The 53,409-nt window shown below is 73.8% G+C and carries 76 protein-coding genes (2 of these 76 only partly in view); 71 read left to right on the top strand and 5 right to left on the bottom strand.

The window, feature by feature from the left end; translation table 11 throughout:
• Positions 1-1,459, top strand: partial view of a sensor histidine kinase gene (locus tag F5972_RS08790; protein WP_150932924.1) — the 3' portion only. The gene continues 626 nt to the left of window position 1, outside the view; 1,459 of the gene's 2,085 nt are visible here — the last part of the coding sequence; its start codon lies beyond the left edge, outside the window; the stop codon is at positions 1,457-1,459.
• An 83-nt stretch (positions 1,460-1,542) separates the two neighbouring features.
• Here the strand turns inward: F5972_RS08790 and F5972_RS08785 are convergent, their stop codons facing one another.
• Entirely contained in the window at positions 1,543-2,502 is a 960-nt protein-coding gene (locus tag F5972_RS08785) for a DUF5937 family protein (protein WP_225311284.1), read from the bottom strand.
• A gap of 87 nt (positions 2,503-2,589) precedes the next feature.
• Here F5972_RS08785 and F5972_RS08780 point away from each other — a divergent pair, with 87 nt between their 5' ends.
• From F5972_RS08780 to F5972_RS08750, 7 genes are all read left to right on the top strand, one after another.
• Positions 2,590-3,789: an MDR family MFS transporter gene (locus F5972_RS08780; RefSeq protein WP_150932923.1), complete on the top strand. Its 1,200-nt coding sequence runs from the start codon at positions 2,590-2,592 to the stop codon at positions 3,787-3,789.
• Between the two features lie 81 nt (positions 3,790-3,870).
• Positions 3,871-6,054 (top strand): sensor histidine kinase, encoded by a 2,184-nt coding sequence (locus F5972_RS08775; protein ID WP_150932922.1) that lies wholly within the window; start codon positions 3,871-3,873, stop codon positions 6,052-6,054.
• 250 nt (positions 6,055-6,304) lie between these two features.
• A complete protein-coding gene (locus F5972_RS39160) occupies positions 6,305-7,807 on the top strand; it encodes a BTAD domain-containing putative transcriptional regulator (protein WP_150932921.1) in 1,503 nt (500 codons plus the stop codon).
• 52 nt (positions 7,808-7,859) lie between these two features.
• Positions 7,860-9,635: an NAD+ synthase gene (locus F5972_RS08765; RefSeq protein ID WP_150932920.1), complete on the top strand. Its 1,776-nt coding sequence runs from the start codon at positions 7,860-7,862 to the stop codon at positions 9,633-9,635.
• Positions 9,636-9,776: 141 nt separating this feature from the next.
• The gene (locus F5972_RS08760; protein WP_150932919.1) at positions 9,777-10,169 is read left to right on the top strand and encodes a hypothetical protein; all 393 of its coding nucleotides are present in this window, start codon (positions 9,777-9,779) and stop codon (positions 10,167-10,169) included.
• Positions 10,166-11,626, top strand: a complete 1,461-nt coding sequence (locus tag F5972_RS08755; protein WP_191910028.1) for a recombinase family protein — start codon at positions 10,166-10,168, stop codon at positions 11,624-11,626. The genes F5972_RS08760 and F5972_RS08755 overlap by 4 nt, the downstream gene beginning before the upstream one ends.
• 133 nt (positions 11,627-11,759) lie before the next feature.
• The gene (locus F5972_RS08750; RefSeq protein ID WP_150932917.1) at positions 11,760-11,945 is read left to right on the top strand and encodes a hypothetical protein; all 186 of its coding nucleotides are present in this window, start codon (positions 11,760-11,762) and stop codon (positions 11,943-11,945) included.
• A 142-nt stretch (positions 11,946-12,087) separates the two neighbouring features.
• Here the strand turns inward: F5972_RS08750 and F5972_RS37065 are convergent, their stop codons facing one another.
• Both F5972_RS37065 and F5972_RS08740 read right to left on the bottom strand, forming a co-directional pair.
• Entirely contained in the window at positions 12,088-13,236 is a 1,149-nt protein-coding gene (locus F5972_RS37065) for a hypothetical protein (RefSeq protein ID WP_191910027.1), read from the bottom strand.
• Positions 13,237-13,295: 59 nt separating this feature from the next.
• Positions 13,296-13,775, bottom strand: coding sequence for a hypothetical protein (locus tag F5972_RS08740; protein ID WP_150932916.1), 480 nt, complete (start codon positions 13,773-13,775; stop codon positions 13,296-13,298).
• Positions 13,776-14,070: 295 nt separating this feature from the next.
• Between F5972_RS08740 and F5972_RS37060 the strand changes: the two genes are divergently transcribed.
• The 27 genes from F5972_RS37060 (at position 14,071) to F5972_RS08625 (ending at position 33,045) form a co-directional block, all read left to right on the top strand.
• Positions 14,071-14,223, top strand: coding sequence for a hypothetical protein (locus F5972_RS37060; protein ID WP_191910026.1), 153 nt, complete (start codon positions 14,071-14,073; stop codon positions 14,221-14,223).
• Positions 14,224-14,481: 258 nt separating this feature from the next.
• Complete coding sequence (locus F5972_RS37055) at positions 14,482-14,658, top strand: hypothetical protein (RefSeq protein WP_191910025.1); 177 nt, start codon at positions 14,482-14,484, stop codon at positions 14,656-14,658.
• A complete protein-coding gene (locus tag F5972_RS08735; protein ID WP_150932915.1) occupies positions 14,655-15,485 on the top strand; it encodes a hypothetical protein in 831 nt (276 codons plus the stop codon). Before F5972_RS37055 ends, F5972_RS08735 begins: the two co-directional genes overlap by 4 nt.
• 126 nt (positions 15,486-15,611) lie before the next feature.
• On the top strand, positions 15,612-15,947 hold the full coding sequence (locus tag F5972_RS08730; RefSeq protein ID WP_150932914.1) for a hypothetical protein: 336 nt from the start codon (positions 15,612-15,614) through the stop codon (positions 15,945-15,947).
• A gap of 500 nt (positions 15,948-16,447) precedes the next feature.
• The gene (locus F5972_RS08725) at positions 16,448-17,002 is read left to right on the top strand and encodes a hypothetical protein (protein WP_150932913.1); all 555 of its coding nucleotides are present in this window, start codon (positions 16,448-16,450) and stop codon (positions 17,000-17,002) included.
• Positions 16,999-17,274 carry a hypothetical protein gene (locus F5972_RS08720; RefSeq protein WP_150932912.1) on the top strand — a complete coding sequence of 92 codons (276 nt, stop codon included), beginning with the start codon at positions 16,999-17,001 and terminating at the stop codon, positions 17,272-17,274. The genes F5972_RS08725 and F5972_RS08720 overlap by 4 nt, the downstream gene beginning before the upstream one ends.
• 1 nt (position 17,275) lies before the next feature.
• A complete protein-coding gene (locus tag F5972_RS08715) occupies positions 17,276-17,668 on the top strand; it encodes a hypothetical protein (RefSeq protein ID WP_150932911.1) in 393 nt (130 codons plus the stop codon).
• Positions 17,668-20,115, top strand: a complete 2,448-nt coding sequence (locus F5972_RS08710; protein ID WP_150932910.1) for a hypothetical protein — start codon at positions 17,668-17,670, stop codon at positions 20,113-20,115. The genes F5972_RS08715 and F5972_RS08710 overlap by 1 nt, the downstream gene beginning before the upstream one ends.
• Before the next feature lie 205 nt (positions 20,116-20,320).
• On the top strand, positions 20,321-20,665 hold the full coding sequence (locus F5972_RS37050) for a hypothetical protein (protein ID WP_191910024.1): 345 nt from the start codon (positions 20,321-20,323) through the stop codon (positions 20,663-20,665).
• 124 nt (positions 20,666-20,789) lie between these two features.
• Positions 20,790-22,079: a hypothetical protein gene (locus tag F5972_RS08700; RefSeq protein ID WP_150932909.1), complete on the top strand. Its 1,290-nt coding sequence runs from the start codon at positions 20,790-20,792 to the stop codon at positions 22,077-22,079.
• The gene (locus F5972_RS08695) at positions 22,076-22,504 is read left to right on the top strand and encodes a hypothetical protein (RefSeq protein WP_150932908.1); all 429 of its coding nucleotides are present in this window, start codon (positions 22,076-22,078) and stop codon (positions 22,502-22,504) included. Before F5972_RS08700 ends, F5972_RS08695 begins: the two co-directional genes overlap by 4 nt.
• 49 nt (positions 22,505-22,553) lie before the next feature.
• On the top strand, positions 22,554-22,838 hold the full coding sequence (locus F5972_RS08690; RefSeq protein WP_150932907.1) for a hypothetical protein: 285 nt from the start codon (positions 22,554-22,556) through the stop codon (positions 22,836-22,838).
• A gap of 269 nt (positions 22,839-23,107) precedes the next feature.
• Positions 23,108-24,334, top strand: coding sequence for a helix-turn-helix domain-containing protein (locus F5972_RS38780; protein WP_150932906.1), 1,227 nt, complete (start codon positions 23,108-23,110; stop codon positions 24,332-24,334).
• 107 nt (positions 24,335-24,441) lie between these two features.
• Entirely contained in the window at positions 24,442-24,867 is a 426-nt protein-coding gene (locus F5972_RS08680; RefSeq protein WP_150932905.1) for a hypothetical protein, read from the top strand.
• Positions 24,868-25,391: 524 nt separating this feature from the next.
• Positions 25,392-26,615 carry a hypothetical protein gene (locus F5972_RS08675; protein ID WP_150932904.1) on the top strand — a complete coding sequence of 408 codons (1,224 nt, stop codon included), beginning with the start codon at positions 25,392-25,394 and terminating at the stop codon, positions 26,613-26,615.
• On the top strand, positions 26,612-26,974 hold the full coding sequence (locus F5972_RS08670) for a hypothetical protein (RefSeq protein WP_150932903.1): 363 nt from the start codon (positions 26,612-26,614) through the stop codon (positions 26,972-26,974). Before F5972_RS08675 ends, F5972_RS08670 begins: the two co-directional genes overlap by 4 nt.
• On the top strand, positions 26,971-27,162 hold the full coding sequence (locus F5972_RS08665; RefSeq protein ID WP_150932902.1) for a hypothetical protein: 192 nt from the start codon (positions 26,971-26,973) through the stop codon (positions 27,160-27,162). The genes F5972_RS08670 and F5972_RS08665 overlap by 4 nt, the downstream gene beginning before the upstream one ends.
• A 32-nt stretch (positions 27,163-27,194) precedes the next feature.
• Positions 27,195-27,710: a hypothetical protein gene (locus F5972_RS08660; protein ID WP_150932901.1), complete on the top strand. Its 516-nt coding sequence runs from the start codon at positions 27,195-27,197 to the stop codon at positions 27,708-27,710.
• A gap of 16 nt (positions 27,711-27,726) precedes the next feature.
• Complete coding sequence (locus F5972_RS08655) at positions 27,727-28,020, top strand: hypothetical protein (protein ID WP_150932900.1); 294 nt, start codon at positions 27,727-27,729, stop codon at positions 28,018-28,020.
• On the top strand, positions 28,017-28,382 hold the full coding sequence (locus tag F5972_RS08650) for a hypothetical protein (protein ID WP_150932899.1): 366 nt from the start codon (positions 28,017-28,019) through the stop codon (positions 28,380-28,382). Before F5972_RS08655 ends, F5972_RS08650 begins: the two co-directional genes overlap by 4 nt.
• A gap of 37 nt (positions 28,383-28,419) precedes the next feature.
• Positions 28,420-28,572 carry a hypothetical protein gene (locus F5972_RS37045; RefSeq protein ID WP_191910023.1) on the top strand — a complete coding sequence of 51 codons (153 nt, stop codon included), beginning with the start codon at positions 28,420-28,422 and terminating at the stop codon, positions 28,570-28,572.
• Positions 28,569-29,087, top strand: coding sequence for a hypothetical protein (locus F5972_RS08645; protein ID WP_150932898.1), 519 nt, complete (start codon positions 28,569-28,571; stop codon positions 29,085-29,087). The genes F5972_RS37045 and F5972_RS08645 overlap by 4 nt, the downstream gene beginning before the upstream one ends.
• Before the next feature lie 186 nt (positions 29,088-29,273).
• The gene (locus F5972_RS37040; protein ID WP_191910022.1) at positions 29,274-29,435 is read left to right on the top strand and encodes a hypothetical protein; all 162 of its coding nucleotides are present in this window, start codon (positions 29,274-29,276) and stop codon (positions 29,433-29,435) included.
• A 193-nt stretch (positions 29,436-29,628) separates the two neighbouring features.
• A complete protein-coding gene (locus F5972_RS08640) occupies positions 29,629-30,189 on the top strand; it encodes a hypothetical protein (RefSeq protein ID WP_150932897.1) in 561 nt (186 codons plus the stop codon).
• Positions 30,190-30,354: 165 nt separating this feature from the next.
• The gene (locus F5972_RS08635) at positions 30,355-30,879 is read left to right on the top strand and encodes a hypothetical protein (protein ID WP_150932896.1); all 525 of its coding nucleotides are present in this window, start codon (positions 30,355-30,357) and stop codon (positions 30,877-30,879) included.
• Between the two features lie 376 nt (positions 30,880-31,255).
• Complete coding sequence (locus F5972_RS08630; RefSeq protein WP_150932895.1) at positions 31,256-31,840, top strand: hypothetical protein; 585 nt, start codon at positions 31,256-31,258, stop codon at positions 31,838-31,840.
• Positions 31,837-33,045 carry a hypothetical protein gene (locus tag F5972_RS08625; RefSeq protein ID WP_150932894.1) on the top strand — a complete coding sequence of 403 codons (1,209 nt, stop codon included), beginning with the start codon at positions 31,837-31,839 and terminating at the stop codon, positions 33,043-33,045. The genes F5972_RS08630 and F5972_RS08625 overlap by 4 nt, the downstream gene beginning before the upstream one ends.
• A 40-nt stretch (positions 33,046-33,085) precedes the next feature.
• On the opposite strand, the gene F5972_RS08620 is transcribed toward F5972_RS08625, so the two are convergent.
• Positions 33,086-33,520: a MaoC family dehydratase gene (locus tag F5972_RS08620; RefSeq protein WP_150932893.1), complete on the bottom strand. Its 435-nt coding sequence runs from the start codon at positions 33,518-33,520 to the stop codon at positions 33,086-33,088.
• Between the two features lie 119 nt (positions 33,521-33,639).
• Here F5972_RS08620 and F5972_RS08615 point away from each other — a divergent pair, with 119 nt between their 5' ends.
• The 36 genes from F5972_RS08615 (at position 33,640) to F5972_RS08450 (ending at position 53,127) form a co-directional block, all read left to right on the top strand.
• On the top strand, positions 33,640-33,858 hold the full coding sequence (locus tag F5972_RS08615; protein WP_150932892.1) for a hypothetical protein: 219 nt from the start codon (positions 33,640-33,642) through the stop codon (positions 33,856-33,858).
• 81 nt (positions 33,859-33,939) lie between these two features.
• Complete coding sequence (locus F5972_RS08610) at positions 33,940-34,287, top strand: hypothetical protein (RefSeq protein ID WP_150932891.1); 348 nt, start codon at positions 33,940-33,942, stop codon at positions 34,285-34,287.
• A complete protein-coding gene (locus tag F5972_RS08605; RefSeq protein ID WP_150932890.1) occupies positions 34,284-34,667 on the top strand; it encodes a hypothetical protein in 384 nt (127 codons plus the stop codon). Before F5972_RS08610 ends, F5972_RS08605 begins: the two co-directional genes overlap by 4 nt.
• Positions 34,657-35,007 (top strand): hypothetical protein, encoded by a 351-nt coding sequence (locus F5972_RS08600; RefSeq protein ID WP_150932889.1) that lies wholly within the window; start codon positions 34,657-34,659, stop codon positions 35,005-35,007. The genes F5972_RS08605 and F5972_RS08600 overlap by 11 nt, the downstream gene beginning before the upstream one ends.
• Before the next feature lie 63 nt (positions 35,008-35,070).
• Positions 35,071-35,202, top strand: coding sequence for a hypothetical protein (locus tag F5972_RS38775; RefSeq protein ID WP_263641806.1), 132 nt, complete (start codon positions 35,071-35,073; stop codon positions 35,200-35,202).
• A 5-nt stretch (positions 35,203-35,207) separates the two neighbouring features.
• Positions 35,208-35,636 (top strand): hypothetical protein, encoded by a 429-nt coding sequence (locus F5972_RS08595; RefSeq protein WP_150932888.1) that lies wholly within the window; start codon positions 35,208-35,210, stop codon positions 35,634-35,636.
• 77 nt (positions 35,637-35,713) lie between these two features.
• On the top strand, positions 35,714-36,511 hold the full coding sequence (locus F5972_RS08590) for a hypothetical protein (RefSeq protein WP_150932887.1): 798 nt from the start codon (positions 35,714-35,716) through the stop codon (positions 36,509-36,511).
• Complete coding sequence (locus F5972_RS08585) at positions 36,508-36,951, top strand: hypothetical protein (protein WP_150932886.1); 444 nt, start codon at positions 36,508-36,510, stop codon at positions 36,949-36,951. The genes F5972_RS08590 and F5972_RS08585 overlap by 4 nt, the downstream gene beginning before the upstream one ends.
• Positions 36,952-36,998: 47 nt before the next feature.
• Positions 36,999-37,577, top strand: coding sequence for a hypothetical protein (locus F5972_RS08580; RefSeq protein ID WP_150932885.1), 579 nt, complete (start codon positions 36,999-37,001; stop codon positions 37,575-37,577).
• A 146-nt stretch (positions 37,578-37,723) separates the two neighbouring features.
• The gene (locus F5972_RS37035) at positions 37,724-37,978 is read left to right on the top strand and encodes a hypothetical protein (RefSeq protein WP_191910021.1); all 255 of its coding nucleotides are present in this window, start codon (positions 37,724-37,726) and stop codon (positions 37,976-37,978) included.
• Positions 37,975-38,427 carry a hypothetical protein gene (locus F5972_RS08570; protein WP_150932884.1) on the top strand — a complete coding sequence of 151 codons (453 nt, stop codon included), beginning with the start codon at positions 37,975-37,977 and terminating at the stop codon, positions 38,425-38,427. Before F5972_RS37035 ends, F5972_RS08570 begins: the two co-directional genes overlap by 4 nt.
• Before the next feature lie 29 nt (positions 38,428-38,456).
• Complete coding sequence (locus tag F5972_RS08565) at positions 38,457-38,843, top strand: hypothetical protein (protein ID WP_150932883.1); 387 nt, start codon at positions 38,457-38,459, stop codon at positions 38,841-38,843.
• The gene (locus F5972_RS08560) at positions 38,840-39,124 is read left to right on the top strand and encodes a hypothetical protein (protein ID WP_150932882.1); all 285 of its coding nucleotides are present in this window, start codon (positions 38,840-38,842) and stop codon (positions 39,122-39,124) included. Before F5972_RS08565 ends, F5972_RS08560 begins: the two co-directional genes overlap by 4 nt.
• Positions 39,125-39,216: 92 nt before the next feature.
• Positions 39,217-39,555 carry a hypothetical protein gene (locus tag F5972_RS08555; protein ID WP_150932881.1) on the top strand — a complete coding sequence of 113 codons (339 nt, stop codon included), beginning with the start codon at positions 39,217-39,219 and terminating at the stop codon, positions 39,553-39,555.
• A gap of 37 nt (positions 39,556-39,592) precedes the next feature.
• Positions 39,593-39,943: a DUF6011 domain-containing protein gene (locus tag F5972_RS08550; protein ID WP_150932880.1), complete on the top strand. Its 351-nt coding sequence runs from the start codon at positions 39,593-39,595 to the stop codon at positions 39,941-39,943.
• Between the two features lie 141 nt (positions 39,944-40,084).
• Complete coding sequence (gene dnaN, locus F5972_RS08545; RefSeq protein ID WP_318527549.1) at positions 40,085-41,767, top strand: DNA polymerase III subunit beta; 1,683 nt, start codon at positions 40,085-40,087, stop codon at positions 41,765-41,767.
• Between the two features lie 180 nt (positions 41,768-41,947).
• The gene (locus tag F5972_RS08540; RefSeq protein ID WP_150932879.1) at positions 41,948-42,946 is read left to right on the top strand and encodes a ParB/RepB/Spo0J family partition protein; all 999 of its coding nucleotides are present in this window, start codon (positions 41,948-41,950) and stop codon (positions 42,944-42,946) included.
• An 89-nt stretch (positions 42,947-43,035) separates the two neighbouring features.
• The gene (locus F5972_RS08535; RefSeq protein ID WP_150932878.1) at positions 43,036-43,404 is read left to right on the top strand and encodes a hypothetical protein; all 369 of its coding nucleotides are present in this window, start codon (positions 43,036-43,038) and stop codon (positions 43,402-43,404) included.
• Between the two features lie 22 nt (positions 43,405-43,426).
• A complete protein-coding gene (locus F5972_RS08530) occupies positions 43,427-43,714 on the top strand; it encodes a hypothetical protein (RefSeq protein WP_150932877.1) in 288 nt (95 codons plus the stop codon).
• Between the two features lie 108 nt (positions 43,715-43,822).
• On the top strand, positions 43,823-44,146 hold the full coding sequence (locus F5972_RS08525) for a hypothetical protein (RefSeq protein WP_150932876.1): 324 nt from the start codon (positions 43,823-43,825) through the stop codon (positions 44,144-44,146).
• 96 nt (positions 44,147-44,242) lie between these two features.
• Complete coding sequence (locus F5972_RS08520; RefSeq protein ID WP_150932875.1) at positions 44,243-44,917, top strand: hypothetical protein; 675 nt, start codon at positions 44,243-44,245, stop codon at positions 44,915-44,917.
• 129 nt (positions 44,918-45,046) lie between these two features.
• Positions 45,047-45,508, top strand: a complete 462-nt coding sequence (locus F5972_RS08515) for a hypothetical protein (protein ID WP_150932874.1) — start codon at positions 45,047-45,049, stop codon at positions 45,506-45,508.
• Between the two features lie 65 nt (positions 45,509-45,573).
• Positions 45,574-46,098 carry a DUF6349 family protein gene (locus tag F5972_RS08510; RefSeq protein ID WP_150932873.1) on the top strand — a complete coding sequence of 175 codons (525 nt, stop codon included), beginning with the start codon at positions 45,574-45,576 and terminating at the stop codon, positions 46,096-46,098.
• Between the two features lie 258 nt (positions 46,099-46,356).
• A complete protein-coding gene (locus F5972_RS08505; protein ID WP_150932872.1) occupies positions 46,357-46,596 on the top strand; it encodes a hypothetical protein in 240 nt (79 codons plus the stop codon).
• Positions 46,593-46,958: a hypothetical protein gene (locus tag F5972_RS08500; protein ID WP_150932871.1), complete on the top strand. Its 366-nt coding sequence runs from the start codon at positions 46,593-46,595 to the stop codon at positions 46,956-46,958. Before F5972_RS08505 ends, F5972_RS08500 begins: the two co-directional genes overlap by 4 nt.
• A 109-nt stretch (positions 46,959-47,067) precedes the next feature.
• Positions 47,068-47,220 carry a hypothetical protein gene (locus F5972_RS37030; RefSeq protein WP_191910020.1) on the top strand — a complete coding sequence of 51 codons (153 nt, stop codon included), beginning with the start codon at positions 47,068-47,070 and terminating at the stop codon, positions 47,218-47,220.
• Positions 47,221-47,297: 77 nt separating this feature from the next.
• On the top strand, positions 47,298-47,540 hold the full coding sequence (locus F5972_RS08495) for a hypothetical protein (protein WP_150932870.1): 243 nt from the start codon (positions 47,298-47,300) through the stop codon (positions 47,538-47,540).
• Complete coding sequence (locus F5972_RS08490) at positions 47,441-48,142, top strand: DUF4192 family protein (protein WP_150932869.1); 702 nt, start codon at positions 47,441-47,443, stop codon at positions 48,140-48,142. The genes F5972_RS08495 and F5972_RS08490 overlap by 100 nt, the downstream gene beginning before the upstream one ends.
• Before the next feature lie 20 nt (positions 48,143-48,162).
• Positions 48,163-48,585 (top strand): hypothetical protein, encoded by a 423-nt coding sequence (locus F5972_RS08485; protein ID WP_150932868.1) that lies wholly within the window; start codon positions 48,163-48,165, stop codon positions 48,583-48,585.
• A 57-nt stretch (positions 48,586-48,642) separates the two neighbouring features.
• Positions 48,643-49,818, top strand: a complete 1,176-nt coding sequence (locus tag F5972_RS08480) for a DUF3560 domain-containing protein (RefSeq protein ID WP_150932867.1) — start codon at positions 48,643-48,645, stop codon at positions 49,816-49,818.
• Between the two features lie 40 nt (positions 49,819-49,858).
• Positions 49,859-50,197 carry a hypothetical protein gene (locus tag F5972_RS08475; RefSeq protein WP_150932866.1) on the top strand — a complete coding sequence of 113 codons (339 nt, stop codon included), beginning with the start codon at positions 49,859-49,861 and terminating at the stop codon, positions 50,195-50,197.
• 57 nt (positions 50,198-50,254) lie between these two features.
• Positions 50,255-50,485, top strand: a complete 231-nt coding sequence (locus F5972_RS08470; RefSeq protein WP_150932865.1) for a hypothetical protein — start codon at positions 50,255-50,257, stop codon at positions 50,483-50,485.
• Complete coding sequence (locus tag F5972_RS08465; protein WP_150932864.1) at positions 50,482-50,964, top strand: hypothetical protein; 483 nt, start codon at positions 50,482-50,484, stop codon at positions 50,962-50,964. The genes F5972_RS08470 and F5972_RS08465 overlap by 4 nt, the downstream gene beginning before the upstream one ends.
• The gene (locus tag F5972_RS08460) at positions 50,961-51,674 is read left to right on the top strand and encodes a hypothetical protein (RefSeq protein WP_150932863.1); all 714 of its coding nucleotides are present in this window, start codon (positions 50,961-50,963) and stop codon (positions 51,672-51,674) included. Before F5972_RS08465 ends, F5972_RS08460 begins: the two co-directional genes overlap by 4 nt.
• Positions 51,671-51,916, top strand: a complete 246-nt coding sequence (locus tag F5972_RS08455) for a hypothetical protein (RefSeq protein WP_150932862.1) — start codon at positions 51,671-51,673, stop codon at positions 51,914-51,916. Before F5972_RS08460 ends, F5972_RS08455 begins: the two co-directional genes overlap by 4 nt.
• Positions 51,895-53,127, top strand: coding sequence for a phosphoadenosine phosphosulfate reductase domain-containing protein (locus F5972_RS08450; RefSeq protein ID WP_150932861.1), 1,233 nt, complete (start codon positions 51,895-51,897; stop codon positions 53,125-53,127). Before F5972_RS08455 ends, F5972_RS08450 begins: the two co-directional genes overlap by 22 nt.
• 92 nt (positions 53,128-53,219) lie before the next feature.
• Here F5972_RS08450 and F5972_RS08445 read toward each other — a convergent pair whose 3' ends face one another.
• Positions 53,220-53,409: the 3' portion of a hypothetical protein gene (locus F5972_RS08445; RefSeq protein WP_150932860.1), read on the bottom strand. Its footprint extends 80 nt past the window's final position; only the last 190 of its 270 coding nucleotides appear in the window; its start codon lies beyond the right edge, outside the window; its stop codon occupies positions 53,220-53,222.

Below are 53,409 nucleotides of genomic sequence, written 5' to 3'. Positions count from 1 at the left end.
CCTGCACATGGTCGTCGCGGTGGGGATGGCCCTGGCGTTCTCCTCGCTCGTCGTGCGGTTCCACCGGGCCGACGGGATCGAGCGCCGGCAGATCCTCTGGCCGCTGGTCGCCATGGCCGGCCTGGTCGTCCCGTGGGTGATCGGCTATCCGGTCTGGTGGACGGCCACCCTGACACTGCCCCTGGTGCCGGCCGCGATCGCGGTCGCCGTGCTGCGCTACCGGCTCTACGGCATCGACACGCTGATCAGCCGCACCCTCGTCGGCGCCGGCCTGGTCGGCGTGGTCGCCGCCGTCTACGTGCTCGTGGGCGCGGGCTCCAGCCTGGTCCTGTCCGGCGTCGACCGGTTCGCCGGGCTGGCCGCGGCCCTGTTCGCCGGGGCGTTCTTCCATCCGATCCGCCGCGGCCTGCAGCGCCTGGCCGACCACGCGCTGTACGGCAGGGGCGGCGACCCGCACGCGCTGGCCGCCGGTCTCCGGCGGCGGCTGCCGCACACCGACCCCGCGCACGCCCTGCTCACCGCCCTGGACGTGCTGCGCGACGGCCTGTCGGTCACCGGCATCGCGGTGCAGATCGACGGGGACCCCGACGGGAAGACCACGACCAGCGGCCGGGTCGGCCCGGTGGCGCGCGAGATGCCGCTGGTGTGGCACGGCGAGCCGGTCGGCCGCATGCTGATCGGGCCGCCGGGCCGCCGCCGGTTCCCCGCCGCCCACGACGAGCGGGTGATCGCGGTGCTGGCGCCGTACGTCGCGGACGCCGCGCACACGGTGCTGCTGACCACCGCTCTGCAGCGCTCCCGCGAACGCATCCTGACCGCCGGGGAGGAGGAGCGGCGGCGGCTCCGCCGCGACCTGCACGACGGGCTCGGGCAGACGCTGGCGTCGATGGCGATGACGCTCAACGCCGCGCGGGTCAGCCTGGAACGCTCCCCCGACGCCGCCGACACACTGCTGCGCGACCTGCGCGAGGGCATGGACACCGTCACCGCCGACGTCCGCCAGCTCGTGTACGGCCTGCGTCCCCCCGCGCTCGACGACCTCGGGCTGGCGGGAGCCGTACGGGCCCTGGTGGAGGAGGCCCGGCCGGGCCTCGCGGCCGGAGCGGAGTCGGTCGCCGAGGTCGAGGTGACCGGTGACCTGGCCGGGCTGCCCGCCGCCGCGGAGGTGGCGGCCTACCGGATCGTGCAGGAGGCGCTGACCAACGTGCGCAAGCACGCGCGGGCGCGGCACGTGCGGGTGGCCCTGCACCGGAACGGCGAGCTGCGGGTGACGGTCGCCGACGACGGCGTGGGGCTCCCGGCAGACCGCAGGGCGGGGGTCGGCCTGTGCTCGATGGCGGAGCGGGCGGCCGAGCTGGGCGGCACCTGCACCGTCGGCTCCGAGCCCGGCCGGGGCACGACCGTCACGGCCCGTCTGCCGGCCGTACCCGGGCCCTCCCTCGGCGGCGCGTGGTCCTGACGGCCGCGCCGAATCGGCGTGCACAGCCCGGCGGACACAGGCCGGCGAGCCCAAGTCGGCGAGCTCAAGTCGATCGGGCCGGATCAGCGGGCGGCGGTCAGCGCGTCCCCGACCGGGGTCCGCCGGTAGAGCACCTCGCGGCCGAGCCGCTGCCGCGTCACGAGCCCGCCGCCGGACAGCACGGTGAGGTGCTGGCTCACCGCGCCCGGCGTGAGGCCGAGCCGCCGGGCGAGCGCGGTGGTCGTGCCGGGCTCGGCCAGCGCGGTCAGCACCTGGGCCCGGGTGCGGCCGATGAGCGCGGCCAGCTCCGGGGCGCAGGGCACGCCGGCCGACCACAGCGTGCCCACCCCGCGCGCCGGGTAACACAGCATGGGCCGGTACGGCTCGTACATGACGGCGACGCCCGGCCGGGAGAAGGCGCTCGGCACCAGGACGAGGCCGTCGCCGCCGAGGTCGCCGTCGTAGGCGCATCTCCTGGCCGTCACCAGCCGGTCGCCGTGCCAGGCGACCTCGGGGTGCAGGTCCGCGAACAGCTCACGCACTCCCCCGGCCGCGAGCGTGCGGGCGCGCCACATCACGTCCGCCTCCAGCAGCGCGCGGACCGCCGGCCAGAACTCCTCCAGGGCGACCGTCCAGTACCGTTCCAGCAGATCCGCCACCCGCCGTACGCCCGCGGCGGGGTCGGCCGTGAACCGCGCGAGGGCGGCGGGATCGGGCGTCTGCACCCACGCCGCCTCCTCGTACGCCGTGCCGGGAGGCGTGGCGCGGACCCGCTCCAGCTCGGCGGGGAAGCCGGGCAGCGGCGTGTCCGGCGGCGGCGTGAGGAAGTCGGGCAGATAGCCGCTCACCGGCACGAGCGCGAACAGGTCGGTGAGGTCGAGCCCCCGCAGGCGCGGCCGTACGGCCCTCAGCCACGGCAGGTGCGGCGAGTGGCGGTCCGGGGCCCGCAGCACCCTGAGGCTGGCCACGAGCTCCCACATCGGGGAGAAGGCGAACCGCAGCCGCGCCACGTCGTCCGGCGTGAACCGCCACTCCACCGGCACCGCGCGCCCCCATGTTTCAGTGGCCCATGTTTCAGCGAGGCCTAAAACATTCGCACGGCGGACCCGGCATGTCCAACAGTGATCGGCGTGACATCCGTTACCAGCAGGGCTGGGTTCCTCCGGTCGAGGGCCGGCGGCCTGCCCCGGCCGTTCTGGGTGCTGTTCGGCGGCTCGTTCGTGAACCGTCTCGGCACGATGGTGGAGCCGTTCATCGGCGTCTACCTCACACAGGAGCGGGGCCTGCCGCTGACGACCACCGGACTGGTGATGACCATGTTCGGGGTGGGGTCGCTGCTGGCGCAGCCGGTCGCGGGGTGGCTGAGCGACCACCTCGGGCGCCGCGCCACCCTGACGGGCGGGATGGTCGCGACGGCCGTCACCATGCTCGCGCTCGGCTACACCACGAGCGTGCCGGGGCTCGTCGCGGGGATGCTCGTGCTGGGGATCGTGGTGGACGCCTACCGCCCGGCGTCGCAGGCGATCGTCGCCGACCTGGTGCCGCCGGAGGACCGGCCCCGGGCCTTCGGGCTGCTGTTCTGGGCGGTCAACCTCGGGTTCGCGGTGGCGATGGTGGCCGGCGGCTGGCTCGCCCGCTCAGGCTTCACAGTGTTGTTCTGGGTGGACGCCGTCACCTGCCTGGTCTTCGGCGTCCTCGTGTGGCGGGCGATCCCGGAGACCCGCCCATCCCGGGACGACGCGCCGCCCGGCCGGTTCGCCGACGTGCTGCGCGACCGGGTCATGGTGGCCTTCGTGCTGGCCAACCTGGTGTACGCGCTGGTCTACCTGCAGGTCCACAGCGCGCTGCCGCTCGCGATGACCGGGCAGGGCCTGCCGACCAGCGCGTACGGCATGGCCATGGCGGTGAACGGCCTGCTGATCGTGGTCGTGCAGCCGGTCACGACCGTCTGGCTGGCCCGGTTCGACCCGTCCAGGGTGCTCGCGGCCGGGTTCGCGCTCGTCGGGCTCGGCTTCGCGCTGACCTCCCTGGTGTCGTCGGGAGCCGGGTACGCGGCGACCGTGGCCGTCTGGACGCTCGGCGAGGCGCTGACCGCCGGGATCCCGGGGGCGATCGTCGCGACGCTCGCCCCCGCGCACCTGCGGGGACGTTACTCCGGCCTGTACGGACTGTCGTGGTCGGCCGGGGCGCTGCTCGCGCCCCTCGTCGGCACCCGGCTGCTGGCGGACGCGCCGGGCCTGGTCTGGCCGGTGCTTGGCGGCCTCGGCCTGCTCGCGGCGGGAGCCCAGCTTCTCCTCGGCCGCGCGGTCCGCCGCCGCTCCGCCGCCTGACGAAAGGGCCCGCGTCCCGGCCAGCGGCGTCCCGGTTTTCTGTTCCAGGGCGGAACGGGACAGGTCATAATTCGGTCCAGAATGGACGAGAACCCCCCTGCCTTCCCCGCGCGCACGATGGCGTACGCGATGGCGGCCGTCGCGCTCGGACTGACTCTCCTGGGGGTCGTGGTCCAGCTCCGGCTCCCCGCCGAATGGCAGCCGCATCCGGCGATCCCGCCCGACGCCGGCATCGCCCTCACGTTCCCGGCCACGGGGGCGTTCCTGGTGTCCCGGCGGCCCCGGCTCATCATGGCCTGGCTGATGTGCGCCGGCGGCCTGCTGGGGTCGGTGAACGTCGCCTTCACGGCGTTCTCGTTCCACTGGGCCTCGCAAGGTGAGATGGGCGCGGCCATCGCCGCACGCGCGGTGTACCTCGTGGGCTGGGCGGTGGCGGGCCTGATGCTCGCGGTCCTGCTTCCGCTCTACTCCCCCGACGGCCGGCTCCCCTCACGCGGGTGGCGGGCCGTCGTCGTGCTGGGCGTCCTCACCACCGTCTTCCTGATCGTCATGGGCCTGGTGCGGCCCGATCCGGATCCCGCGGACTACCCCTGGCCGGAAGTGATCCACAATCCGCTGGAGATCAGAGCCCTCGCCCCCTACTACCAATCGCTGTGGATGGCACCGCAGGTGCTCGTCCAGGTCTGCGTGGTCGCGGCGCTCGCCTCGCTCGCCCTGCGGATGCGGCGGGCCGACCCGGCGACGCGGCGGCAGATCGCCTGGCCGCTCCTGTTCTTCGCCGTGTACGTCCTGCTGTACCTGCTGGGGATGTCGGCCTCGGTCGCGGCCACCCTGTGGACGGCGCTGATCCCGCCGTCGATCCTCTTCGCGGTCCTGCGCTACCGGTTGTACGGCATCGACACGGTGATCAGCCGGACCTTCGTCGCCGCGGGCCTGCTCGTCGGGGTCAGCGCCGTGTACTTCGGCGCCGGGGCGCTGTCCAGCCTCGTCGTGTTCGGGTACCACCAGGTGGCCGGGCTCGCGGCGGCGCTGTTCGCGGGCGCGTTCTTCCAGCCGCTGCGCCGGGCGCTGCAGCGCGTCGTGGACCGCGCGCTGTACGGGCCGGTGGGCGACCCGGCGCTGCTCGCCGAGCGGCTGACTCAGGAGGTGCGGCGGGCCGACCCCGCCGACGCGCTCGCCTCGGTCGTGACGGTCGTGCGGGACGGCCTCGCCGTGGAAGGGGTCGCCGTCGAGATCGCCGACGGTAGTCCGAGGTACGTCGAGAGCGGCCACGTCGGTCCCTCGCCCCGCGAGGTGCCGCTGGTCTGGCACGGCGAGCCCGTGGGCCGGCTGCTGGTGGGCCCGCCGGGCGCCCGGAGGTTCGCCGCCGCGCACGACGAGCGGGTGCTCGCCACCCTGCTCCCCTACGTGGCCGACGTGGCCCACGCCGTACGCATGGCCGCCGACCTGCAGCGGTCGCGGGAGCGCATCCTGGCCGCCCGCGAGGAGGAGCGCCGGCGGCTGCGCCGCGACCTGCACGACGGGCTGGGCCAGACCCTCGGGGCCATGGCGATGACGATCAACATCGCGCGGATGAGCCTCACCCGGTCGCCCTCCACCGCCGACGGCCTGCTGCGGGACCTTCGGGTGGGCATGGACGCCGTGGCGGGCGACATCCGCGAGCTCGTGTACGGCCTGCGTCCGCCCGCCCTCGACGACCTCGGGCTGGCGGGAGCCGTACGCGCCCTCGCGGAGGAGACGCTGCCCGCCGGCGGCTCCGGGCACGAGGAGGACGCTCCGGCGCCAGTGGACGTCACGGTGCGGGCCGAGGGCGACCTCGCCGGCCTGCCCGCCGCCGTGGAGGTCGCGGTCTACCGCATCGTGCAGGAGGCGCTGAACAACGTGCGCCGCCACGCGCGCGCCACGCGGGTCCAGGTCGAGGTCACCCGCACCGGAGCGGAGCCGGGAACCGAGGCGGAGACGGAGGCGGCGGCGGGGCCGGGAGCGGAGGCGAGGCCAGGAGCGGGGGCGGCGGCGGGATCGGGAACCGGGGCGGCGGCAGGGCCGGGAGCGGAGGTGAGGGCAGGAGCGGGGGCGGAGGACGGCGGTGGCGAGCTGCGGGTGCGGATCACGGACGACGGCATCGGCCTGCCCGCCCGTCTGCGCGCGGGGGTGGGCATGTCCTCGATGCGCGAACGCGCGGCGGAGCTCGGCGGCAGCTGCACGGTCACCGCCCCCGACATCGGCGGCACGGTCGTCGAGGCCCGGTTCCCGCTCACCGCCTGACCCTCGCCGCCACGGGAACCCCCGGCTCCGCTCCCGGGCGGTGCCCCACCCCTGGGGAGAGCCGCTTGAGCCGCACACCGGCCGCGTCCGCCCTCTGCCGGGCGGCGTTCGCGCTGTGCCGGGTGGCGCTTCCCGACCGGCGGGAGCAGAGCGGAAGTGGGCCGGGAGCAGGCATGTCACGACCTCGTGACACAACCGAGAGGCGCTCGGCGCGTCTTCGGCGGTCGCTGCCCTTACGCTTACCCGTGCGATGGTGATTTTTCGTGCTCTGGGGCCGTTCGAGGCTATTTCCGATGGTGAGACGCTCGATCTGGGCGGGCAACGGCAGCAGGCCGTGCTCGCCCGGCTACTCGTGGCCGGAGGGCGCGCGGTGCCGGTGAGCGCGCTCATCGACGAGCTGTGGCCCGGCGAGCCGCCCGCCCAGGCGCTGTCCACCATCCAGGGGTACGTCTCGCGGCTGCGGCGGGCGCTCGAACCCGGCCGCGCGCCGCGCGAGGAGGCGGGCATCCTGGTCTCGGCTCCCCCCGGGTACGCGCTGCGCGCCGGCGTCGAGGACGTGGACTCCTGGCACTTCGAGCACCTCGTCAAGAACGAGCACGACGGCCCGGCGGCGACGCTGGAGCGGATGGAGACGGCCCTCGGGCTCTGGCGGGGGCCCGCGCTCGCCGGGTTCCAGGAGCTGATGTGGGCGCAGGCCGAGGCGATGCGGCTGGACGAGCTGCGTCTCCTCGCCGTGGAGCGTCGCGCGGACGCCGCCCTGCGGCTCGGCCGCACCGGCGCCCTGATCCCGGACCTGGAGGCGCACGCCTCGGCGCACCCGCTGCGGGAGGAGGCCTGGCGGCTGCTCGCGCTCGCGCTCTACCGCGCGGGGCGGCAGGGCGACGCGCTCGGCGCGCTGCGGCGGGCCAGGGAGGCCCTGCGCGACGAACTCGGCCTCGACCTCGGCCCCACCCTGCAGCGTCTGGAGCAGGACATCCTCGCGCAGGCGGGGCACCTCGACGCTCCCGATGCGGGCGCTCCGGCCCCCGCGCGGGCCGCTTCCGCCGTTCCCAACGCGCCCGACGGGTCGCGTGGAACGGAGCCGGCGCGGGCCGGCACGCGGGCCCTGCGCGTGCTGATCGCCGACGACCAGGCGTTGGTGCGCACCGGCCTGAAGGTGATCCTCGACAGCGAGCCGGGGCTCGACCTCGTCGGAGAGGCGGAGAACGGCGAGCAGGCCATCGCGCTCGTCCGCGACGCACGGCCCGACGTGGTGCTCATGGACATCCAGATGCCGCGCCTGGACGGCCTGGCGGCGGCCCGGCGGATCCTGGCGGCGGAGGCCCCGCCGAAGGTGATCATGATGACCACCTTCGGCACCGACGAGAACCTGTACGCCGCGCTGCGGGCCGGGGTGAGCGGTTTCGTGCTGAAGACCTCGGCGCCCGAGCAGCTCATCGCGGCGGTCAGAGCCGCCGTCGCGGGTGACGCGCTGCTGGACCCGGCGGTCACGACCCACCTCATCTCCGCCTTCGCCGGGCGGCGCGACCCGTCGGCGCCGGAGGGCCTGTCCGACGCCGACATCGACCTGATCAAGCTTGTCGCCCGGGGCTTCACCAACCGGCAGATCGCGATGACCCTGGACGTGCCGGAAGGCGAGGTCGCCGGCGACGTGACGGCGCTGCTGCGCGCTCTGGGGCTGGTCGACCGCGCCCAGCTGGTGGTTCTCGCGTACGAGAGGGGTCTGGTCAGCCCGGGATCGCCCGGAGCCTGAACTACTTATCGTCAGTTTGACGACAAAAAATCGGACACCTTAGGGTGGGGGCGTGGCTCAACTGCGTATCGCTCTCGCCCAGACCAATCCCGTCGTCGGAGACATCGCCGGCAACGCGGAGACCCTCGTCGAGTGGACCCGCCGGGCCGCCGGGCGCGGCGCTCACCTCGTCGTCTTCCCCGAGATGTTCCTCACCGGTTACCCGGCCGAGGACCTGGTGCTCCGGTCGTCGTTCGCCGAGGCGTCGATCGCGACGCTGTCCGAGGTGGCGGCGCGGCTCGCCGGCGAGGGGCTCGGCGATCTCCCCGTCGTCGTGGGATATCTCGACCGGGCCGACCTCGCCCCGCGCGTCGGGCAGCCGAAGGGCGCCCCGCTCGACGCCGCCGCCGTGCTGTACCGGGGGAAGGTCGTGGCGAAGTCGGCCAAGCACCACCTGCCCAACTACGGGGTGTTCGACGAGTACCGCTACTTCGTGCGCGGCGACCGGCTGCCGATCTTCCGGCTGCACGGCGTGGACGTCGCGGTGGCCCTGTGCGAGGACCTGTGGCAGGAGGGCGGGCCGGTCTCGGTGGTCGCCGAGGCGGGCGCCGGGCTCCTCGTCGTGCCCAACGGCTCGCCGTACGAGACGAACAAGGACGACGTGCGGCTGGAGCTGTGCGCGCGGCGGGCCCGCGAGGCGGGCTGCGCCCTCGCGTACGTGAACATGGTCGGCGGCCAGGACGAGCTGGTCTTCGACGGCGACTCCCTCGTGGTGGACGCCTCCGGCGCGCTGGTCGCCCGCGCGTCCCAGTTCCGGGAGGAGCTGTTCGTCACCGACCTGGAGCTGCCGGAGGCCGGGGCCGAGCCCGGCGAACTCGGCGAGCCGCGTCACGAGGCCTACGACGCCCACGACGGGACGGTCATCACGGTCGAGCGGGTACTGCTGTCGGCCGCCCCGGTCGAGCCGTACGAGCCGGAGCCGCCGGTCGTCGCCGAGCGGCTGGACGACCTCGCGGAGATCTACCAGGCGCTCGTGACCGGGGTGCGCGACTACGTGCGGAAGAACGGCTTCAAGTCGGTCATCCTCGGTCTTTCCGGCGGCATCGACTCGGCCCTGACCGCCACGATCGCGGCCGACGCCATCGGGCCCGAGCGGGTCCACACGGTGCTGATGCCGTCGCGCTACTCCTCGGACCACTCGATCACCGACGCCGAGGAGCTGGTGCGCCGCCAGGGGGTGCACGCGCAGGTCGTGCCGATCGCCGACATCGTCTCGGCGTTCGAGAAGGAGATCGGGCTGACCGGCCTGGCCGCGGAGAACCTGCAGGCCCGGGTGCGCGGCATGCTGCTGATGAGCCTGTCGAACGAGCACGGCCACCTCGTGCTGACCACCGGCAACAAGAGCGAGCTCGCCACCGGCTACTCCACGCTGTACGGCGACTCTGCGGGCGGCTACGCGCCGATCAAGGACGTGCTCAAGAGCGTCGTCTGGAAGCTCTCGGAGTGGCGCAACGCCCAGCCGGGGCGGCCGCCGATCCCGGAGAACTCCATCACCAAGGAGCCGAGCGCGGAGCTGCGGCCCGACCAGCGCGACACCGACTCGCTGCCGCCGTACGAGGTGCTCGACGCCCTGCTGCGCGACTACGTGGAGGGGGACATGGGACGCGACGAACTGGTCGCGGCCGGGCACGACCCCGAGCTGGTCACCAAGGTGATCCGCCTGGTGGACCTGGCCGAGTACAAGCGCCGCCAGTACCCGCCGGGCCCGAAGATCACGCCCAAGAACTTCGGCCGCGACCGCCGCCTGCCCATCACCAACCGCTGGCGCGAATGTCCGTACAGTACATAGGTTGACGGGCTAGGGTGCTGCTCCGCGGCCTGCCCGGGCCGCGCTGACCCTGCGGGGACGCCGCGGAGTGGTGGGCATGGGCACCTTGGCTCGCCTACGATCCGGGCTGTCCCACTGCGCGACGCGCGAAGTGGAGATGCCATGACCGACCGCAACCCCCCATGCGCGGCCCTGAGCGCCCCTGTGGCGGCCGAAACCGGCCCCGGCGGGGACTCGGAACCGCCCGGCGCCCACTGGGTGCCCTACGCACGCTACAGACCCGGGAGTGAATCCCTGGATCTGGACCTGCTGAGGGCCTGGGCGACGCGGGAGGGCGCCCAGGTCGTGGACGAGGTGGCCGACCGGGCAGGCGGGCCGGCGACGTCCCCACATGGGTGCGGGCGTTCGACGGCCAGGCGGCGCAGGGAGGTGCTGGCCACCGCCGGGAACATGCTGGCGGCTGGCGAGAAGTTCACCTGCCGGGCGGCGGCAGCACGAAGGCGAATGCGCAGAGAAAGGGGGGTGGGGAACACCGCCGCTGACGGCGAGGCGTGAGCCCTATCGGGGCTGGCTCTTCCGGTCTGCGGTGGGGGATCTATGCCCGCCTGTCGATGGACCGGCAAGGTTCCGGCCTGGCCGTGGAAAGGCAGATCGCCGAATGCACCGACCTGCTCCACCTCATCGACCCCCAAGGCGTAATCGTTGACGTGTACGTCGACAATGACATCTCGGCGAGTAAGAAGAAGTGGCGTCCTGATTACGAAAGGATGATCAAAGACGTCGAGGGTGGGCGGATCAATGCCCTCGCCGTCTGGCATATTGACCGGCTGACCAGGCGGAACGCCGAACTGGAACGCGTCGTCGAACTCATCGAGAGCAAACGCGCGTTCTTCAAATGCGTTCATGGCGACGTGGACCTGTCCACGCACACCGGCCGCATGGTCGCCAGGATCCTGGGGGCTGTGGCGCAAGGTGAAGTCGAACAGAAAGCCGCACGGCAAAAGTCGGCGAACCGGCAGAGCGCCGCAAAGGGAAAGACGTGGAGCGGCGGAATGAGGCGCTACGGATACGAGGCTGATGGGGTCACCCTTGTACCGGATGAAGTGAAAGTCGTCCGGCACATGGTGGAGCACGTCTTAAAGGGCGGCTCGGTGCGTTCCCTCGTTGATTGGCTGGACAAGAACGGACACAAGACCACCCAGGGCAACCCGTGGCTGGCGCGCGGCATCACCCGCCTGCTGGTCAACCCCGCCATGGCGGGTCACCGCACCTACCTGGAGGCGGGGCGGCCGGAGGAAGAGCGGCAGATCGTGGCCCGCGACGTGTGGCCGGCCATCATCACCGACGACGAGCAGCGCCGCCTGGAGGTGATCCTGCGCGACCCGGCCCGGGTCACCAACCGGGAGGGCAACTCCCGCAAGTACCTGCTGGGCGGCGGGGTGCTGATCTGCGGGCTGTGCGGCAGAGCCCTGGCAGGGCACCGCTCCAACTCGGGCAAGCCCGGCTACAACTGCCGCAAGTCGCCGCCGTACTCCGGCTGCGGGAGGATCCGTATCGCGGCGGGACCGCTGGAGGTCGACGTCGCCGGGCAGGTGCTGGCGCGTTTCGCCTCTCCCGCGATCCGCCGGCGGCTCGCGAAGGCGGTCACCCCGGAAGGCGAGGACGCCACGCTGGGGCAGGAGATGACCGACCTGCAGGAGAAGCTGGAGCAGCTGGGCCGCGACTACGCCGACCCGGAGGTCGGCCTGCCGAGGGAGGCGTTCGTGGCGGCGAGCCGCAGCCTGAAGGCCCGGCTGGTCGAGCTGAAGGCGAAGGTGAAGCAGGCGCAGCGGTTCGAGGCGCTGCCCGAGAACATCAACCCCCGTTCTCTGGCGGAATGGTGGGCTGACGCCGAGATGGAGCAGCAGCGCATGCTGGTCCTCACCGTGCTTGAACACATTGTGGTTCACCCGTCCACCCGGATCGGATTCCAGGGCCTCGACCCTGACCGGTTGACCTATGTCTGGCGTTAATGTCACCTCCTGAGGGGCGCTTCAAGATTAGATAAAAAAGGGTGTTGCGGTCTGCCGATATGGAAGGGTGACCGTCCGCCCGGCCTGGGTAGGTGCCTGCGCCGCCGCGCGGTGAAAACAGGAGGAGCCCCAGGTGGAATGCGATGCACAGCCCGATCTGGCCGACCGCATCGAGCAGGCGATCCGGGACGCGCTCCGACGCCCGCCCTGCGCGGGGCTGAGCGACCTGCAGGTGGAGCACGCCGCTGACATCCTCCGCCCGGTCCTGCTGGGCAGGGCCGCGCCCGCCAGGGCCGAAGAGCCGCGCCGGGCCAGCTGACCGGACCCGCCTCAGGCACTCCGCGGGGGCCGGTGCACCCGCACCGCCCCTGGGCCGCCCACAGGGGTGGGCTGCCGCGACGTCGCCACCTGGGGCTTCGGATCGGCGCCCACCCTCGTGTGATCACCCGGGGGGGCGGCGGTCACAGGCACACGTCGACCCTCGCGACGGGAGGTATCCGCACCTCCACATCCAGCAGGCGGCAGTCCCGGCCCGCCGGTGGCTGCGACGGTTGTTGAGTCGGTTGTTGAGACGGCTCCTGCGTCGGCTCCTGCGTCGGCTCCTGCGTCGGCTGCTGAGACGGCTGCTGTGTCGGCTCCTGCTGCGGCCGCCGGGTGGGCAGATGAACGGTGGGGCCGGGCTGGGAGCGCGTCGGCTGCGGGGCCGATCCTTGCGTCCCGCTCGGCTGCGGGGTTGTTTCTCGCATCCCGCGTCCCGAGCTGCCGCGGCCGCCACCGCCGGAACCGCCCGCGCCGCCCGGCCCGCCGGATCGGCCGCGTCCGCCGGTGGGTGGCTGCACGTCCCCATCGGCCCGCACCGGCTGGGGTGACGGGCTGCGGCGCGACCTGGCCGGTGCAGGCGTCGGCGCCTCGGTCTCCTGCTCGGCTTCGGGGGTGACCGCCAGCTGCACCGGCGGCGGGGCCTCCGCGCCGACCGCCGGTTCCCGCGGCGGGGGCTGCTGGGCTGCGGCCAGGGCGACACCCACCGCGACTGCCGCGGCGACGGCGACACCAGCGGCGCCCGCCCGGCGGGGCTGCTTGCGTAGCAGCCGCTCCAGGACCGCCAGCGGTGCGGGCAGAAACGCTCCATGCCGCAGCATGCGGATGGCCACCCGCGCGACCGCTCGCGACTGCCCGGCGTTGAGGACGATCGTCGCGCCGGTCTGCACCGCGAGCACGGCCGCGTCCATGCCGCGCAGCTGCTCGCCGGCCAGCTCGGTTCCGGCGACGGCCGCCAGGACGTCGGCCCACACGGCGACCTGCCGTTCGGGGTCGTCCCGTCCGACCGGCTGCAGCACCACCTGCACCTGGTGGGCGCCGATGTCGACGGTGACGGTGCGGGGCTGGCCGGGTTCGGCCGCCAGCGCCCGGGCCAGGGGCCGTGGCACCGCCTGTTCCGCCAGGACGGCGAGCGTGCCCTCCAGGTCGGCGATCTGCTGCCGCAGCAGCCGATGCTCGGCCAGGTCCGGCACCGTCTGGGTGCGGGTGAGCGTGGACAGCCGCAGGCGCAGGGTCCGCAGAACCTGCCGGACAGCCAGCAGCGCGTCAGAGGGGTTGTCGGGCAAGGGCAAACACCACCTCGGGAGGCAAGGAGGTTGGCGCAGCCAGCGCGGGGCTGCGTGAAGTCAGGTCACGCGGTCCGCGCCGGCGCCGGGGGGTCGGGGGCCGCACTGGCGCCGCCGCGGGCGGCGGCGCCAGTGAGGGCAAGGTAGACCTGCACCAGGGCTTCGCGCTGGGATTCGGTGAGGCCGGGGTCGGGGGTGTCCCACAGGTACTGCAGGACCGGGTCGTCGTAGCGGGGCGGTTGCTGCGGCCGGGCCGGGGCGTCCGCGTCGTCGTCGAGGAACTGCAGCGGCGCGCCGGTCTCCAGGTAGGAGCGGATGCTGCCGGGCTGCAGCCGGTAGGCGGCTTCGGCGGCCGCGATGGTCTCCCGGGTGTAGTTGTCCCGCTCACCGAGCTCAAGGCTGGTGATCACCCTGTACCAGGCGTCGGAGCTGGCGGCGCGGGTGGCGGCGACGAACCCGCGGCGGGTGCGGTAGGCCGGGTCGAGCTGCACGCGGCGACGTACGAGCTGGTCGCCGAGGTGGCGCCAGGTCTGGTCGACGGGCAACGGAATCCTCCCTGGTTTGGAGTCATCCTGAGTGTGCACCAGTTGGCGTCAGATGGAAACAGTTTGAAAACGTGCGTTAGGCAGTCGTTGGTCGTCTGCGCGGCCTGTTATAGCTGAGATTATTGGGAACTTTCGGGTTCCAAATGTCCTAACTGATTCCTATTGGTTCCAAGGAGTTGGCCGAAACTCCTTGACGTGATGCCTACTGATTCCTACGGTACCTGAGCATGACTCAGGTTGTTTCCGTAGGCAACGACCCCTTGTCGCCGATCCCATGCCCCGGCGGTCTGCCCTGATGCGGGACGAATCAGTAATCACGGCAATCGAAGCGGCGATCATCGGCGCAGGACCTGTCGACACCGAACTCAGCGACGAGCAGATCGAACACGCGGCCGAAATCCTCGGCCCCCGCCTGTTTGGGTCGGCCTCATCCTCGCCAGCGGCCTGACCACGACACACCCAGCAGGAAGAATTTTTCCGCCCTCCCGTGCGCGCGTCGGGGGCGCGCACGGCCGACCTACCCGCACAGGCACTCTTGAAAAGCTTTTGTACATAGGCGTACGGTCCATCGTGCACACTGGCGGTCGTGGAACCACACCCCGCACCTGGGGCCGGTCAGCCGACGCCGACACACCAACCGTCCCGGCGGGACCGCAAAGCCTGCCGGTTACGGGTCGGCGACTACGTGCATGACCGGCTGGCCCCCATGACCGTCGACCGGTTCGAGCCGGCCAGCCCCGGCTCGGTCCGCATCGTCGGGACGCTGGACTCGGGCACGGTGATGCGCGTCACGCACCCGGCATGGCGCGAACTCGACGTCACCCGCCTGATCCCGGCCCCCGGCACCCGCCACCTGACACCCTGCAGATCGGAGAGGCAATGAGCCGCAACCTGCTGTTCGTGGCGATCTCCCGCACCGGGAACGACCCGCTGCGGCACGAAACGTTCGAGATCGCGGCGATCCTGCGCCGCCCCGGGGCCGCCGACGTCTCCCTCCACTGGGCGATCCGGCCCGAGCACCTGGAGGCCGCCGACGACGCCGAGCTGCGCCGCACCCGCTACCTGGAGCGGCGCGAAGCCTGGGAGCACAACAACGAGCCCGTCGTGTCCATCGACCCCAACCTCGGCAACACCATCCCCACCACCCGCCGGGCGGTAGCCGACAAGCTGGCGTCCATCATGGTCGACGCCCACCTCGTGACGATCGGCCGCGACCGCGAACCGGAGTTCCTGCGGGAGTTCCTGCGCAAGCAGGGGTTCCCCTGCCCCCACCTGGGCCACCTGGACGTCACCGCGCACGCCGCCGGGGCCATGTTCGGGTGGGCGCAGGGCTGGCACGCCTGCGCCCAAACCTCCGGCGCGGCCGTCGCCAACCGGGTCGACTTCGGCCCCGAGCTGCCGTACGACCCGTTCTGGATCGCCCGCGCGCTCGGGCTGGTCCTGCCGGCCGAACCGGAGAACGCACTGGCCCGCGCCCAGCTGGCCGCCGCCCTGTGGGCGACGACGACCGCCCGCCCGGCCCCGCTGCCCGTCCCGCCGCCGGAGCCCGACCCGGCCGTCCCCGCCGACGCGGCGGAACTGCTCGGCGCGCTGGTCGCCCCCGCGCCCCGCGGCGACGGCCAGGCGGGGCCGAGCCCCGACCGGCGGCCGCCGTACGTCGACAGCGACAGGACCGCCGCCGCTGACACGATCGCCATGCCGGTCCCCTGACGGGTTTGCGCAAACGCCCGTCACAGCCCGCCCAGTCGGGCTAACGTGGCGCCACCTATGCGGGCGCGTTCCTCGGATGCGCCCGCGTAGCCATTTCTGGGGTCAAGCAAAAGGGGGGTAAAGCGCGTGACAAGAACCGTCTTCACCGTCGAGTTCCAAGACGACGACCTGGACGACATGCAGGTGGTCGCCAGACAGTACGACACCGACGACCAGGCGCGGTTCGTCCGCTTCTACGACGACGGCCGGGAGGTCACCGCCGTCGTGTTCCACCTGGTCAAGGCGATCCGCATCAGCGGGCCTACCGCGGTGAACGGCACCGGCCGCCCGGCCGACGGCCCGCAGCCCGCCCCGGGCATGCAGGCCAACGTGTCGCCGCAGTTCCCGCCGCCCGGCCCTCGGCAGGGCGAGCCGCCCATCGCCGCCCAGGCCATCGCCGCAGCAGCATCCGGCCGCCCCTGACGATGGACCTCGTCGGCTGGTCGTGGCCCCACACACCGCGCGCCCTGAGCCCCGTCGCACCAACCGGCGCCCCGAGCCTGCCCCGCTGGGCGCACCGCCTGGCCAGCGTCCTGCTCCCCGGCTCGCACCGCGACTGCTGGACCTGCGAGCCGTACCGCGCCCGCTGGGCGCCCCTGATCGACGAAGACCGCCGGCGCCGTGGGAGGGGTCCGACGGCGCCGGCGCCCCATCCCGGACTGCCACCGGCCCGCCCTTCGGCCGCCACGCGCGGCGCTCACCCTGATCAGAAGGGCACCGTCTCCCCGCCAGGCCTCACCCCTGAGGGCCTGCCGCCGGGTCGAGACGGCCACGCCGCCGCGTAGTCCGGGACAACGGGGGGCGCCCCTGCACCTATCCGGGGGGACTGGTGCAGGCGGCGCCCCCCTTTTTCATGCCACCAGCAGCCGCCCGCTGTGCCAATCCTCGCCTGAACAGTAGACAGTCCATTATTCTCCTGACCTATGCGTGAGCAATCGAACGCTGACCGCCCCCACGTAGTGCCGGGCGGCGACCCCGACGACACGCCGACGCTGGTCTTCGGCCCTGCGGTGCAGGTCGGCCCGGCCGAGCCGATCCGCGGCGTGCGGCTGGCGCCCCGCCCCCGCCACGACGACCCCACGGGCGGCCCCGCCGACGAGGACGGCGACGGCACGGCGGAGCTCGACGACGACCCGCCCGCCCCCTCCCCCGCCTGGCCCGGCCGCGCCGCGCGCCCGGCCGCCCGCACCGGCACGCGCCCCGCCAAGGGCACGGCCAGACGCCCGGGCGGAACCGGCCGGGCCTCGCGGCCGGGGCGGCGGGTGCGCGCCCAGCTCGGCGTCGGCCTGCTCGTCGTGATGGCCGCCACCGCCTGGGGGGCGTACACCCTGGCGCGGGACGTCGCCGGGCTGCACCGCGACGTGTCCCTGCTCGGGGCGGGGCTCGCCGCCGGGCTCAGCACCCACCTGGGGGCGTGGCTGCACCGGGCGCGCCTGGCCCTGTCCGGGTGGATCCACCCCGGCGGGGGCCGGTCGTGAACGCCCGCGCCCGGCAACAGGCCGGTTTGTGGGCGCGGCGCGGCCTGTCGCTGACGCTCGCCGTGGCGGTGGCCGCCGCCGTGGTCGCCGCCGCCACCGTGGCGGCGGCCGCCGTGGTGTGCGGCGGCCTGGCCGTCGCCGCCGCCGCCCTGGCGTGGATGCGGCTGCGGCCCGCCGAGGGCCACCAGCTGTGGCACCACGCGACCCGCCCCACCGGCCCCGCCCCCGACGAGGACCCCGGCGATCCCCCGCACATGACCCTGGAGGTGTGACGTGGCCAAGCGCGCGGAGGAACTGCGCAACCTGCAGACCCGCAAACCCGAGCAGGTCCGCACCTACGCCCGCTTCTTCGAGGAGCACCTGACCGACCTGATCACCGAATCCACCTGGCGGCGGTCGGAGCTGACCGCCCGCATCCACGCCCTGCTCAAGGAGGCGCAGCGGCAGGGCGTCGACAAAGGCCACGACAAGTGGGTGCGCGCCCGGCTGTGCACCGTCGGGCTGGTCACCTGCGCCATGGGCCTGCGCATGGCCCGCATGGGGCTGCGCACCCTCTACCCCAACCTGGAGCAGTACGCCGGGGTGGCGATCGACGGGCTGCGCGACAAGAAGTACGGCACCGACTGGCGGAAGAAGGCCGCCCGCAACGAGGCCATGGAGGTGTGATGGTCGCGTTCCTGACGTCCGACCCCAAGCGGCGCGGCAAGGCCGAGGAGCGCAAGCTCCGCCGGCAGATGTCGGAGGCCGGGGAGATCTCCGCCACGCTGCGGCTGCTCGCCCCGTGGATCATCCTGCTGGCGTCGATCGGCCTGGCCCCGCTGGCGTACCTCGGGGCGCAGGCCGCCGACGCGCAGGGGTTCACCGCGTTCTGCGCGGCCGCCTGCGGGACCGTGCTGGTCGGGTCGTCGCTGCACCTCAACAGGGGGCGCGAGATCTTCGCGACCTGCCACGAGGCGTTCAACTTCGGTGCCCCGTTTGCCGTGTTCGCCTACACCGTGCTGTACGGCCCGAACGCTCTCCTGGAGATCGGCACGTTCTTCGCCGGGCTCGCGTCGGCGATCATCTGGCACAAGCGGCACGGCAACCACACGCTGCGGGACCTGGAGCGGCGCGGCGCGGCCTCGCCCGCCGCGATGTCGGCCGCGTGGCGGGTGTTCGCCGCCGAGCACATGCCGACGATCCGCGACAGCGAGATGGTGGTGCTCGCCAACACGAAGGACGAGTTCCGCGGCGGGATCGACCTGGGGCCGGGCGAGGTGCCGGGCGACATCGACGAACGCGTCATCGACAAGATCACCCGATGGGCGGGGGGCATCGCCGGGGGCACCACCCTGTTCGTCGGGGAGCAGCTGGACCGGGTCGGTGTGCAGGTGCTGCGCCGCGACCCGCTCAAGCAGCCGTTCCCGTGGCTCGGCCCGTCCGGGCCGGGCGAAAGCATCATCGAGACGATCGATGGGCTGGGCCGGTACCGGGACTTCGTGCCGCTGACGATGCTGCTGCCGCACGTCGCCGGGAAGGGCGACCTGGCGGAGGACAAGCAGCAGTCGCACATGGCGTTCACCGGCATGTCCCGATCCGGCAAGGGCGACGCCGGGGAACTCCTGGACGTCAACGTGGCCTGCCGCAGGGACTCCGGGGTGATCCTGCTGGACCCGGTGAAGGGCGCCCAGCAGCTCGGGGTGATCGGCGACGCCGCGATCTGGTCGCTGTCGACCATGTCGGCGGTGCGGGCGTTCCTGTGGTGCCTGGTCCACCGCACCATCCCGATGCGCGCCCAGCACCTGGGCGAGCCGTGGCGCAACCCGCTGGGGAAGAACCTGCGGGAGTGGGTTCCCGGGTGCGGCCTGACGTGGCTGATGGTTCACATGTACGAGGCGTCCGCGCTGTACGGCAACGAGAACATGGTGAAGATCACGGAGCAGGCCGCGTCGGTGGGGATCATGCTGCTGACGGAGGCGCAGCGGTTCGTCCACGACCGGGTCGACACGACGCAGCGGGCCAACACCGCCGACATCGTCCACTTCGGGTGTAAGGACCCGGACGACGCGCGGTTCACCCTGCCCCCGGAGCTGATCGACATGGGGGCCAAGCCGTGGGTGTGGCGCAACAAGCAGCCCGGCATGTGTCTCACGGCGTTGACGCACCTGCCGCTGAACCGGCAGGTGATCCCCGCCCGGTGGGCGCGGCGCGCCCGCGACGGGTCGGATGTGGCGGCCGCGCTGGACGAGCACCGGCCGTTCGTGGAGATCGACCTGGACCCGGTGACCGCCGCGTCGTTCGGCGACCCGTACGCCAAGTTCGCCGCCGCCCGGCAGGCCAGGCGCGACGCCCGGCCCCGGCAGCACGCGTTCACCGGCCAGCCCGGGCCGCGCTACGCCGACCCGCTGGGGCAGCCGCCGGTGACGCGCGGCGCGGTGCTGGTCGGCCAGCCCCCCGCGCCCGCGCCTGCCCCGGCCGAGCCTGCGCCGGGTCTGGTGGTGCCGCCGGCGGCGCAGCGGCGCAGCACCCCGGCCGCGCCCGCCGAGCCCGCGCCCGCCCCACGGCAGGTGCCGGGCACCGGGTTCGACCTCGACCCCGGCGACGACCCCGAGTTCGACGGCACCGAGCCCGGGGCGGAGGAGGACCGGGCGGAGCTGACGGAGGTCGCCGAGCGGGTCATCGGCGACATGGCGGCGGAGATGGACGGCGACCCCGACGCGGTGCACGTCCTGCACCAGGCGGTCGACGCGCTGGAACGGATGGGCGACCCGCGTGACGACGAACCGCAGACCGGGCCCCCGGTGGAGCGGTTCGACGACATCGACTTCCCCGACCCGGACGAGGACCTGGAGGAGGTCAGCCGGGATGAGGCCATGGACGTCCTGCTCGACGTCCTGGCCATCGACATCGGGGTGGGCAACCAGTTCCGGCCGTCGGATGTGTACGCGGCGATCCGCGGGCGGGCCAAGCGCTCCGACTCGTGGGTGCGTAAGGAGATGGCCACCCTCACCGCGTGGGGCTGCATCCGCGACACCGAGGTGTACGGCGTGTACGAGGTGATCCACACCCAGCGTCAGGACCGGCCCGGCCCCGCCGACGGCGGCGGCGGGTCGTGGCCGGTGCAGGACCTGTGACGGGTCTTGATCACCTCACTGTTACGCCCATGATCACCTCACAGTGAATCGGGGCAAACCGCCCCCTCCCCTGGCACAGCCCTTATAGACCCGGGGCGTCACAGCCCGAACGTCACAGTGCGCCTCACACTGCCCGCCCAGCCCCCGCAGGGCTCGGCGCACGCGCGCGCACCGCACCCAGACAAGATCACGAAGAGGAGCTGAGATGACCGACGACACCCGCGACCAGGCCCCCGAGCATCCCGCAGAGCCCGCCGCGGACCGGCCCGGCCGCCGCTACCTGCGCAGCCACCCGACCAGGCCCGCAGGGGTGATCAACACCGTGTCGCTCGCCGCGCTCATGGTGGTGATCCTCATGTCGCGGCCGCAGGTCCTGCAGCTGGCGCCGATCCCCGAGCCGGCGTTCTGGGTCGCCTTCGCCGTCGTCGCGCTGGCCGCCGCGCACTGCGCCGCCGCCAACCTTCGCGGCCGCCGCTCGGCGGTGCCCGCCGTCGTGGCCGTCACCCTCGGCTGCGCTGTGTCCGTCGTCGCGCTCGCCCTGTACGGCTAACCCACCTTGATCCTTTAGCGGGAGGTGCAGGGGCGCGGACCTGGGATTGCTCCCGTACGGCTGCGCGGACCCCCCGCAGGTCGCTTTCATGGCCACCAGCTGACCAACCCCGAGGACCATGCCCATGCTTCGATCACTGCTCCGGCGCACCCCCGCCCCTGCCCCCGACCCGCTGGCGGTTGCGGAAGTTGCGGAAGCTGCCGCACTCGCCGCACAGGCCGACGCCGAGCGGCGCGCCGCACTCGCCAAGGCGGCCGTCGCCGACGCCGAGACCGCCGCCAAGCTCGACGCGATCCGCCACCGCGCTGCCCTGGAGCGGCGGCGGCGGGAGCGCCGCGCCTCCGCCGAGGAGGCGCGTGACGCCGAAGCCGCACGCTTGGCGCACGTTGCGGCAGGCCGCCGCAAGCGCAGCACGACAGCCGCACACGTCCGCACGGTGCTGTCGGACAACGCGTCACGGCTGCGCCGCCTCACCGTCAACGTGATCGTCAACGGCGGCGCCGGGTACGGCCAGTTCCGGTTCTTCCACCTCAACCTGCACCTGCCTGCGGGGGCGGCCGTCATGCTCGCCGCAGGGCTGGAACTGGTCGCCGTGACCGTCCTGGACTACGGCATCGTGGCCCGCCGGGAGGGCCGCCGCTACCACGCGAAGTTCGCCGCCGCGGGGCTCCTTGCGGCCCTTGTGGCAGCCATCAACTACACGCACTGGTCGGGTGCGCCGGGCCTGCACGGGCTGGCCATCCCCTCGGCGCTGCTGTCGCTGCTGGGGCCGCCGATGTGGATGTGGTACGCCGACGCGACCCGCCCCGACGGCGGCCCCGTGCGGGCGGTTGCGGGGGGTGCGGCAACCGCCCGCACGGTTGCGGAAGGCGGCGACACGGTTGCGCACGGCCCCGCATGGCGGGTCGCGGAGTTCGACTGGGCGCAGTGGCTGCTGTGGTCCCGGCTGGTGTTCGCCGCCAAACGGCAGGCTGTGATCCACCGCATCACCGACCCCGAGCAGGCGTTGCGTGCGGCCCGTGCGCACCTTGACGACAAGCGTGCGGCACGTGACGACAAGCGTGCGGAACGCGCCGCCAAGATCGCGCAGCGGCGTGCGGAGCGCACCGCGAGGATTGAGGCGCGGCGCCTCGCCCGGCTGGAGGCCAAGCAGCGCAAGGAGCTTGATTCCGGCCGCGACCCCTACCTGCCGACCCCGCAGGAGGTCGCGGGGATGAGCGACGAAGAGAAGCGGGAAACCGCCCGCGACGCGATCCGCGCTGCCAAGCTCGACGGCGTCGCCCTGAAAGCCGACAAGATCGCCAACGCGCTGGGCATGTCCGAGTCGTGGGCGCGGATGCGCATCAAGGAGGTGCGGGAGGTGCTGCAGGGTGAGATCGACGACACGCCCGACGAACAGGAGCAAGCGAAGTGAGCCCCACCCCCCGTCCCGAGCCGATGACAGCCGCCCGGGTGCTGAACAACGCGTCGGAGGCCGCCGCGCACGGGCGGGGCGTGCTGCCCCCTGATGTGACGGTCCGCCGCCAGTACGAGGACCTGCTGGCCCTCGCCGGGGAGCTGCTGCCCCGCGTCACCACCCCGGAGAAGCTGCTGGAGGCCGCCGACGACCTGCACTGGCGGGCGACCCGGCTGGCGGCAATGGCGACGCTGCCCGGCGTGCCGTCGTTCGCCGAACAGGAGCAGATGTTCGACCGGGACCGGCTGGCGGCAGCGGCCCGCAGCGTGGCCGCCGCCCGCCAGGCCGGGACGCCGGTGACGCTGGACCTGCTGACCGCCGCCTACGACATGAGCGACGACCTGGCGGCCCGGGTCCTGCGCGGCACCGGGCCCGGCTGCTGACACGAAGGGCATAAACGCGCGTGTTGCGTCGTTCCCCTACACTCCGATCATGCCTGGCGAGGAACTTCCCCACCCCGACGAGGCTGCCCCGGACGTCGACGAGCTGTACGCGGCGGCGGAGCGGGAGAAAGCCGCCTACGCGCGCATGGCCCAGGAGGCGGAGGAGCAGATGGACCGCTGGTACGCGGCGGTCAAGGCGCTCGACGCCGCCAACGAGTCATGGCCGCGGATCGCCGCCCGCCTGGGCATCTCGAAGTCGAACGTGCAGTACATGGTGAACACGGATCTGGACGCGCGGCGGCGCCGGCGCGCCCAGCGCAGGCACCAGCCGTAGGATTGGCGCGCAAACGGCCGCCATGCCGCGTGCCCACCCGCGAGGACCCCGGGACGACGCCCCGTCGACCGGGGTTCTCGCACTGGACGGGGCTGGAAAAGGCGCAGCCCGCAGGGGCTGACCATCCCTGCGGGCCGCGAGGTCCGCGTTTCCGCCGACCACCTGACAGTCACCGAGAGTACCCGAGCCCTGCCGGAACGGCGAGGGGCGGCGTACTCTCGCAGGTGTAGGGACCTGACACACTTCGCTGACCCCCGAGGGACGTCCCCATGCGTGACACGACACCCACGATCCAGTCAAACGGCGACAGGCTGCGCAAACTCCGCCTGGCCAAGGGGTGGAGCCGCGACCAGCTGGCCGCCGCCGCCGACGGCATCTCCATCCACACCATCCAGGCGTACGAGCAGGGCAGGCGCGGCCTGGAGAACTGGCACACCATCACGCTCCTGGCCGACGCCCTGGGCTGCCACCCCACGCAGATCACCGGCGCCCCGTACCCAGTGGCGCCGAGCGACCGGGACGGGCAGGTCGCGTCGTCGGCGATGCCCGCGCTGCACCGGGCGCTGCTGTGCCACGGCCGGCCCGGGCAGATCACGGCCGCGGAGGCCGACGCCGTGGACCTGCAGGTGCTGGCCGCCCGCGTCGGCAAGGCGACGGAGTTGCGGCAGCGTGCCGCGCTGGCCCGCTCCGGGGAGTTGCTGCCGCAGCTCGTGCGGGACCTGCAGGTGGCGGTGGCGGTTCTGGCGGCGGGCCCGGACCGGCGCGCGGCGTACGACCTACTGGCGTCGGCGTACGAGTGCGTCATGCAGGTCGCCTACAAGCTCGGGCACATCTCCACCGCGACGCTGGCGACGGAGCGGGTGGTGTGGTCCGCCCTGGAGACCGGCGACCCGCTGCGGGTGATGGCCTCCCGCTGGTACGAGGCCGGGGAGTACATCGCGGTCGGCGAGCACCAAGTCGCCGCCGACATCATCGACGGCGCGTTGGTGGAGCTCGACGAGTACGGGTCGCGCACCCCGCAGGCGGTCAGCCTGCGCGGGGCGATGCACCTCAAGATGGCGCTGAACGCCGCCAGGGCGGCGGACCGGCCGCAGGCGGAGGCGTCGTGGCGGAGCGCCATGGAAGTCGCCGAGCAGCTGGGCGAGGACCGCAACGACTACCAGCTCATGTTCGGCCCGACCAACACCCTGATCTGGGGGGTGACGGTGCCGATCGAGTTCGGCGACGGCCGCGAGGCGATCAAGCGGGCGGAGCGGGTGCGCATCCCGAAGGGCTACTCCAAGGAGCGGGCCGGGCACTTCCACATGGACGTGGGCCGCGCCTACTTCTACGCGGGCAACCGGGACCGGGCGCTGGCCGCGTTCCTGCAGGCGGAGCAGGTCGCGCCGCAGCAGACCCGCATGCACCCCGGGGTGCGGGAGACGCTGACCACGATGATCCGCACCGCCCGGCCGGGTGCGCTGCACCAGCTCGCCGTCCGCGCGGGCGTGATCTGATCGTTACTGTCCGTGGGGGCAGGTGGTACGCCCTGTACCAGTTGCCTCCGCGGGCCGGTCTTACGCTGCGTGCGGACCTGACAACCCAGCGGAAGCACCGATCAGACATGACTGAAAGGCGACACACGCACGGCACCACCCGCCCCCGTTCGCAGGGGGAGCAGCTGACCCACATGATCGACGCCTTGCGGGATGAACTGACCGCCCGCGGCTTCACGGTGAACCAGCGGCGCACGCGCACCTACGTCCTGCTGGAGGTGCGGCAGTCGCTCGTGCCGACCGCCGCCGACTACCAGCACGACCTGGACGGGTTCGCGAACTTCGCCGGGCTGACGCAGGACGTGGTGTTCTCGACCGACCCCGAGCGTCCCGGCTCCTACGCCTGGCATCTGCTGTGGGGTGAGGGGCTGCGCGGCGAGGGCGAGCCGTCGCTGCAGCGGATCTGCCCCGCCGAGGACACCGGGCACGCCGTGCGGGTGCTTGAACAGATGCTGCGGCTGCTGCCCGAGCAGGCACCCGCCTCCACCTCCTGAGAGCCGCCGGCGGCCCGCCCCCCCATGCGGGCACGTCGGCCCCCAGGCCCGGCCCGGGCCCCCCGCGTGGGCCGCGCCTGGAACTGCCAGCCGCCCGTTGCCCCCATGCGGGCTGGCCGGCCCCGCGGCCCCGGCCTTCATCCCCACGAAGGCCGGGGCCGTCTGTTCCCCTCCCACCACCGGCGTCCGGTCCATCTTGCGAACGCGCCCGCATAGGTGTACGGTCTATCTTGCATAGCTGACCAGCACGGGACGGCAAAACACGACCACACTTGTACGGACCACCTTGCAATGGCAGCGAACATAGGCGTACGGTCGGTCTTGCAAGCCTTCCCCCCGAGAAAGGCACCACCATGATCCGCATCGTCCCCGCCCGGCGCTCCCGCGCCGGACTGTCGTGGACCTGACCCGCTGAACGCCGGGCGGGCGCGCACCAGGACGCCAGCTGACCACCGCGTCCCCCGCGCGCCCCGCCCCGGCCATCCGCCACCCGCGCACCTGACCGCACGAACGGAGATCACCACATGGCTGACCGCGTCTGCCCCCGGTGCGGCGTCCGCTGGGACACCCACCGGGCCGCGACCTGCGCCAACCCCCTCACCCCCGCCGAGGTGGCCGACCGCTACCGGGTGGAGGTGCACCCGACCACCAGCGCCGACCTGTTCCGGGTGCTGCTGGTCGACGTGACCGGCACCGCCGTGCTGCGGGAGTACGGGTTCGTCCCCGCCGACCGACTGGAGCCGGTGGCCGCCGCCCTCATCGCCAACGAAGACACCCCGACCCGCGAGTGGGCCGTCGCCTACACCCGCGCCGACGGCGCGACGTGGCTGTCCTACGACCCCCACACGTTCGACCCGCGCGACCGCGCCGGAGCCGACACCCGCGCCCGGACGCTGCGCAGCTGGCAGTCGGAGGAGGGCATCCGCCAGGACGCCACCCTGGTCCTGCGTGACGGCCAGGCGGAGATGTGGCGCATCGACCCCGAGTGGGAGCACATGGCCGAAGGCCACCACGGGCAGTTCATCTTTATGGTCACCCCCACCGGCGGGTGCACCGTCACCAAACCCGCCGACGGCGACGCCGAGCTGCGCCGCGTCGCCGAACAGGTCGGCCCGTTCCACCGGGTGCTGGTCGACGGCGTCGCCTACGAGCTGCGCGCCACGGGCCCCTACCGGTGGGATGTCCACGGAACCGGCGCGCACACCGACCGCGTGTACGGCAGCGTCCGCGCCACCGGCAGCCCGCACGGGGTGGTGTGGCGGTTCGGGCTGCGCTCCTACGTCGGGCAGGACGTCGGCCGCCGCTACCTGGCCAGCGCCATCCGCGACATGGTGGCCGACTGGCCCGCCGCCGTCGACCCGCTGGAGCTGGCCGCCCGCGCGGAGGCGACGCTCGACCGGCTGGTCACCACCCTCAACGACCCCGCCGCGGGCTGGTCCGGAGACTACGCGGCGCTGCTCGACCGGCTGTCGGGCGCGGCCACGCACATGGGCGCGGTGTTCGAGCACGCCAACCTCGTCGGTGTGCGCCTGGAGGACGACCACGACGTGGAGGACTTCGGCCGCATGGCCGAACGCGCCGCCGTCGCCGCCCACCAGGTCGGCGCGGCCGCCGCGCACGCCGCCGACGCGGGCGGCGCAGCCCGCACCGCCCTGGGGCTGCTGCCCCGGGAGGCGTTCGTGCGGGGCCTGCTGAGCGCGTACTTCGCCGCCTCCGCCGAGGTCCCGGCGGGGGGTCGCCGCGCATGACGACTCCCGGCGAGGCGCGGGCCGCGCTCGACGTGCTGCGGCACTTCCTGGACATCCCCGGCACGCACGGCCCCGTCGGGGCCGACAAAGCCCGCGACTCCGCCTGCCACCTGCTGACGCGCGCCGCAAAGGTGATCGACACCGGGCTGACCGCCACCGACCTCAAAGGCGCGATAACCCGCCGTGAGGAGGCGCGCGAGCAGGAGTGCCGGATGCGGGAGGCGGTCAACTGGTTGTTCACCGGCGAGCACGTCGACCCCGGGATCGTGCAGCTGTTCTGGGGCATCGCCGACGGCACGCTGAGCTGGGACGACGCCGACGCCGAGGCGCGCCGCCTGCTGGGGCGGCGCGAGCCGTGACCACCTACGACAACGTCCGCAGCGTCGACGACGTGGTGCGGCTGGCGCTGCAGCGCGGCGCGCTGATCAACGCCCTGTCGGAGGAGGTCGCCCAGCTCGCCGGCCGGGTCCAGCGGGGCGAGGTCGCCCCCGTCGACACCGCCCGCCAGCTGCAGCAGATCGCCGCCCGCCTGGCGGCGGCCGAATGACCACCACCACGACCACGAGAAGAGGAAAGCCTGTGCGCTGGCCGCCCGTCACCGCCGCCGCGGCGGCCCTGACCGCCGTCACCACCCTGGCCTCCGTCACCATGGCGGGGTGCGGCGGCGGCCCCACCACGGCGGCGCCGAGCACCGCCGCCCCGACCACCCCGGCCGCCGAGCCGTGCCAGGCTGCCGTGGACCTGGTCACCGCCCGGGCCGGTGCGGCGATCACCCGGATCCGGTCGCTGACCGTCGACACCGATGTGACGCCGCTGGATCTGACGGACGCCGACCTGGCGACCACCGGCGCGGCGATCGCCCTGACAGACCTGCAGAAGACCGCCGAGTGGCAGCAGGCGATCGGCCCGTGCCGGGCCGACGCCACCCGGCACACGCAGGTCGCGCTGCTGCCGCTGACGATCGGGCTGGCCGCCCAGCGGCTGGCCGAGGCCGACGAGGCGGGCCGCTTGACCAAGGAGCTTCGGCGGGCGCTGGAGGCGGCCGTCGAGCTCATCGACACCGGCCTGCACGGCGACGCCGACACCACCAGCTGAGGAACGGAGAACTCCCATGGACCAGCAGCCGAGGCTGCGCATCCCCGCCGTCCTGTCGGGCCCGGCGGCGTACGAGGCGGCCGACACGCACGCCTCCCACCTGGAAGAGCTGATCAACGCCCACCGGGCCGAGGCCGAATCGCGGCTCGCCACCGCCAGGGCGAAAGGCAACGACGTGGTGCAGCTGGCCGAATACCTGGACCGCGACCAGCTGGCGGTGATGCACGGCTTCGCCGGGTTCATCCGGGCGCAGATGGCGGCGGCCGCCGCCACCGACCCGTCCATCGCCGCGCAGGGGGCGGAGCTGTGACCGGCCGCCGCCCGCTGGAGGAGCCGCTGTCCGACGAGCAGGAGACGGCGGCGGAGAACGCCATCGACCGGTACCTGCGGGCCAAGGTGAGGGCCGCGGAGGGTCTGGTGCGCCGCGCGAACGAGGCGCTGCACGACGCCCGGACCGGCCGGGAGCGGTGGCTGGCCGACATGGTGGTGGACGACGACATGGCCGCCGAACTGGTCCGCGTGTCCGTGGACGCCTACCAGATGGCCCTCAACGAGCAGCACGACGGGCGGGCCGAGCAGCCGGGGACGGCCGACCGGATGCGCGACGAGCTGGACCTTGTCCGGGCCTACCTGTTCCAGGTGCACGGCCACCGCACCGAGTTCCCCCGCTGACCCTCCGCCTCCCACCACGACACGAAAGGTGATCACTGTGGACGCTAGAGACTTCGCCCGCCGCATCCTGGATGCGGCAAACGCGATGGACGACGTCGCGTACGCCGGGCTGCTGCCCGCCGACCCGGCGGTGCTGAGCATCACCATGGACGACGGCTCCGACCTGTTCGTCCAGGTGCAGCCGGCGTGACCGGCCCGGAGTTCCACGAGATCCCGCCGCAGCGGGTGCTGCGGTGCGGGGTGTGCCACGCGCCGGTGCCCGAGCAGCACGTCGACGGCCACACGCAGTGGCACGCGCAGCTGGCCGCCGCGCTGGACCTGCTGGGCGACCAGGAGCAGGCGGCGGGCGGCACCAGCGGCGCGCTCACCGCCGCCCTGCGGCGCGCGGGCCGCCCCCCGGCGCCGGTGCTCGACGACGACGAGGTGGGCTTCGGCCCCCTGTCGCCTGACGAGCGCGGCAGGGCGGTGCAGGTGGAGCTGACCGGCCGCCTCACCGACGTACAGGCGGCGCTGGCCCTGCTCGACGCCAAGCACATCCACCTGGACCACCGGACGAGGCCGGTGCCCCACAACGAGTCGCAGGTGACGGTATACGCGTCGCTGGACCTGGAGGAGTGGTTCCGCCTAGCCGTGCAGCGGGCGGGTCGGCAGCCACGTGCACGGAACGGCACCGCGGAAGGCGGCGCGCAGGCCGGGGACGGGTAAGGAGGGGAACCCGTCCCCAGCCATGGTGGTGCCGCCCCCCGGCGCGGAAAGGGGGGCGGCACCACCCATGTCCGGGGGGATCGCGACACGCCAAGATGCGGGGGTGCGCATACGCATCGCGCCCGCGCACCTGCCGTACGGTTGAGCAACACACCCGCCCGTTTCCGAGTCTCGGGGCCTCCACCAATGAACGCCACTGTCGCGGCGCGTGCCGCGATCGTTGTTGCCGTGCTGCTCGCCGTCGTCGCCGCCGTCTTCATGCTCTATGAGGCGGTGCAGGTGCTGGTGGGGTTCGTCGTCGCCGCGGTGGTGCTGGCGTGGCTGCCCTGGTTCACGTCCTTCTGCTGACCGCCCGCCGGGTGTTCCTCAACGCGTGGTGGTGCGTTCACCACGCCCCGGTCATGCCCGCCCCGCCGAACCCTCAGCAAATACGCAGGCGCGGCACGTCGCGGTGGCCCTGGCAGTGGTAGGGGGTGACCATTCGATCGCGCCCCCGCATCTTGCCCGCGCGGGGCGTCCGCGATCACAACGAGGGGGATGGGTGACCGTGATACCGGCTGACGCTGGGCGCGGCGGTGAGCCGCCGGAACGACGGGACGGCGGGGACCGCCCGGGGCCGAAGCTGTTCACGCTGGACCAGGCCCGCCGGGAGCTCGCCCAGCGGGAGTGCGCCGAGTTCGGGCACGACGTGACGGTCCTGCGGGACGGGTGGGGGCAGCCGGCCCGCCTGGTGTGCGACCGCCCATGCGGGCACCCGGGCTGGATGGTGCTGGACGCCGGCGCGCCGGACCTGCATTTGGAGTTGCTGCGTGCCGCCGTGCTCGACCTGTGGGCCGACCTGGCGGTGGCGTACCTGGGCAGCGAGTCCCAGCCGAGGGAGGCGAGCGTGGCCTGTCACGGGCTGATGACCCGCATCCAGGACATCGCCCGGCACATCGGCCCGGTGGAGCCGGAGAAGGTGCCGCCGCTGGTCGTGACGACCGGGCTGTACGAGCTGGTCCACGCGGCCGCCGGGTGCGAGGTGCAGGTACCGCCGCAGGTGATGGAGGCGGCCTGGTCGGCGCTGGAACAGTCGACCGGCGGGAAGGCGGCCCGCGCATGACCGCGCACGAAAACGTGCGTTCATGTGGGCAGGGGGCGGGTTGCGACCCGGACCTGTGCGACCCCGACTCCTGCGGCGGGGCGTGCCCGGGCGGGGCGGGCTGCTGCAGGTGCGGCCCGCACCCGCCGCCCCGGCCGCCCCGGGGTCGAACACCGGGGGGCGGGCGTGAGCGCCGACCCGCGCGTGCGCGAGGCCCTGGAGGTGCTGGGCGGCACGTACGGCCCGCTCGGCGTCGCGCTGGTGTTCGCCTTGGCGGCCGCCGGCGTCGACGACAAGCAGGTGCTGCGTGACCAGCTGCAGGCGGTGCTCGGCGCCGAGGGGCAGCCGCAGCAGCCGGCCCGGCCGCCCGACGTCGCGGCGGGGCCGCCGGTGCCGCCGGTGCCACCGGTGCCGAGCGTGGGCCGCGTCGTCCACTACGTGTCGTACGGCACCCCGGCGGGGGAGTTCCCGTCGGTGTGCCGGGCCGCGACGATCGCCGAGGTCGGGGCGTGGGTGCCGGAGGTGCGGCGCGCCCCGTTCGTCGCCGAGGACAACACCCGCCTGCGGGAGGTGGTCGAGCAGTGGCACGGCGACGCGTGCGCGCTGGTCGTGCTCAACCCGGCGGGGGTGTTCCACACCACGGTCAAGCACCATGAGCAGGTCGACGGGCGTCACCTGCCGGGGACGTGGCACTGGCCCGAGAGGGTGTGACCCCAGGCGTTCGCCTGCGCCCGCCCAGGTGGGGGCGGTACGGTCGTGCCGCGACGATCTCCGCCACGCTCGTGGCGGGGGTCCGACTCCACATAGCACCCGGTCATTCAAGGCACCGGCCGGGTGCGCGGCGCCTCCCACCTACCGCGCTGGTGGGGGGTGTCGCCGTTAGTGTGGCCCTGGTCATCTGTTCCCCCTCGGTCGCCCGGAAGGCCGGGGGTGTGCCCGCCCGCCTGTTTCTCCAGTAGCGGGGGCACCTGCGCCGCCCTCTCCCGTGTCGCTTCGCAGCCCTGCGGGAGGGGGCGTCGTTGTGTTTGTGCAGGTCAGCCCACCAAAACCACTTGATATCAGAGTCAGCACATCATATGGTTTTGATATGACGCAGGGTATTGAGTTCGCCGTCCGCTACACCGACCGGATCTTCGGCAACGTCCGCACGATCCGCGACGCTAAGGCCCCGACGCTGGACCGCGCGCAGGCCGCCCGCATCCGTACGGTCGCCGAGTGGCCCGGCTACGACATCGGCTGCCACATCGTGTACCGCGCGCAGCCCGGCGCCGACTGGCGGACCCTGGACCGGATGCCCGCCCCCGGCGCGTGCCGCTGGTGCGTCCTGCTCCCCCCCGACCACGGCCGGTGCTGGTCGAGCCTGACCGGCGACGACGGCAAGGTGGTGGGCGACCACGCCTGGACCGCCCCCACGGCGGAGCAGGTGAAGGCCCGCATGCTGGTGCGCCGCCTGCTCGCCACCGCCGGGCCGCGCACCTACCGCGTCCAGGCCGACATGTTCGACGGCGCGTGGTACCGGTACACCCTGACCGTGGCGGCCGACGGCGACGACGCCGCGTACGCGCTGGCCGCCCAGCTCATGAGCGACGCCCGGCCGGGTGAGTTCCGGTTCCTGCGCAGCCTCGGCCTGACCGCGAAGGCGGCCGCCCCGGCGGTGGAGCGGCTGCCGTGACCGGGGCGGCGCTCCGCGCCGCCGTGGAGTGCCGCCGCCTGGTCGTGTTGTCGTACGGGCTGGGCGCGGACTCCACGGCGATCCTCCTGCGGTGGCTGCTCGACCCGTCCAGCCGCGACTTCGACCTGTCGGATCTGGTCGTGGTCACGGCGCAGACCGGCGACGAGTGGCCGGAGACCGGGCACCTGGTGGAGCGGCACATCTACCCGCTGCTGGCCGCGCACGGCGTGCGCACCGTGCAGGTGGCCCGGGCCGGCCACTACGAGCGGGACGGGTTCGTGGTCCTCGACGACACCCGCCACCCAACGGTGTGTCACATCGGCGGCGTGTACAAGCTGTCGACGGAGATGGTCACCATGGGGACCGTCCCCCAGGTCGGCGGCACCCGCAAGTGCAGCATCCGCTTCAAGGGCTGGGTGCTGGACCAGTGGATCTCCGCCCACACCGGGGGCCGCCCGTACGACCACGTGGTGGGGTTCGAGCTGGGCGAGCTCGACCGGGTCGCCACCGACCGGGAGCAGGGCCGCCTGCCCAGCCGCAACCCCGTGTACCCGCTGGTCGAGTGGGGCTGGTTCCGCAGCGACGCCCTGGCCTACATCCGCCAGCACCTCGGCGTCGACTGGCCCAAAAGCGCCTGTACGTTTTGTCCGTTTGCGTTGACGCATCGGGAGGGGCTGCAGCGGACGCTGCCGCGTTTCGTCGCGCACCCGGAGGTGGCGATGCTGCCCCTGTCGATGGAGCACGCCGCGGTGGCGCTCAACGCCAGGCAGGGCCTCATCGGCGGGCAGAGGCTGGTCGACGTGCTGGCCGCCCACCCCGACGCCGCTCCCCTGCTCGCCGAGTTCCGTCGGCACCTGGACGCCCAGGAGTGGGCGCTGTACCGGGTGCGGCGGGCGTTCCGCGCGAAGAAGGGCGACGAGCGGAAGATGGGCAACGCGGTCCGCGACGTCGAGGTGCTGGGCGCCGGGGACCGCGCCCGGGTGCTGGCGTCGCTGCAGCGGGTCGCCGCCCGGCACGGCCGCGCCTTGGAGGTGGACGGCCCGCACCGCCGCCTGTGGCTGCACCGCCGCAACGACCTGTTCCCGTGCGTCGAGGAGCTGGTGACCGCCGCCCCGGCTGTCGTCGAGACGAAGAAAGGCCCCGGGTTCGATAAGGCGTGGGCGGCGGGGCTGAACGGCCCCCGGCAGCTGGCGGTGGTCGCGTGACCGGCCGCCGTCCTGCGTCAGGTGGCCGGCACGTACAGGGTCAGCCACCCGGCGACGCGCACCGGCCGCTGCCCGCCCTCCACCTCCACGGCGACGCCCACGACGGGCTGGCCCCAGGAGGGGCGCCCTTGACGTCGAGCAGTTCCGCGCTGGCCCGCACCCGGGAACCGACCGGCACCGGGGCGGGGAAACGCACCTTGTTCATGCCGTGGTTCACCGCCGCCACCACCCCGCCGACGTGCAGCAGGTCACCCATCAGAACAGGCAGAAGGGCGAGGCTCATAAACCCGTGGGCGATCGCCGAACCGAACGGCCCATTTGCTACCCGCGCCGCATCGACGTGGATCCGCTGGTGGTCGCCGGTGGCGTCGGCGAACATGTTGACCTGCTGCTGCGTCACCGGCCGCCATTCACCAGGGCCGAATGTCTCCCCCGCCGCCGCTTTCAGCTCTTCCACGTTCGCGAAAGCCCGCACGGCGGCACCTTACCGCCCGGATATTTCCCCGGGAATTGCAGGGACTTTGTCGGTGAAGCGATTTACCATTCACCTATGCGGGCGCATTAAAAGTGCCATAACCGCAGGAGGTGATTGCCGTGACGGTGCCCTGTCCGTTCCCGGCCTGCTCATGCACCCATGTGGGGTGCGTCGCCGGGTGGGTGGACAGCAACGGCGACAAGGCCGTGCCCTGCCCGAACTGCAGGCCGGAGGTGTACGACGAGCTGCGGCGCGGACGTGGCACGCTCGCCGACCGGCGGCGGCGCATCCGCAACATCCCCCGGCCGTCCCGCACCTCCTCCGGCAAAACCCATTAGCTCGCCTGTACGGACTTTCTTGCAATGGCCAGTACCTAGGTGTACGGTCTGCCTTGCACCCGATGAGGAGGACACTGGCTGATGTTGCAAACCCACGGCGAGGCCTTGGCCCGGTTGACGCTGGGCGCGTACTTCCGGGACCAGGTGAACGACGCGCAGAAGCGCCTGATATTCGCGCAGCTGGACCTGGAAGCGGCCCTCAACCGCGCGCAGGCGTGGGAACGCGGCGACGACCTCACCCCCGAACAGGGCGAGGCGATCTACCGGGCGTTGCAGCAGCGCGTCGCCCAGGCGTCGAACGTCACCCAGGCCAACCCGGGCAGCGCCGTCGCCACGCAGGACGCCCGGGAGGCGGCGGCGCAGTTCCACACGGTCTGCTACTGGCTGGCCGGGCAGGGCCTGCCCGTCGACACGTGGGCGGCCCAGTGAGCCGCCGCCCCGGCACGCAGCCGGCTACGCCCGCCCCCCTGACCCCGGCCGAGCGGGAGGAGGCCGAGCGCGCCATCCGTGATGCCATCGCCCGCCGCGTCGGGGCGCTGCACCAGCAGCTGGAGGACCTGCTCGGGCAGTGGCGGAGGCTGGAGGGCCGCCGCCGCGCGTTCGAGGAGTACCGGGCGCTGGACGACCAGTTCGGGCTGGCCCTGTTGTCCGACCTCACCGGCACGGCGGTCGGGGCCGGGCAGGACGCGGCGTTCCGCGGCGGCGACCAGGACGCCTACCGGGCGGCGCGCCGCGCCGAGCTGCTGGTCGGCCGCTACCTGCGGGAGACCGGCAACGAGTTCATGCAGGAGTACGGCGATGAGCAGTAGCCCCGGCCTGGCCGCCGCCCTGCTGGCGTGGGCGGACGGCAACGACAAGAACGTGCGGGCCGCCGTCCGGCTGCTCGTCGACCACGGGCACTGGCTGACCTGCCCGGAGTTCACCGCCGCCGCGATCGAGTTCACCGAGGACCGGCGGCTGGCGTTCATCGACTGGGACCGCGCCATGATCGCCCTGCGGTCCGGGGTGGCCGTCGGCACCGCGTCGGAGAAGGCGATCCTGCGGCTGGCCCTCGCGCTCGGCTCCGACGTGTTCGAGTTCGACCGGCTGGACCACATCAACCGGGGGCTCGTGCGGAACGCGGTTACGGCCGCGCTCGGCGGCACCTGACCCCGCCCCCTCCCCCACCCCCTCACCACCTGACACCGGCACCCGACCAAAGGGGAACTGATCATGAGTAGGCGCATCAACGAGCCCCGCCCGTACTGGCCCGCGCAGGGCCTGGCCGCCCTCGGCGTCGTCGCCGCGGCTGCGATCCTCGGCGTGGTCCTGGCGGCCGTCATCCTGCCGCTGCTGGGGGGCTGACCCCGATGGGCGCCACCCCGGAGATGCGGGTGGAGGCGGTGCTGCACGGCTTGGCCCGCTGCGGCCGCTGCGACGGCCGGGAACTGGCGGAGCACCTGGACGCCGACGGCCGCGCCTACGTGTGTTTCACCCGCCGCCCCGGCGGCTGCACCCGCGCCGACGCCGACCACATGGAGTGGCTGGTGGCGGTGCGGACCCTGGCCGCGTTCGACCGGGCCATGACGGTGCACGGACTCACCCGCCCCGCCCCGGGTTCCGCCCCGCCCGGGGCGGGCCTGCCCGCCGTCGACAACCTGCCCGGGCTGGTCCACTGGTGGCACTCGGCCGGCTCCCCACAGCAGCGGGCGTTCCTGCGGGCGCTGCTCGACCACCTCACCGTCCGCACCGGGGACGGGGAGTTCACCGAGCGGGTCGAGCTGACCTGGAAAACCTGACCCGCGCCCCTTTCGAGCTGTCCCCGCCCCGGCGACCCCCGCCGGGGCGGCACCCTGACCACGACAAGCGAGGACCCATGGCATACACCGAAACCGGCGCGGAGGCGGACGACGCGACCCGCACCGTGCCGATCGCCCCCGCCGAGCTCACCCTGGACCAGCGCAGGGCCGCCGTCCAGGCTGAGGCGGAACGCCTCGGGATGCGGGTGGTCGACCCGCATGTGCGGCCCGCGTACCGGCCGGTCGAGGTGCGGCTGCGAGGGGAGGAGGACGACGTCGCCGACGCGCTGGACATGCTGGTCCGGCGGGGGGTGCGGCTGACCAACCCGTCGGAGATGACGAAAGTCGGATCCAGCGGGCGGATCGATCGGTGGGTGACGGTCCGCATGGACGACGTCGCCAACGACCCGTCAGCGCCGCCCCCCAACCGGGCGTTGTGGGAGCCCGCGTACGACAGCGTCGAATGGGAGGGTGTGCTGCTGCGGTTCGTCAGCGAAGAGGAGCAGCAGCGGCGGCGGCCCGACGACCGGGAGCGCGGCATCGTCGCCCCGTACGACTGGACGCCGAAGGCCGGGTCCCTGCCGGTGCCGCTGCTGGACCGGCAGGGCCGGCAGATCGGCGAGGTGCGGCGCGCCGAGGTGCGGCGCGCCGAGACGGGCGAGGTGCTGCTGCTGGCAGGTGTCGTCGCCGAGTCGCAGGTGCGGGCGGTGATGGAGTCGCCGCGCCTCGGCTCGCACGTGCGGGTGAAGGCGGTCAACCCGAAGACGAACGACGGGCTGCACCGGATGGTGTCGCCGTGGTCGCTGCCCGCCGTGTGCCTGTGCACGGACGGCAACGGGGTCATCCAGCTTCGGCAGCCGGGGAGGCGGCCGTGACCGCGCAGGATGCGCAGGTCGTCGGCGACGAGGAGCAGCTGGTCGGCTACGTGCGGGCCCGCCTCGCCGAACAGGGCGACGCGCTGGAGGTGGCGTTCGACGCGGCGTGCCCGGGCCTGCCGCCGGGGGTGACGGAGGACCAGGCGCGCCGCCGCACCTGGGCGGCGCTGGACGCGGCCAAGGCGGGGGCGGACCTGGCGGTGCTGCGGCAGGTCCTCGCGATGTACGACGGCGCGGCGGAGACGCGGGCGGCGCTGCGGCGCGGCGGCTGGAAGGCACTGTCGCACACCGGGGCCGTTGAGGCGCTGGTCAACGTGATCCGGGTGCACGCCCAGCACCGGTGGGGCGACCGCCCCGACTTCGCCCCGTTCCGCCGCCGGTGGGTCGACAGCCTGCGGGTGACGGCTGCCGCGCTCGGCGGCCCCGCCCCCGGGGGGTGACCGCTATGCGAGTTGTTATCGCGTCCATAGTTTGCGATGCTGGCGGTATGGCAGAGGAGATGAACGCCGCCGCGGAGGCTGCGCTGAACGCTTTGCGGGCCGCCCGCAAGGCGCGCCTTGACGCGGAGAACGAGATCGAGCGGTCGGTGATCGACGCGCGGCATGTGAACGCGGGGTGGCGGCTGATCGCCGAGGAGCTGGGCATCCTGCAGCCGAACTGCACCCGCAAGTACAAGCCGATGATCGAGGCGGGGAAGTGGAAGCCGCGCCCCAAGTGGGACGCCCTGCCGGCGGAGGACCGGGCGGCGCCTGCGCTCGTGGCGGTGCGCCACGCCAAGCAGGCGCTGGTCGACATGGAGGCGGCCGAGCTGCAGGCCGTCGCCGACGCCCGCGCGGCGGAGGTGACGTGGGACGACATCGCCGAGGTGTTCAGCATGCACCAGCCGAACGTGATCGCGAAGTTCAAGCCGCTGCTGGTGGAGGAGCGCATCGTCCGGGTGTGGGTGAAGGGCAAGGAACCCGGCGCCGGCGGCAAGAAGGCCGAGAAGGCCGGGACGGCCGCCAAGGGTAAGGCCACCAGGGACGGGGCCGACGAGCTGCTGGGCAGGTGGCTGCGGGAGGAGTAGCCCGCTGGTCCTCGACGCCCCCGGCCCCGCACCGCGCGGGGCGCGGGGGCGTCGCGCTGTCACCGCCCCATTGAGCTGCGGTTTTTCCTTCCGCGAGCCCCCACCAACCCATTCATTTCAAAGCAAGCGCAGGCTATGCTTTTGATATGACAGAGATGACGGCCACCGCCACCGCGCCCGACGCCGCGGCGAGCTTCACCGAGCGCGCCCGCAACCTGATCGCCCGCCACGTGGTGGGGGGCATGACGCTGCGCGCCGCCACGGTGCGCGCCGCATGCGACGCCAAGGCCGAGGCGCTGGCCAAGGGCTGGCCCGCGGACCTGGCCGACAAGGCCGGGGTGCTGGTCGCCCGGATCGGCGCCGAGTGGGCGGCCGAGATCATGCTGCGGGTGGCCCGGTGACCGCGCACTTCCTGGTCACCTGCCCGGATCACCGCCTGTACGCGGCGGGCTGCGACGACGACGCCTGGTACAGGGTCGACACGGCGGCCGCCGCGATGGCCCTGCACGAGGCCCGCTTCCCCGGCACCACCGCCCGGAAGACGGCGCGGGTGGTGATCGGCTGCGAGATCGGCGGGTGCCGCACCCACATCAGCTTGACCGCCGCCAGCGTGGCCGAGGCCCGCGCCCTGCTGTCGGAGCACAACGAGGGCTGGTACCAGGCGCGCCGGTCGGGCGGGCGGCTCGTCGACGGCTGCCAGTGGCACCTGGGCTCCTGCTGTGTCCACCACGCCGCCCTCTACCCCGACAGCCCCACCCTTGACCCGACGGCGGTGTTGCCCGCCGTCGGCCAGCCGGCGCCCGGCCCGGAGCCGGTGCAGCTGGACCTGTTCGCCCCGAGGGCGGCCTGACCGCCCCCAACCAGAAGGGAGGCCCCCGCATGGGGACCCTGCCGAACATCACGACCACCCGCGCCGCCGACGAGGCGGCCCGGCGCAGGCAGTCGCGCGCCGCGCTGGTCCTGGCCGACCTGCTGGCCGAGGACCTGCCGGAGCTCGTCTGGATCATCCCGCCCCGGGAGGTGGCGGTGCCGTTCCTGCGCGGGGCCGTGCCGGGGGCGGCGCGCTTCGACGCCGAGTTCGCCGAGCACGCCGCCGCCGTCCACGCCTGGGCGGGGTTCCTGCAGGCCGCCCCGGAGTGGGTGCCGCTGCACGACGGCGGGCCGTGCGGCGCCGGGGGCGAGCTGACCGCCACCGGCTGGCACATGGGCGTCCGAGTCGTCGTGCGGGCGTGGCTGCCCGCCGCCCCGGAAGGCGGCCCCCGGTGACCGCGCTGGTGCCCGCCCCCCGCGCCGGGGACGACGGGCTGCAGGCGGTGCGGCGGGAGCGTGCGCTGGCCGGTGTCGCCGCCGCCCGCCGCCGCATCACCGAGGCGGAGAAGGCGGAGGTGCGGGCGGTGGCCGTCGCCCGCCAGGCTGGCGCGACGTGGGATGAGGTCGCGCAGCGGCTCGGCATCAAGCAGCCGAACGCGGTGCGGAAGTACCGGGCACCCGTGCTGGAGCTGCTGCGGCGCGGCCTCTGCCCCGCCGCTGACCGCGCAGGGCTGTGACCAGGGAAAATATCCCGGCCAGTCCTGCGGAACGAGTGATATCAGGAGCGGTGCAGGCTATAGTTTAGATATAAGAGAGAGGAGCCCGCCCCATGAACCACCTCACCTGCACCGCCCCGAGCACCGGCCACGTCCACTGGGCCGTCCGCCCCGGCGAGCCGCTGCACGTCGCCGACGTCGACCACGCCCGCGGCCTCGCCCAGGTGCGCGGCGAGGACGGCCGCACGCACATCGCGGTCGCGCAGAACCTGGTGGTCTGCTCCCCCGCCGCCGCGTCCGCCCCCGCCGACGACCGCGCCGAGGTGTCCGAGGCCGAGGCGCTGGAGGAGATGCTGGCCGACCTACAGGCCGAGGCCGACCCGGAGACGTTCGAGCTGCGCGCCGAGCTGGCCTCCCGCCTGGCGCACATCGCCAGCCCCGCCGCCGCCTGATCCCCTGCCCGCCACCCGCTCCGGAAGGAGCAGCCCCATGGACGTCGTGAAGTGCCTGGACTGCGGCCGAGCCCTCCGCTCGGCCAGGTCGATCGCCGACCGTCGCGGCCCCCGCTGCAAGGCGAAGGTCCGGGCCGCCGCCCGGGTGGCGGACCTGCGGGAGTTCACGCCTGTGCAGGTCGACAAGGCGCGGGAGGTGATCGAGCTGGGCGGGCTGCTGCCGACCCGGCGGCCCACCATGTGGACGGTCGTCAGCAGCGACGGCGAGGCCACCTACCTGACGGCGGTGCAGGCCTGCACCTGCCCGGCCGGCCGCAGGCAGCGCCGCTGCTACCACCGGGCCGGTGCCGCGATCATGGCGGCGGCGCGCGGCCTGCGCGCCGCCTGACCCCCCGGGGACTGACCGCCGGTATTTCCGCAGGTCAGTCCCCACAACCCCATTGATATCTAGACAGCAGTCCACTACGTTTCTGATATGACCTTTCGTGTTGCGGCCCCCGCCGCGACCGGTGACGCAAAGGAGCGTTTCATGACCGCCACGACCGCCGACGCCCCCGCGACGACGACGCGCAAGGGCAGGAAGCCGCGCGCCCGCGCCGCCGCCCCCGAGGTGGAGACGACCACGGAGGCCGCCGTGGAGACGGCTGCCGCCGCCCCGGCCGGGCAGGACGCCCCGCAGGAGCGGGCCGCGCCCAAGCGCGGCATGCGGCGCGGCCGCGCCGCGCAGGCTGCCGCCGCCGAGGCGGAGGCTGCGCCCGAGGAGGTCACGCCGGAGGCGGCGGCCGGCTCGGAGCCGGAGCCCGCGCCCGCCGAGGAGGTCGCGCCCGCCGAGCAGGCGGAGGCTGCCCCCGCGCCCGCCGAGGACATCGCGCCCGTGGAGGACGCGCCCGCCGACGACGCGGAGCCCGCCGCGCCGCAGGCGGAGCCCGCGCCCGAACAGGACGCGCCCGCCGAGGACGTCGCGCCGGACACGGAGGCCGCACCCGCCGACGAGGCCGCGCCCGCCGACGGCGGCCAGGGCGACCAGGAGCCGGAGCCCGCGCCCGCGCCGGTGGTGCTGCCGAAGCGGCCCGCCCCCGTCAAGGCGTCGTTCCGGGTCGACCGGGACGAGTTGGCGAACGCGGTGGGCTGGACGGCCAAGTCCCTGCCGCCCATGCCGTCGGTGCCGGTGCTCGGCGGGATGCACCTCACCCTGTGGTCGGGGGCGTTGACGGTCGCCGCCTACGACTACGAGGTGTCGTCGCAGGCGACGATCCCGGTGGACGGGGACGGCCCGGCCACGGTGCTGGTCCCGGGCAAGCTCCTCGCCGAGATCACCAAGGCCCTGCCGGACCACCCGGTGGACGTGACGGTGGACGGCCCCCGGGTGACGCTGGAGTGCGGCCCCGCCACGTTCCAGCTGACGACGATGCCGGTGGAGGACTACCCGGCCCTGCCGGTGTCGCCGCCGCAGGCGGGGCAGCTGGACGCCGCCGCGTTCGCGGAGGCCGCCGCCCAGGCGGTGGTGGCCGCCGGGAAGGACGACACGCTGCCCATGCTGACCGGGGTCCACGCCACGATCGACGGGGAGCGGGTCACCCTGGCGGCGACCGACCGCTACCGGCTGGCGGTGCGGGAGCTGACGTGGCAGCCGCCGTCGCCCGGCTTCCGCGCGACGTTCATGATCCCCGCCCGCACGCTGGGCGCGGCCGCCAAGACGTTCGGCTCGGCGGGGCTGGTGGAGCTGGCCGCCCCCGCCGACGGCGACGAGCAGGCGGACCTGCTGGCCCTGTCCGGCGGCGACCGGCGGGTGACGACGCGGCTGCTCGACCCGGAGTTCCCCAACTACCGGGACCTGATCCCGTCGGAGTTCAGCGGGTTCGCCGACGTGGACGTCGCTCCGCTCACGGAGGCCGTCAAGCGGGTCACGCTGGTCGCCGACCGCAAGACGCCGGTCCGGCTGACCCTGTCCGGCGGGCAGGTCACGGTCGAGGCCGGGGCGCGCGATGACGCGCTGGGCACGGAGAAGCTGCCCGCCGCGTGGGACGGCCCCGACTTCGAGATCCGGTTCAACGCCGCGTACCTGCTGGACGGGCTGGGCGCGATGGGCGCGGCTCGGGCGCGGCTGAACCTGACCACGCCGAAGCAGCCGGCGGTGCTGGTGCCGCTGGGCGAGGACGGCGAGCCCGACACCGCGTACCTGTACCTGATCATGCCGGTGGCGGTGGCCTGACACGGGGTCCCCGGGGGGGCGGGCGAGGCGGCACGGCCGCCGCGCCCGCCCCTGCTGTGACCAGGGAAAATTCCTCAGCCCAGTCCCCCGAGCCCTCTTGTATCAACTGCGGAGCAGGCTATTATTTGGATATAAGGAAGCGCGATCGACGCGCACCAACCTCAGCCCCAGGAGGCCGAAATGACCGCCACCACCGCCCCCGCCGCCGTCACCACCACCATGAAGGACATCCCGGTCGACCGGATCGACCGCGACGAGACGCAGCCCCGGGAGATCTTCGACGAGGCGAAGCTGCAGGAGCTGGCGACCTCCATGCAGAAGCTGGGCCAGCTGCAGGCGGTCACCGTCCGCTACAACCCGGTCAGCCGCCGCTACACCCTGATCATGGGTGAGCGCCGGTGGCGCGCCGCCCAGATGGCCGGTCTGCAGACGCTCAAGGCGATCGTCATGCACGGCCTGACCGAGGGCGACCCGGAGACGTTCCTCAAGGCGATGTCGGAGAACCTGACCCGCGCCGACATGACGCCCATCGAGGAGGGCCGCGGCTTCCAGCGGCTGCTCGACGGCGGGTACACGGTCGAGCAGATCGCCGACAACCTCGGCAAGTCCGCCGCCTACATCGAGTCGCGGACCGAGCTGCTGAACTGCACCCCGGCCGTGCAGGAGGCGATCAACAAGGGTCACGTGAACGTGGGCCTGGCCCAGGAGATGGCCAAGCTGCCCGCCGACGCGCAGGCGGCGATCCTCCGCAAGACGCTGCGCGGCGAGTTCGCCAACGGCCGCGACGCCATCGCGTTCGCGCAGGCGGCGGTCACCCAGGAGACCGAGCGCAGGCAGGGCGGCCTGTTCGTCGTCGAGGAGCTGTCCGAGGAGCGCAAGGCCGCGATCCGCGCCGCCCGCACGAAGGTCACCTCCAAGCTTGACCGGCTGGGCATCGCCGGTGAAATCCTCGCCGAGATCGCCGCCATGGACCCGGAGGAGCTGGCCACGGTGCTGGGCGGTGCGACCGGCGGGATCGGCGCATACCGCCAGCGGATCACCGACCTGCGCACGGTGGCGTGGCGGGCCAACGACCGGCTCCGCCAGGCTGAGGCGGCCCTGAAGCTCCGCGCGGGCGGCGTCGACGTCGACCCGCAGGCCGTCGCCGACGCCCCCGCCGAGGACGCGGCCGACGCCTGACCGCCCGCCGCCCGGGGTGCGCGCCGCACCTCGGGCGGCACCATATCAATCCCATACCGCCCTACCCTTACGATATGAGGAGGTTCGCCATGAGCTGCCCCACCGCCCCCCGTTCGCAGGTGTTCGTGTACCGCAACCGCAACCGGCGGGGCGAGCGGTGGCTGCCTGGTGACCGGCTGGCCCCCGCCTACACCCTGACCCTGCCGGAGGAGGTGGCCGACATGTTCGCCGGGCAGGTCGCCGAGCGGCTGCGCTGGGTGTTCGGGGCGGGCGACCACGACGAGGACGCCCTGACCGGCGACGAGCGCCACCACCGCGCCGCGTGGCGGGCGGCCGGCCTGCCGCCGTTCGCCCGGGGCGACCTGCTGACCGTCGGCCGGTGGGCGTTCACCTGGGACGCCTATGGGCTGCGCGTCGGGCTCGACTCCGCGCACGTGACCGCCTCCCCCGCACGCTGACCCCCCGACCGAGGAGCCTGTGATGAGCATGCCGAACCTGCGGGGCTGGGAGTACCCCCGCACGCCGCCCGTGGAGCCGATCGCCTACAACCTGCCCGGCGGGCGGGTGCTGTGCGCCCCGGGCTGCATGTCGCACCAGGAGGCGCAAGACCTGGCCGACGCGGGGCGGGAGGCCGGGGAGGTGCACCCCTGGACGGTCGACCTGTGGCCGGGGGACCCGGACCTGGTGTGCAGCGGCTGCGGCCGGCCGCTGGTCAAGGCCCCCGCCTGCACCCCCGACGACGACGAGGACGACGAGGCGGAGGCGTGACACCCAGGGGGCGGAGGCCGCGCGCCGCCCCCCGCCGCCGCCGGAAACCCGAGCGTAAAACCCCAGCTCAGAAGGCATATCAGAGGAATAGTAGGCTATAATCGAGACATGAACGCTGACTCGATCACCGCCCCCGCCGCCGCCCTGCCGACCATCCCCGTCGGCGTCCGCCGCGACGCCGAGGCGCTGCAGCCGGTCCGTACCGCCGAGCAGCGCGCCGCGATCCTGGCGATCGCCGCCCGCGACGGCTTCGCCTTCGCCACCGGCAACCCGTGCAGCGAGCTGATGGCGCAGCTGCGGCCCGACTACGTCGGCCCCTTCTCCTTCGTGTACTACACGACCGACGGCCAGATCCACGGGGCCCGCATCGGCATACGCGGCACCATCCTGCGCGAGGTGCACGGCCCCGCCGCCCACCGCATGAACGGCTGACCCGCCGCGCGGGCCCGCCCGCGCGGGCAGGCCCGCACCCCCGGTCATATCACCACCATCGCCCCATCTGATCCTGACACCGAGGAGGCATCCCGAATGATCACACGCCCGGCCGCCGCGCCCGTCGTCGTCACCCTGCCCGCCGAGCAGTGGACGCAGGTCATCGACGCCCTGCTGTGGTCGGCCAGCCGCCTCGACGGGCCGGGCTGGTGCTTCTGCCCGGACCTGGACCCGGAGACGGGCCTGTGCGACGACTGCGCGGCCGGCGAGGCCCGCGCCTACGACCTGCGGGACCTGGTCGACCGGCTGCGCCCGCAGGTCGCCGGGCGGGGCCGCTACCGCCCCGCCGCCCTGCTGGCCGCCGAGTGGGCCAGCGTCGCCGAGGGCGTTGCCGACGGCGCGGCCCGGCTGCTCGACCGGACCGGCGGCGACTGCGCCGACCAGCCGCACCCGTGCTGGGAGTGCGCGAACGAGCGGCGCGAGACCGCCGGGATGCGGAAGGCCGCGGCGCGCATCGCCCGCAGGGTCCGGCGCACGCACCACACCGCCGCGCACCCGCTGGCCGCCGCCGTCCTGGCCGGCTGTCTGGCCCGCCTGAACGAGGAGGTGGACTGGACGGGCCGGGGCCTGGGCGACATGACCCGCACCGTGCCCGCCCCCGCCGACGAGTGGGAGTTCTTCGACCGGCTGCGCGCCCGCCGCGACCAGGTCGCCGCCCGCCTGAACCGGCGGCCGCGCGCCCCGCGCGGCACCCGCGCCCGCACCCGCTGACCCCGGGTGCGCCCGCCCCGCCGGGGGCGGGCGCACCCCTCCTGGCCTGCGAAAACACTGGACATCATTGCCAGTGTAGGCTATGGTTTTGATATAAGGAGTTCGTGTCCGACCTGAGGAGGCGCCCCGATGATCCCGTTCGAGCTGATGTGGACCGAGGACGAGCCCGCCCCCGCCCGCGACCGCCTGGTGGCGACCGGCGACCCGGCGGCGGACGCCTACCTCCGGGCCGGGCTGGGCCTGCCCGGCGCCGAGTACGCCGACCACCTGGCCCGCCAGTCCTGGCAGCAGGCCGTCGCCGACGACGACCGCCTGTACGGGTTCCGGGGCACGGCGGAGCGCAGGCAGACGGCCGAGCGGCGGTACGACACCGCCCGCCACGAGCGGGTCGTGGCCCGCACCGCCACCCGCCTGGCCCGCCGGGATGCGGAGCAGTCCAACCCGGCGGCGGCCGCCCTGGTGACGGCCGAACTGGGCACGGTCCGCGCCGTCGCCGCCGAGCGCACCGCCGCCCGCGCCGCCAAGGACGCCGCCCGCCAGGCCCGCGCCGAGCGCGACGCCCGCGCCGCCCGTGAGGCGGCCAGGCAGTAGCCCCGCCGGGGTGGCGGCCACCGGGCCGCCACCCCGCCACCCCTGACGCAAAGGAGCGTTTGAGCATGAGCGTTGACGCCGCACCCGGCACCGCCGACCCGGCCCCGAGCCCGACGGGGCAGTGCGTGGTGGCGGTCCTGTCGTGGTCGCACAACCCACCGATGCCGAACCCGCCGACGGTGCGGGATCCGGAGCGCCACCTGCGGTACCGGTCGTTCTGCGACGGCTGCGGCCACGCCGGGCCGATCCGGTCCGGGGAGGGCGAGGCGGTGGAGGACGGCCACGACCACGCCTTCCCCGGCTGGCGGGGCATGCCGGTGCTGGTGCACTGCCCCTACAACATCGACAGCAGCAGCAAGAAGAAGATCGCCAAGTGGGAGGCCGACGCCCGCAGGGCCTACCCGGAGGGCTGGTTCGAGCGGGGCGGCCCGGTGCTGGAGTGGCGCGGCTCCGCGGGGACCCGCCACGTGCCGGGGCGGGCCCCGGGCGGCGGGTACGCCATGGCGGTCGTCCGCCCCGACCGGCCCGACCGGCCCGGCGCCGGGCGGCGGCCGGCGGAGCAGCCCGTGCAGACGTCCCTGTTCGGCTGACCCCACGCGGTGGGGGCCGGCACCCGGGGAGGGGGTGACGAGGTGACGAACGAGGAGCTGGAGCGGCTGGTGCGCGACCAGATGCGCATCGTCGACCGGGTGGTGCTGCCCGGCAAGGACGGCGACGACCACGGCGACGGCGGGCAGTAGCCCCCGGGGTGGGCGGCCGGTCTGCACCAGTCCGACCGCCACCTTCATATCAAGAGCAGCACAGGCTATGATTTAGATATAAAGTTGGACGATGAGAGGAGCGCCCCCATGCAGTTCGCGTTCGGACGATTCAAGGCCGAGCACGCCGCCCAGTGGGCGGGCAAAACGGTCGACCTGACCACACACGACGGCGACAAGACCGGCGACGACGCCGCCGAGTACCGGCGGCTGGTGTTCACCTACGAGCGGGGCCGTGCCTTCGCCTGGCTGTGCCCGCCCGGCAGCGACGAGCCGCAGGCGGTGGTGTTCCTGGAGCAGGTCGCCGACATCGACGAGGCGGCGGCGTGACCGCCCAGCGGCAGGACGACCTGCGCCACATCCCCGCCGGGCTGGCCGAGCTGCTGTCACCGCGCGGCGCGCCCGGCGGCGTGACCCGCGCCCACATCGAGCTGTACGACGGGGAGGGCGACTACGCGGGGTTCGCCGCGTGCCGGGTCGCGGCCGGTGAGTGGCGCATCGAGTTCCACGACGAGGCGGGCCGCCGCGTCGGCGGCACGTCCGGGGCGTGGTCGCCGCCGCACCTGGCCGTGGAGGAGTACCTGCGCGTCAGCCTCGACGGCGGCCGCGTCGGGGTGGCGCACATCAACATGCCCGACGTCCCCGCCCCCGAGCCGGCCCCGGAGCCGGACCCGCCCGCGCTCCTGCCGTAGCCGCCTGACCAGGGAAAACTTTCCGCCAGTCCCGCCCGGTCCCTTGTGCTATCAAAATCAGTGCGTGCTATGGTTTAGATATAAGAAAGTACGACGAAAGGACGAACCGATGACCGCCACCGCCGCCAGCGCCACCACCGCGACCACCTCGTTCGTGATCGTCGCCGAGGGCCGGGAGGTCCGCGTCGACGTCCCCACCGCCGACCGCGAGCAGCTGGCCGCCGAGCTGGCCAAGGGCGGCCTGCACTTCTGGATCGCCTGACCCCCGACCGGGGCGGGGCCCGCGCCCCCGCCCCCGACCCGCCCGCACCGCCCACCAGCAGCAAGGGAGCCACCCGCATGATCCCCGGCCAGTTCACCCGCCGCGACCAGGTCGCGATGCGCCGCGCAGTCGTCGACGGCACCCCGCACCGGAACACCGCCGTCGGCGAGGTCATCGGCGGCGGCCACACCGTCAACCACGGCACCCCCTACGTGCTGGTGTGCTGGCCCGGCCCCGAGGGCGGCACCGACGCCTACCACCCCGACCGGCTGGTGCGGGTCCAGCGGGACGCCGACGGCATCCCCCGCGCCACCGCCTGACAACCCGACCACCTGACCGCCCCAGAACGGAGCTTGCGATGCCCACGAGGATCGACGCCGACACGCTGCGCGCCCACTGCGCGGACCTGGCCGCCCGCGCCGCCGCCGACCCGGCCGCCCTGGCCGGGGACATGACGGCCGACGGCACGGCCCTGCTCGACCGCCTCCACCGCGGGGAGCACCTGGACGACGGCGACGCCGCCCGCCTGGCCGTGGCCCTGCACATCATCTGGGTCCGCGACGCCTCCGCCGCCCGCATCACCCGCCTCAACGCGCCCCGCATGGCGGTGCAGTGGTCACGGCTCGGGGTGCGGGTGCCGCCGGTGTTCGTCGCCCCCGCCGCCGTCCTCGCCGCGCACGCCTGCCAGCTGTACGGCAACGTGCGCGGCGCGCACCTGGCGCTGAGCATCGCCCTCGAAGCCCAGCCCACCTACCGGCTGGCCCTGCTGCTGCGGTCGGGCCTGTTCTTCCAGGCCGGCGGCGGGTTCGACGTGTCGGACGTGGAGCTGCCCCCGGCCGAGCCGACCGCCGAGTGGCTGGACCCGCTGCGGGAGCGCCTGGACCTGTTCGACCTGTTCGACCGCGCCGGTGCGGCCGGCTGACATCGGAGGAGGCCAACACCATGGACCTGTTCGACCTGGGCGAGCACGTCGAAGCGATCACCGAGTGGCAGGAGGCCCGCGCCAAGCTCATCGCCCGCGACGCCGCCGGGGAACGCGTCCGCGACGCCGAGTGGGACGACAGCGACACCAAGGGCCTGGACCTGCTGTGGGACCTGGCCAAGCTGGTGGGCGGCACCGGCCGCCCCCGCCTGATCATCACCCACAGCCGCGCCGACGGCACCCACATCGACGGCACCGAGCCCGGCAACGGGGTGCTGGCGGTGGCCCGCCTGCACGGGTTCCGCATGAACCGCAGGCGGGGCCGCGTCGAAATCCCCCGTTCGTCCGGCCGGGCGGCGGACTGGGACAGCATCCAGGCGGCGGCCGCCGCGCTGCGCGGCGCCGGGTTCGCCGTCGGCTACGCCATCAACGACACGCCCTGACCCCAAGGGACCCGGCCACCGCGCGGCCGGGCCGCCCCGCAACGGAGGAAAACCAGCATGAGCAAGGGCACGCTGCGCATCGTCCACACCCGCGCCGACGGCACGATCCTGCACGGGTCCCGCAAGGGCGACGGCGTGTGGGACATCGTCCGCGCCGTCAGGGGGTGGCACTGGTCCCGCAACGTCGGCCTGTACATCCGCCACTCCCGCGACCGCGCCGCCGACCGGTGGACGATCGACACCGCGGCGGAGGCGCTGCGCGCCGCCGGGTGGACGGTGCAGCTCGACATCGACAACACCACCCCGGGCCGCCCGGTCGCGCAGGTGGAGGCGGAGCGGCGCGACGCCGCCCGGGAGCGGGCCGCCCGGTTCGCCGCCCGCGCCTGGCGCAACACCTCGGCCGGCAACGCCCGGTGGGAGGCGACCCGCGCCCGCATGCAGCACCTGCCGCCGGGGCAGCCCATCCTGGTCGGGTCGTCCGGGGAGCGGGGGCACCGCCGCTTGCTGCGCTGGGCCGACACCCAGGACGGCCGCGCCGTGACCGAGCTGCGCAAGGGCCGGTACTGGGCGGGCCGCGCCGAGGGCGCCACCGCCAACCAGGCGCACCGGGAAGACGTCGGCACCACCCGCCGCCGCATCGACCGGCTGCAGGCCGACCGCCGCCGCCTGGCCTCCCGGCTGGAGGACGGCTGGACAACCAGCATCCGGGCGGGCGTGCCGCTGCCCGAGCGGTGCAAGGTGCTGGACACCCTGCCCGACGGCACCCGCTGGTGCCGGGTGTGGCCGTCCGGGGAACGCCTGGCCAGCGACCAGGCCGACCTGGCGCACCTCGACGAGCAGATCACGTACTGGCAGGGCAGGCTGGCCGCCGCCGAGCAGGCCGGGGTGAAGGTGTGGACCCGGGCCGACTTCACCAAGCACGACTTCGTGATCTACATGGGGCACGCCATCGAGGTGATGCGGGTAAACCCCAAGTCGGTGACCATCCCGTGGGGCATCTACTGGGCGGGCAGCGGTCTGCCGCTGATCACCGTGGAGTGGGCGAAGGGGCAGCACCGGTTCGGCGGCCCGCTCAACACCGCCACCGTGCCGTACGACAAGGTGCAGGGCCGCCTGTCGGCGGAGGAGGGGCGGGCTGCGGCCGGGATGAGCGTCGCCGACGTGAAGGCGCTGATCAACCGGCGGTTCCGCGAGGCGCGGGGCCTGCCCGCGCAGGACACCCAGAACCCATAACCATCTCCATATCAGAGTCATTGCGTGCTATAGTTAGGACATGAAAGAGGTTGTGTTGATGTCCCGCCCGAGCGCACCCCACGCCCAGCAGCAGCTTCGCCAGCTGCTCGACGACGCCTACGGCGGCGACCCGGTGGCCGCCCTGCTGGACCTGGCCGACATCGGCGACCTGGCCGTGGCCTACCTCAACCGCGACTGGTTCGCCGACTACCTGCACCGGGCGCACGGGCTGCAGCTGACCCCCGAGCAGTGGCGGGACATCAGCAGCCACCTCGACGACTTCCACGACCACGTCCGCGCCTACGGCCAGCCCAACATCACCCACGAGTTCGCCGCCGAGGTCTGCCGCATGGCCGGAGTCCTGCCCGCCGACAACTAACCCGCCCAGCCGGGCGTCCGCGCCGCCCGGCCCCCAACCGCTTGGAGGACACCACCCATGACCGTCACCTCAGAGCGCGCCGTCGGCGAGCACACGGTGAGCGGCCGCCGCGTCCGCGTCGTCGAGATCACCTGGCGCGGGCAGGACGGCCGCAGCTACGACGTCGAAGACGCCGCGACCGGCGACACGCTGACCCTCGACGAGTCCTTCGACGCCTACCCCACCCCTGACCAGCTCGCCGACCTGGTCACCGAGCACGACCACACCGGAGGGAACGAGCAGCCATGACGGACGTCACCACCTGGCAGGCCCTGCCCCGCGAGGACAACCCGATGGAGTCGGACCTGGGGGTGTGGCAAATCGTCGACACCCCGGCCCGCCCCGGGCAGCCGCCGCTGGTCGTGGACGTGACCGCCTGCCCCAACGGCAGGGTCGTCGCGGACCTGATCGTGGCGGCGGTGCAGGCGACCGCCCCCGCCGCCCTGGCACCGCGGCGCACCCCCGGGGCGGGGCGCGGCTGGCGGGACGCCCCCGACTGCGCCGCCTGCGGCGACACCGGCCTGCACCCGCAGGCGGGGCCGGGCGTGCCGTGCGCGTGCAAGCGGGGCCGCCGCCTGGCCGAGCTGCACCAGGCGGCCCGCGGCTGCGAGGTCGACCACCCCGACGACGAGCCGCTGCCGCCGTACGGCGGGGCGGCGTCGTCCCGGTTCAACCCGCTGGAAGCCGTCACGCTGGTCCCCGCCGCCGGGAAGGGGCAGACGCCGTGACCGCCCAGCACGTGACGGATGAGGAGGTAGCCGCCTGGGTGCAGCAGGCGTGGGCGGCCGGGGACGCCGCCCGCGCCGAGCACCTGCGCCGCTGCGCGGTGCGCCTGGCCCGCCTGGTGCGGCAGCACTTCCCGGGCGCGGCCACGGTGACGGTCGACCTGACCGACTGCATGCCGCGCGGCGACGTGCGGCCCAGCCTGGTGCGCATCGGCGAGCCGGCCGGGGCGGTGTGGGACTGGGACGACCCTGACATCGAGTGGCGGCTCACCCTGCCGGAGACGCGGGAGATCGAGGAGCTGCTGTTCGACGCGCTGGCGTTCGACGTCACCCACCAGGTGCTGGCCGAGGCGGGGTGGCAGCAGGCCGAGCACGACCACGAGCAGTACACGCTCCCCCTGCCCGCCGTGGAGGTGCCCGCCGCGCGGGTGCCGGTGGTGTGGCTGCTGCACCACGACGACGACGCCCGCACCACCGGGGAGGTCACCGTCCACCCCAGCGAACAGGCCGGGGTCGCGCACCTGGCTCCGAAGGTCCGCGAGTCGTGGCACCGGGTGGCCGGCGAGCCCGGCGTGCCGGAGGTGCCGCCCGCCGACGACGCCCAGGCGGTCCGGGTGTACTTCGACGCCCGCGAAGGCGAGGACGGCTATTCGCTGTACCCGGTGGAGGTGCCCGGGCTGGTCCTCCCGCCGCTTGAGGGGGCGGGCGGGTGAGCCAGCTGTCGCTGCTGGGCGACCCCGGCCTGCCGCGCCCGCACGCCGCCCGCCCGATCGTGCGCCGCCTACGCGGCGGCGGGGTCAGCGTGGTCTGCCCGTACGGGCACCTGATCTGGCACGTCCGCGCCGGGGAGTGGGCGGGGTCCACCTACCAGGCCCGCCTGGGTGACCCCGCGTACACGGTGACGTGCGATGGGCCGGTGCCCGTGGAGGTGTGGTGGCGCGAGCAGTGCCGGTGACCGCCCGGCGCGGGGTGCGGGTCGGTAACCCGGGGCGTGCCCGCCCGGCAGCCGGGCTGGTCCAAACAGCCCTGCCCCTGCCGCCACCTCGGCGGCGGGGGCCGGCGTGTTCCGGCGGGGCGGCGCCGGACCTGAACGCCTACCGCCTGATCGTGGTGTGCACCTCGGCCGGGAAGGACTCCCTGGCCATGCTGGCGCACGTTTGCCGCCTCATCGAGGAGCAGGACTACCGGGGGCGGGTCGTCGTGCTGCACAACCACCTCGGGGTGACCGGCTCGGGCGAGCCGGTGGAGTGGCCAGGGGTGGAGGCCGCCGCCCGCGAGCACGCCGCCGCCTACGGGCTGGAGTTCGTCACCGTCACCCGCAACGGCGGCGGGCTGTGGCACCAGGTGCTGGTGCAGCGCCGCCGCTGGATGAGCAACAACGCGCGTTTCTGCACCAGCGATCAGAAGACCGGCCCCGCCATGGCCTGGGTGACCCGGGCGGTCGCCGAGGTCCGCGCCGCTGAACGCATCCCGGCCGGGCAGCCGGTGCCCGTGCTGTACTGCCTCGGGCTGCGCGCCCAGGAGTCGCCGGGCCGCGCCGCCCAGCCGCTTCTGCAGGTGGACCGGCGGCAGTCGTCGCGTAACCGCACCATCACCCGGTGGCTGCCCATCCACGGCTGGTCGATCGCGGAGGTGTGGGCGGAGATCCGCCGCGCCGGGCTGCGCCCCCACGCCGGGTACAGCTGGGGCCTCGCCCGCCTCTCCTGCGCATTGTGCGTCCTGGCGAGCCTGGAGGATCTGATGCTGGCCGCCGCGCTGCGGCCCGCCCTAGCCGCTGACTACCGCGCGGCGGAGCTCGAGTTGGGGCAGCCGTTCACCGAGCGGCTGTCGATGGGCGAGATCCTGGCCGGGCTCGACGCCGCCCGCGCCGAGGCAGCCGGCGACCCCGCCGCGGCGGACGCGGCGCTCCTGCTGTACGGGCTGGTCCGCGACCGCCTGGCCGCCACCCCGCAAGCGCGCGGCGAAGGCGTCACCAAATCCGGGAAGGCGCGAACACCGTGGACGGCCGCCACGCTGGCGGCCCGGGCCGGCGCCCGCACCGCGGAGGTGCTGGCCGCCGCCCGCCGCGCCGTCGAGCTGGCCGCCCGGGCGGACACCAGCCAGGTGATGGCGCCGCCGCTCGACGAGGCCGCCGAGACGGCCCTGGTGGCTGCCGCGCGCCGCTGAACCGCCGCCGTTCACGCATGGCGGCCCCGGCTTCCGATGAAAGCCGGGGCCGAACTACGGGGAAAAGGCGTACAGTTTGGGAGTTCAGTCCGCTAGATGTGCAGTTCACCTCCAGCCTTGGCGGGTGCGGGGAGGACGATGTCGATGCGGCACTGGGGCGGCTCCTCCTGCGAAGAGGACGTCGCCCAGTGGTAGACGGCGATCGCTCCTGCTGCGAACAGGAGCAACACGCCCAGCCGGGCGGCCTTGGACCAGTCACTGATCGCGTCCCGGACCGTCCGG

This window comes from Microbispora cellulosiformans (assembly GCF_008728085.1).
Classification (GTDB): domain Bacteria; phylum Actinomycetota; class Actinomycetes; order Streptosporangiales; family Streptosporangiaceae; genus Microbispora; species Microbispora amethystogenes.
This window is presented reverse-complemented; position numbering and strand designations above follow the sequence as displayed.

Coding starts and splice junctions, on each gene's coding strand:
- F5972_RS08670 (WP_150932903.1), top strand. CDS start 26,612: ATGACGACTCCCGGCGAGGCGCGGGCCGCGCTCGACGTGCTGCGGCAC.
- F5972_RS08735 (WP_150932915.1), top strand. CDS start 14,655: ATGAGCCGCAACCTGCTGTTCGTGGCGATCTCCCGCACCGGGAACGAC.
- F5972_RS08475 (WP_150932866.1), top strand. CDS start 49,859: ATGAAAGAGGTTGTGTTGATGTCCCGCCCGAGCGCACCCCACGCCCAG.
- F5972_RS08590 (WP_150932887.1), top strand. CDS start 35,714: ATGGCATACACCGAAACCGGCGCGGAGGCGGACGACGCGACCCGCACC.
- F5972_RS37035 (WP_191910021.1), top strand. CDS start 37,724: ATGACAGAGATGACGGCCACCGCCACCGCGCCCGACGCCGCGGCGAGC.
- F5972_RS08580 (WP_150932885.1), top strand. CDS start 36,999: ATGGCAGAGGAGATGAACGCCGCCGCGGAGGCTGCGCTGAACGCTTTG.
- F5972_RS37030 (WP_191910020.1), top strand. CDS start 47,068: ATGACCGCCACCGCCGCCAGCGCCACCACCGCGACCACCTCGTTCGTG.
- F5972_RS08505 (WP_150932872.1), top strand. CDS start 46,357: ATGCAGTTCGCGTTCGGACGATTCAAGGCCGAGCACGCCGCCCAGTGG.
- F5972_RS08565 (WP_150932883.1), top strand. CDS start 38,457: ATGGGGACCCTGCCGAACATCACGACCACCCGCGCCGCCGACGAGGCG.
- F5972_RS08510 (WP_150932873.1), top strand. CDS start 45,574: ATGAGCGTTGACGCCGCACCCGGCACCGCCGACCCGGCCCCGAGCCCG.
- F5972_RS08465 (WP_150932864.1), top strand. CDS start 50,482: ATGACGGACGTCACCACCTGGCAGGCCCTGCCCCGCGAGGACAACCCG.
- F5972_RS08690 (WP_150932907.1), top strand. CDS start 22,554: ATGCCTGGCGAGGAACTTCCCCACCCCGACGAGGCTGCCCCGGACGTC.
- F5972_RS38775 (WP_263641806.1), top strand. CDS start 35,071: ATGAGTAGGCGCATCAACGAGCCCCGCCCGTACTGGCCCGCGCAGGGC.
- F5972_RS08550 (WP_150932880.1), top strand. CDS start 39,593: ATGGACGTCGTGAAGTGCCTGGACTGCGGCCGAGCCCTCCGCTCGGCC.
- F5972_RS08630 (WP_150932895.1), top strand. CDS start 31,256: ATGACGCAGGGTATTGAGTTCGCCGTCCGCTACACCGACCGGATCTTC.
- F5972_RS38780 (WP_150932906.1), top strand. CDS start 23,108: ATGCGTGACACGACACCCACGATCCAGTCAAACGGCGACAGGCTGCGC.
- F5972_RS37050 (WP_191910024.1), top strand. CDS start 20,321: ATGACCGACGACACCCGCGACCAGGCCCCCGAGCATCCCGCAGAGCCC.
- F5972_RS08710 (WP_150932910.1), top strand. CDS start 17,668: ATGGTCGCGTTCCTGACGTCCGACCCCAAGCGGCGCGGCAAGGCCGAG.
- F5972_RS08700 (WP_150932909.1), top strand. CDS start 20,790: ATGCTTCGATCACTGCTCCGGCGCACCCCCGCCCCTGCCCCCGACCCG.
- F5972_RS08495 (WP_150932870.1), top strand. CDS start 47,298: ATGATCCCCGGCCAGTTCACCCGCCGCGACCAGGTCGCGATGCGCCGC.
- F5972_RS08525 (WP_150932876.1), top strand. CDS start 43,823: ATGAACGCTGACTCGATCACCGCCCCCGCCGCCGCCCTGCCGACCATC.
- F5972_RS08535 (WP_150932878.1), top strand. CDS start 43,036: ATGAGCTGCCCCACCGCCCCCCGTTCGCAGGTGTTCGTGTACCGCAAC.
- F5972_RS08530 (WP_150932877.1), top strand. CDS start 43,427: ATGAGCATGCCGAACCTGCGGGGCTGGGAGTACCCCCGCACGCCGCCC.
- F5972_RS08520 (WP_150932875.1), top strand. CDS start 44,243: ATGATCACACGCCCGGCCGCCGCGCCCGTCGTCGTCACCCTGCCCGCC.
- F5972_RS08775 (WP_150932922.1), top strand. CDS start 3,871: ATGGACGAGAACCCCCCTGCCTTCCCCGCGCGCACGATGGCGTACGCG.
- F5972_RS08480 (WP_150932867.1), top strand. CDS start 48,643: ATGAGCAAGGGCACGCTGCGCATCGTCCACACCCGCGCCGACGGCACG.
- F5972_RS08555 (WP_150932881.1), top strand. CDS start 39,217: ATGAACCACCTCACCTGCACCGCCCCGAGCACCGGCCACGTCCACTGG.
- F5972_RS08675 (WP_150932904.1), top strand. CDS start 25,392: ATGGCTGACCGCGTCTGCCCCCGGTGCGGCGTCCGCTGGGACACCCAC.
- F5972_RS08470 (WP_150932865.1), top strand. CDS start 50,255: ATGACCGTCACCTCAGAGCGCGCCGTCGGCGAGCACACGGTGAGCGGC.
- F5972_RS37060 (WP_191910026.1), top strand. CDS start 14,071: ATGCGGGACGAATCAGTAATCACGGCAATCGAAGCGGCGATCATCGGC.
- F5972_RS08540 (WP_150932879.1), top strand. CDS start 41,948: ATGACCGCCACCACCGCCCCCGCCGCCGTCACCACCACCATGAAGGAC.
- F5972_RS08515 (WP_150932874.1), top strand. CDS start 45,047: ATGATCCCGTTCGAGCTGATGTGGACCGAGGACGAGCCCGCCCCCGCC.
- F5972_RS08600 (WP_150932889.1), top strand. CDS start 34,657: ATGAGCAGTAGCCCCGGCCTGGCCGCCGCCCTGCTGGCGTGGGCGGAC.
- F5972_RS08680 (WP_150932905.1), top strand. CDS start 24,442: ATGACTGAAAGGCGACACACGCACGGCACCACCCGCCCCCGTTCGCAG.
- F5972_RS08725 (WP_150932913.1), top strand. CDS start 16,448: ATGCGTGAGCAATCGAACGCTGACCGCCCCCACGTAGTGCCGGGCGGC.
- F5972_RS08485 (WP_150932868.1), top strand. CDS start 48,163: ATGGACCTGTTCGACCTGGGCGAGCACGTCGAAGCGATCACCGAGTGG.
- F5972_RS37040 (WP_191910022.1), top strand. CDS start 29,274: ATGAACGCCACTGTCGCGGCGCGTGCCGCGATCGTTGTTGCCGTGCTG.
- F5972_RS37055 (WP_191910025.1), top strand. CDS start 14,482: ATGACCGTCGACCGGTTCGAGCCGGCCAGCCCCGGCTCGGTCCGCATC.
- F5972_RS08655 (WP_150932900.1), top strand. CDS start 27,727: ATGGACCAGCAGCCGAGGCTGCGCATCCCCGCCGTCCTGTCGGGCCCG.
- F5972_RS08595 (WP_150932888.1), top strand. CDS start 35,208: ATGGGCGCCACCCCGGAGATGCGGGTGGAGGCGGTGCTGCACGGCTTG.
- dnaN (WP_318527549.1), top strand. CDS start 40,085: ATGACCGCCACGACCGCCGACGCCCCCGCGACGACGACGCGCAAGGGC.
- F5972_RS39160 (WP_150932921.1), top strand. CDS start 6,305: ATGGTGATTTTTCGTGCTCTGGGGCCGTTCGAGGCTATTTCCGATGGT.
- F5972_RS08610 (WP_150932891.1), top strand. CDS start 33,940: ATGTTGCAAACCCACGGCGAGGCCTTGGCCCGGTTGACGCTGGGCGCG.
- F5972_RS08760 (WP_150932919.1), top strand. CDS start 9,777: ATGACCGACCGCAACCCCCCATGCGCGGCCCTGAGCGCCCCTGTGGCG.